Consider the following 57,148-nt stretch of genomic DNA (forward strand, 5'->3'; position numbering starts at 1 on the left):
GCGCTCATGTCATTTCACCGATTTAAGGGTGCACTCCGGCTTGCCTTCGATACAGAGCTGGAGCTGCTCCATATTATGTTCGGCGCTTCGGAACTGCGAGTTCTGACGGTAGTCGCCGCGTACTTTATTCGATTCAAAGAGTTGCTTTACCTTTTCGGTGATGCGAAGGTTTTCGTCAAAGGCGCCCTGCAGGTCTCCCGTCTCTGCAAGAATATTCGCACGCGCAAAGCGAGCGGGAATATTCGCGTCCTCTCGCTTTAAAAGAGCGTCCAGAAGCTCAAGAGCCCGATCCGTATCGCGATAACGATTCTCGGTCTTTCCGTATAACAGAGCAAGTTGATATAAAAAGCGCCCATCGGAAGGCTTCAACGTCAGCCCGCGTTCGAGCAGAAACAATGCCGTTCTGAAGCGATCCTCTTCCCATCCCATCGTTCGCGATGCGTTTGCATAACACAGGCCCGCGTCAAACAGAAGCTCGGGATCGATTACGTGCAGCTTCAAGGCTCGCTTAAAGTGCGGAAGCGCCTCTTCAAAGATCGCCGATTCGGCCTTCGGTACCTGGCCTGAATGCGATTCGCCTTCAGGCAACTCACCGTTGACGGCTGCCTTATAGTAATCGGCCGCCGCCTCGAATCGGGATTCGGCCATCAATGCCTTGCCGATCTTCCAGGAGAGCTGGCCCTGCAGCTTCCGCTCAGAGACAAGGGCCTGCATGTTTTCATGCATTTCAAGCGCCTTCTCTTCGCTGAGCGCAAGATCGCGCTTCCACATTTCGAGCTCCGTCGCCGAGATCTGCTGTGTGCGTTTTTCGCGGTGCCGGCTGCCCCAGTTGCGCAGCCCGTCTCCTATATCGCAGCTCGATATCAAGAAGAGGCCTGCCGAAAACAGAATGGACGATGTATAAAGGTTACTGGATGCTTTCATGTTCTACCTGCGCGGGTGCGGAAACGTACGATCTGTTACTTCTTTTATCGAGCAAAAACCTCGAAAAAACCGAAAAAAGAGCATGCAGGCCAGGCTTTCGATGCTCACAGCCCTTGAGCGGGATTGTTTTGCGCATCCTTACTCCACACAGCAGATCGAGAGCCTGCTCGGCGATCCCGCTTACCTCGTTCTCACCATCGAGCCGGACGGTGAAGTCGAGACAATTGTAACAGAGGGCTCTCATCCCGTCGGATACCTCATCGCCTACGAGAACCATGCGGAGGGCATGTCGGATCTGCATCGCGTCGCCGTGCTGCCGGAGTTCCGACAGCGGGGCCTGGCGCACAGACTGCTATCGGAATGGGTCATGCGTTCCGGCGGCCGGCGGCTCATGCTCGATGTCGCGGCGAAGAATACGGCGGCCATCGCCCTGTACCGACGCCACGGATTTGTGATGATAGCGACCAGGAAGCGCTATTATTCCGACGGCGACGATGCGCTGATCTTTGAGAGGGCGACGTAACGACGATCAGCGTGCGGCTTTTTTTGTGGATTTCTTTGCAGCCTTCTTTGCGGATTTCTTGATCGCTTTCTTTGCAGCTTTCTTTGCCGTTTTCCCGGCATTTTTTGGGGCCGTTTTTTTAGCCGTAGCGCTCTTCCGGCTTTCGAAATAGAGGTCGAACTCGGCCGGGGTCTTGAAAAGCTCGATGTAGTCCTTGCCCACCCTCGAACAGGCATCGGCCTTATAATCCCGGCAGATCTGCGGCCGCGTTTCATAGACGGCGCACATCCCGTTGTCGAGCAGCTTGGTGCAGGGCGTTTTAAAGAGGATCTGCCACTGGCGATCATGATCGATATAGATCTCAACGTTGCGGTGCAGCAGATACCATCGAAAGAGGTCTTTCTGGTCTTTTGAGCGCGGCGAGTCCAGCGGGACGGTCACATACATGCAGCACCCGTGGCAGCGAACGCAGATTTCGGACTCCGTCATCTTATCTTCGTCGGGAAACTTCGGGAATATCAGCTCGATCTCGCCTTTCGTCATGATAACCGAATCGCCGCAGGGCAGAGCGCTTACAACTCCGAAAAAAAGGATTGTCCGCCGGCATTCTCGCCGATCTAATAAATGTAATGAAACGATTGGCCCTGCTTCTTTTTATCCTCTTTGCCGCCGCGCCTCTGTATGCCTTCGGCACCTACGGAGAAGGTAAGGCCTATGTGCTCTTGCGTGAAAGCGGGACCAAGGGCATTTTTATTAAGTCGTATGAAGGGCTTTTCGAGATCGCCACCTACGACGACGGCGAGAAATGCGCAGAAGAGGATCAATGCTTCACTCCGCAGAAAGAAGAGCTGCGCTTCAGCGTACGGCTCGATAACAAAGACGTTATTCAATTCATGCAGAAGAACCTCGATCGTATGATGATCGTCGAGTACCGCATCCACCGCATCAAGCCGGTATCCCTTTCCACCGGCTTTGAGGTATTGAAGGCCTACCCCGTGCAGGCCAGTCATGGGCCCGATTTTCCCTGGAAATACGTCTCGAAGGTGACGGGCTCGTCAGAGACCTCGGTTTACGGAAAGATCCTGCGTCTTGAGTATCGCGGCACGGCCGTCGGAACCTACGAAGGCCTGCTCTATGATCGGCGTCTTGATAAAGTCCGGCCTTTCTCGGTTACCGACGAGGCCATGGCGCGACATATCTATCAATGCATGGATGCGCAGCAGGAATATAACATCGGCCTTTCACGATCGATCACGACGGCGCTGGAGTTCCGTGAAAGCAAATACGACGTTTTCGAGATCAACTACAGAGAGCGAGCAAGCAGCGTCGAATGATCAGCGGTCTCTGAATTCCTGCACCTGAGCCGTCGCAAAACGCAGGAACTTGCCACATGTGCGGATGTCAAAGGGCGGACTTGCCGGATCGTCGCAATCATGGCCGCTCAGCACCTTGCAGTGCGTATGGCCGAACTGTTGCTCGAACTCCTTATAAAAAACGGCTGCCTCGGCCATGACGGCCTTTTTATCAAGTCCCTTCTCGTAACCATACCGTCCAAGCATCATCAGTCCCGCCGTGAGGGCGCCACAGGTAAAACCCTGCCCGGCAATGCCTTTGCCAAACGCCGTGGCATAGCCGATCACGTCGGCGGGGTTCTCACCATCAGCCTGAGCAAAGGCGGCCAGGATGGCCTCAGAGCAGTTGTAGGGGCGCTCCACAAAGTTCGCCTCGGCGAGTGCAGCCAGATTTTCCACCGTCAGATCAGATCCTTTCACAGATTCAGAGAAGGAATCCGGGCGCAGCCCGTCAAGCAATATACCCATTACCCGTATATGGTTTCGCAAAAAATCCGGTGGAGCCCGTCAAAATGGTTAAAAAAATTGACAATCTGCTCCCTTCGCTGAAAAACCACTCACGGGCCGGGCCTCAGCCTGTGAAACCGCGAGGACAGCATGAGCAAGAGCATAGACGATATCATTAAATCCATCAAACAGACGAAGCTGTTTGCCGATCGGCCGATCTACAGCGAAGAAAGATTACAGACGATCGAGAAATCGATAGGCTTCACCTTTCCCGAGGACTACCGGAGCTTTGTAACGCGAATCGAGCCCGAACTGGCGAACTTCTATTTCATTGATCCGCATCGCAGCAAGAAGAACGCCGACCTTGTCATATTCAGCCGGTGGAACGACGACCGTTTTGCCTTCCGCAAGAACGGTGAGATCGCCACCATCCTGAACGATGAAGAAACAGGGCATACCTGGAAGAACTTCACCGACTGGCTTCTCTATGTCTGGGGGATGAGTAACCGTCCCGTCAATCCCGAATAAGAATACGCCATTGGCCTGCCGTCAGGAGATCACTGCCTCCTGACGCTCGAATTCCGTGACCTTCAACCTTACCGAGTTCCTGTTCCAAAAGAACCTCGAAGAACGTCCTGATGCTGCGGCCCTGCTTTTTCTGGATGAAACGAGGGTTATCCGGACGTTTACCTACGCAGAACTCTATAACGAGATCAGAGGCATGGCGTCGTTTCTACAGCGCCAAACGTCTGCCGGCGATCGCATCGTTCTGCGCCTCAAATCGGAGCCGCGCCTTGCCGCCCTCTTCTTCGGCTCAGTTTTATGCGGACGCATACCCGTGCCCGTATCGTCCATGCTTACAGCCGAAGAACTCGATTATCTCGTTACAGATTCAGGCGCTGCTTGCATGATCTATGACCCTGATCTGGCTACGGCGATAACATCTGCCGACAGCATCTCAGTCGACGGCATCAGATATGATACGCTTCTGCCCCTCCCTCATACGCAGGCCGATGATCCCGCCTATCTTATCTATACGTCGGGCACGACGGGATATCCGCGGGGCGTACTGCACGCGCATCGCTCCGTTCTCGGTCGCATACCGATGTGCGAAGGATGGACGGGGCTCGGCCCGGGCGATCGCCTGCTGCATGCCGGCGAGCTGAACTGGAGTTATACACTCGGCGTCGGTCTGATGGACGCGTTCGCTGCCGGAGCGACGGCGCTTCTGTATACGGGCGACCGACACAATCCGGCAATCTGGCCCGATCTTATAGAACGTCACCAGATCACGATCTTTGCTGCCGTTCCAGGGCTGTACCGTCGCATGCTGAAATACGGGCACGTCAGGCCGTGGCCGCACTTCCGGCATGGGCTGACGGCGGGCGACGCTCTGCCTGCCTCGCTGCTCGCCGAGTGGCAGGCGAAAACGGGCACCGCTCTTTACGAGGCCCTGGGTATGACCGAGATTTCAACCTATATCAGCACCGGCCCCGGCATGACGGTGAAGCCCGGAAGCCCCGGGCGTCCGCAAAAAGGTCGGCGCATCGCCCTGCTCGATCCTGAAACGGGAAGCCCCTTTTACGAATACGGGGACCTTCAAGACGAGAGGCACAAAAAAGACACAACAATGACGGCGCCGGGCCTGCTTGCCATACATCGAAGCGATCCCGGGCTGATGCTGCGCTACTGGAACACAGAGCAGTCCCCCTCTTTCGACGTCATCGATCCGCCTTTCTATGGCGAATGGTTCTCGGGAGGAGATCTTGCGCGTTTCGACGCCGATGGCTATCTGATCTATGAAGGGCGATCAAACGATCTCATGAACGCCGGAGGATATCGCGTCAGCCCGGCCGAGGTCGAGCGCGTGCTGCACCGGCATGCAGGGGTTGCCGACGTTGCCGTACTCGAAACGCCGCTGGACGATGGTTTATCCATCATCACAGCATGCGTTGTACGAAACGACGATGTCGACGCAGAGACGCTCATCTTCTACTGTCACGAACACCTGGCCGATTACAAATGCCCGAAACGAGTCGTCTTCGTCGACGCCCTTCCGAGAACGGCGGGCGGAAAGCTTCGCCGTCACGATCTGTTACGGCTGATCAGCGAAGCGTGATGCTGTTGATCTCGATCGTCTGATCGGCCGCCGATCCTGCGAGAGTGATCAGGCGTCCGTTATACAGATAGACGTCGTCCTGACGATTCAGACGCCAGGAAGGACCGAGCTCAAAACGCTCTGTGACCTTTCCGTCATCATCAAAGGCAAGCAGCTGCGTCGTACGATAGGCGTTACCCGACCAGATCTCGAACAGAACGATGTTCTGATCGGGGCCTGCGCGCAGGATCTTCGGGCGACTGGCGTTTTCTTCGACAGACGCAAAAGAAGTCAGCTTTTTTACGCCGGTATTTCGCTGCTCGTTCAGGCGACCTCCAAAGTCATAAAAGCGGCCGGTAACGGCATCGGAACGAAAAAGCATCATCTCGTCTTCGACGAAATTCCCTTTCTGCGCCACCTTCTCAAAGTCACGCCGAACATGAACAACGGCAAGGTTGCGCGGATCGATGAGATTTCCGCCCGTTCGGGCGTTATCCAGATCGGGAAGCTCCGTTGCAAAAAGAACGAGATAACCCTTCTCGGTCGGCACAAGGCCTCCGATTTCGGTGTAGGTTCGGTTGTCGTTCGACCACTGATAGTAGGTCTTTGCCGATGTGCTGATTTCTTTATAAACGGGGTACTGTTTGCCGGCGGGGCTTGAGGCCGACGTTCCATGCTGTGTTTTGAACGTAAAGACGACGCGGCTGCGACGTCCGGATCGATCGAGGCGATGCAGATGCACTCCGCGCGGATAATTATCGCCGAGATCGACGGCGACAAAGCCGCCTTCTTCGGCATAGAGGAAGTTCCCAAAAGAATGCCCCGATGTCTGCCCGGAGTTCTTGATGAGAGCAAGCGAGGCCGCATCGACCGTGAAGGCGATGGCGCCCTGGTGATTTAAGCCGTCGCCTGATTTATGCATCGTGCGCGAGAGGATAACGCCGAGCATTCCCTGCGACCAGGCCATCGAAGAAACCGAAGACGACTTCAGCATATCAGCGCTGTAATTGAAAAGATTGAGGCCCGTCTTGCTCGAGTCGTACCGGTTCTCCTTCAGCGGACGCCCTTCACGTGAAAACTTCTGAATACGCACGATTCGTCCTTCACCGCTGCCCGTCTGGATGCGAAGAAGGTATACGTTGCCCTCCTGGTCGTCACAGGCGGCGGCCAGGATTTCGCCCGATGAGGCAGTCAGCGTTTTTTCGGACTGGAAGAGCAGCTCCTGATCGAGAGTCACAAGCTTAATGCCTCCCGACGCCTTATCCTGATAGACGATGCGCGGCCCGTCTGTAGCATTCGCTCCACTCATACTGAGGAAGAAGAACTGTCTGCCCGTTCCGTAAATGTTCTCATGTGTGGCCGGGCCCGAGCTGTAATCCTTTACCGTATCAAAGGGACGACCCGAGACGCGAATCCGTCGCTTTTCCACAGAGCCGACAGGCGTGTCGGTTAAGAGCGCCCCTTCCGTGGCCTCGTTTAACCGATGATAGGCGGTAATCGGCTTCGTCGCAAGCACATAGACGATGCGCCCCGAAAGAACGCTGAGATCGGCGTCGGGCAGGCGAACAAACTCGCCGGACGTCAACTCACCCTTTTTCAGCATACCGATCTGGCGCAGCATGCCTCTGTCAAATGTGTAGATATAATAGTCGGATGGCTGCTCCACCTTATAGAAGAGATAATGATGGCTGGCCAGGAATTTCTGCGCCTTATCGGCCGGACCTTCGACCTGAACGGCTTCGTACGAGACGCCGTCCGTTCCGCTCAGCTTGCCTATCGTAAAGCGAAAGTTGCGATGATTGTAACGTCCGTCCGTATAACAGGCGTTCTGATAAAAAACAGCGGCGGCGGTGAAGTTACCGATCACGTCCTCTGTCGGGAAGCTGCCTTTACAGGAAGAGGCCGTGCCCTTCTCAGTGCTTTTTCCCTCGATGATCCTGCTCTCACCTGATTCAAAGCGATACGATACGACGGGCGGCAATCCGACGTCGACGGATGTGCGCGCCGAACCCGAAGTAAGCGGCAGAAAGAGGATGCTCAAGAAAGTAACGGTGATCGTTTGAAATGCCTTCATCACAAATCAGACGTTTCTTTGCTGCACAAGTTCACGCAAGCGTAAAAGGCGCACAAATTCAGGAAACACCAACCAGCCGTTCCCCGCTTTAGCAATCAGATCAGAATTCATAATTGCCCTGCGGCGCTTATTGGATAAACGGAAGGCCGAGGATCTCTTCAAGGACATAGAAGTAGTTGCGGTCCGTTCCGAACATGATACGTCCTCGCGAGATGATGGGTGAGTTGAGCACGGCGCCGTCCGTTTCCATCTGCCAGAGCACGTCGCCGTTTCGCGCAGAAAGACAGAGCAGCATGGGCTCTGATCCGAAAAGGCCCATGTCGGTGGCCGTCTTCACGCCCTGAAGGCCCACATAGATTCGATCGCCGGCGATGGTCGGAGCACTGGAGAACGGATAATCGAACTGCCTCTCCCATTCTATGGCGCCCGTTTTGCGGTTGAAGGCGCGCAGTTTTGTATCGCCGCTTGCATAGATGACGTAGTCCTTCCACAGCGACGGAGCCATATAATCAAGAAGCTGCACGTGATCGAGAAAGACCGTGTATTCGTCGGGCTCGACGCGACTGCCGATATCAAAGATATCGCTCATGCGCCAGACCTCCTGACCGGTGCGCCGATCGAGCGCATAGTAGTTCAGCTCCACCTCATACCCTTTAAAGAAGCTCGATGCAAAATAAACGCGATCATCGTCAAGAGCGGGAAACGAATACCAGAGCGAATACGGAGCGTCGATAGGAACGGTCCAGAGGAAGTTGCGGCCTTCAATATCATAAGCGCCAAAGCTGCGACCGAGCGGAGCCCAATAGATGATGCCGTCATAGACCTGAAACGTATGATGCGACCAGACGGGATTCGGAAGTTGATGCACGGGCTGCCCGTTCAGATCAAGGAAGTAGGTCGCCCCCGTATCGCTTGTAAAGATGATCAGATCCTTGTAACGCAGAACCAGGGATTGCACCGTCTGTCCCGTATAGAAGTTCCATTTCTCCTGCCCGTCCTCGCGCGATACCGCATACACGCGGCCGTCGTTCGAGCCGAAATAGACGTTCTCATCGTCGGCATAGGGAACGGAGTTCACGGCTCCCTTCGTCTTGAAGAACCACTTCATGTATCCGGTGTCGACGTCGAGGGCGTAGAAGTTGCCGTCGGGCGAGCCGAAATAGATGACGTTGTCGATGACAAGGGGCGGATTGAAGGCCCGCGTCTTTTTCATCTCGTCAACCTGAAGCTTCAGCTTCCACTTCAGGCCAAGAGGCGGATGAATATTCTCGGGCGTATAACCCGAGCCGAGCTCGCCCCTGTATTCGATCCAGTCAAACTGCTTCGAGCATGAAAAGAGAGCCGGCAAAAGCAGCAGGCAGAGAAACGGCAGATACGGTCTTCGAATCATGGTCGGTACAGTATTCCTCTGAGAGTAAAGACGCGTTTGAGCGAGTTCCACGCTCCGGGACGACGCATCGAACGTCCCGTATCGCTACCGAGACGACGCAGATCGGCATAGCTCTGTTTGCGCTGTTCGGCCGACCAGCTTTCGCGAAAACGAAGCTCCGTCAGCCGATCGGCAAAGGCCTTCGTCTCGGGAATCTGCTTCGCGTAATCAAGCGGCGTTTCATAAAACTGCCGTATTGGATAACCATCCTCCGCCAGCCTTATATACAGCAACGTGGCGACGGCATCGACCGAACGGCGATCAACTCCGCGGCCGGCGATCAGCGAATAGATGGTCAGCCGTATAAACCGGTAAAGATAGAGTGAGAGAAGAATCGATCCAACCAGAATGCCGCTGAAGATGCCGAAAAGCATCCATGGAAAATCGAATTTCTTCTTCTCAGGGGGGAGCGGTTCTTCATCGATCAGCGGAATAACGACGTCCCTGGCATTCGGATCAAACTCCGGCTTCGGAGGTATGGCATAGGCCGTCGACTCGAAGTCCACCCAGCCATAGTCAGGCAGATAGAACTGAACCCATGCATGCCGCTGTGCATTCGTCACAAGATACAGCTCTTCCATCGGAAACTTTTGCAATGCGGGTATCTTATCGCGCAGATGTTTGATTCCGCCTCTGTGGGCTGGAGTCTGCAGATCGCGCGAGGCCAGATATCCCGTGACGACCCGCGAGGGGATTCCGGACAGACGACCGAGGATAGCCGCCGCCCGTGAGAATTCCGTACAGTCGCCTTCTTTCGTTTCAAAGAGGAATTTATCGAGGCCTTCGAGGGAGGTGTCTTCTTCGAATCCCATCTTGTATTGATGGGCTGAAAAGCCTTCCAGTATGCCGGCCAGTCGGTCAAAATAGCCGTGCTTGCCTTTCAGTCGACTGTTCAAAAAGGCCCGGTAACGTACCAGTCGCTTTTCATCGAGCGGTACATCGAGATACTGCTTCATCGATTCATCGAAGTGAGGCTCGCGAATGTTCTTCCAGTCGTCGGGATTCGAGACGCTGACGGCCGAGCTTGCCGTATAACTCAAATCAAAAGGATGGTACTTCTGATCGAGGATGGTCGGCTGGATCGCAAAAGGCCGGTAGGCGACGACGCGTTCCCGCAATGTCGAAAGGTAATACACGTCAAAGAGCACACGTTTAGTATCGCGCTCGACCGATTTATCTTTCCAGGTTTCCAGAAGTCGCAGGTCGCGAAGCTCGTTCAAAGGCTCGTCAACGGACTGCTCAAAGCCCGTCTTTGCATCGAGCCTCCCCAGATACTGCTCGGCGGCATAGACGGGCTGGATCTTGCTTGCAATGATCATCACGGCCATCTGTTTGCCGTTTGCACCCGATGAATTTTTGAAGTTATTCCACATTTCAGAGGGAACACCGTGCAGCTTGTTTTTCTGCTGGTTATCCTGCTGTTCCTTTTGCTCTTTCTGTTCGGATTGCCCTTCACCCGGTTTACCGGGACGGCCACCCTGCCCCTCGCCTGGCTTGCCCTCTCCGGGTCTGCCCTCGCCTGGTCGCCCCGGCTGGCCTTCCCGCCCCTGACCGTCGGCAGAATTCCCTTCGCCCTGAAGCTCAGACGGATACTTCTCCTCCCGATCACCAAGAGGTTTACCGTTACGGTTATGCCGCTCCTGTTCGCCCTCCCCTTCGCCGGGGCGCCGCCGTCCCTGACCTTCTCCATCGCGACGTCCGTCGCCATCGAGGCCCTTCAGAGGCGGCTCTTTTTCGAGTTCGTTCATGACGATCTTATTCTGAACAAAATCCGAAGGAACAAAATGCCCGAAGATGAGAGCAAGCGGCAAGCCGACGGCAAAGAAAATGGCAAGTTCCGTTCGATTCCGTCTACCGCCCGCTCCCGGAAAAGCGGAGAAGTACAGAACAAGTCCGTGCACGAGAAAGAGCAGAACGGCAAAGGCAATAAGAAAAGTGGATAACCCTGCGCTGCGGGCGGCAATCTCTTCAGAGGCCCGTCCGTATTCGAGGATGCGCAGATAGATGATGGCAAGCCCGAACATCTCAATGGCGGCAAAGGCAGGGAAGCGCCCCTGACCACGAAAGACAAGCACCGTCCAGATGTAGCCGAGAACGGTAACAAGCAATGGAAGAAGGGCGCTGCGATCAAGGCCGGTAACAAAAAATACCGTGCCGGCATACAGCACGGCCAGTGCGGCCAGGCCATGCCATACGCGAAAGCGAGGACCTCTCAGATAGAAGGCCGCAAACATCGAAGCCGGAAGCAGAACAAAGAACATTACTCTGTTCAACCAGTCGTAGGCGACGGCAACGGCGGGATGAAATACCGGAATCAAGAAGGCGGAAAGATAGAGGGCCAGGCGTGTATAGAAGAGTAATTGCATTCGATCCTCCACCGTTAAAAGAAACGCAACGAGAGTCTTTCTTCCACCAGTTTCCCGCGCTGCGGAGTGAGCGAGGCGCGCTCGGGCCTTTCCCGTCTGAAGATCCAGAGGCCAGGAAGAGCGCTGAGATCCGGGGATGGAAAGAGCCCGACACGACGATCCCGGCCCTTCATCGTTCTGAAAAGCTGCACCGATGACGGATGACGCCTCAGATAGTTGCCGAGGCCTTTATCAAAGGCCGTCGAAAACACAAATCTCTCCTGTACCGCCGTCGGATCGGCGAAATTCCCTGCCTCTGCCTGATACTCGCATACGGCCAGTCTTCTTGAAAAGGCAACAAGATCCTCTTCGCTTTCCAGAAGATGGCTTTCAAGGCCCATCGTTACCTGAAACCGATAACCCGGATGCGCCGCATGCACGGCTCTGAGAAAAGAGAGGGCCCAGCTTTTCATGAAGTTTAACTGTAGAATCGCCTCAGGCCCGTCCTTTCGTTCAGAGTGGAAGGCGCGGATGTCGACATGGATCAGATGCGACTCCTCGGGAGATTTAGGCGAAATGCGCGTGATAAGCTCGTCGATGCGAATCGACGTCTTCCAGTTGATGTCTTTCAGACGATCCCCCGGAATATACTCTCGCATATAGTACTTTTCCTCTTCGGTTACCTGCAACTTGCGCGTGCTCTCCTGACTCGAAGACGGATCAAACTTAACGGGAGCCCGGTCCGGGAAGAGCGGCGGAAGAAAGGTCAGCTGAATTTCTTCGGGATCGGTGAGCAGGACTCGCGTCAACCCAAAGACGTCTCTAAGCATAAGACTTCCGCTTGCGCGAACAGGGCCGCAAAAAGGCAGACGAAGCGGAACGGTAATCACACCCGCCTCGCGAGAAGCTCCCTCCGCATAAAGCGAGAGATGACATTGTCGCCCGGCCATCAGTCGACCTTTGAGACGATAGTGGTATCTGAAAAAATAGAACGCCGGTCGACGCGCACCAAGTGATACGGGAATGGCCTGGCCTTCAAGCCGGGCAAAGAGCGGCCGCCCCGCTTCAACGATAGCCGGAATCTTTGCCGAACGCAACCGCTGAACCTGCCCCAGAATAAACAGCCAGAACAGAGACCAGAAAGATACAAGCGAAAAGGCAAGCGGATAAAAGCTGCCAGTACCGTAAAAGACTCCGAATAGAAGCAATGAGGCGATGAAAAGCAACGTTCCCGTCGCCGTCAGCGGATACATCCGGTCGAGCCAGAGAAGAACGGAGCGCATACTCAGCCGCCGGCCGGAGTCTCTTTCAGGATCTGGCGCAGTACCTCATGCGGATCCATCGCCGGATCTTCAAGTTCCAGTCTGTGCGACAGAACGGGGATAGCCAGTTCCTTGACCAGGTCGATCGTGACATAGTCCAGTCCTCTTACGAGTGAAAGGGCGCGGGCCGCTCTCGAAAGCTTGATACCGGCTCGCGGGCTGCACCCGGTGACGATGCCCGGATAACCGCGCGTCTTTCGGATCAGCGAGACGATATAATCGATCACTTCCCGCTTGATGGAGATATGATCGACAAGCTTCTGCCAGGCGAGCAGTTCGCCTGCATCAACGACAGGGCCGAAATCCTTCCAGGAATCGTCTTTCCCGTGACGCTCGACGATATCGGCCTCATCCTTCTCTGCCGGATAACCCATCGACAGCTGTAGCATGAAGCGGTCCAGCTGCGGGGCGGGAAGCGGAAAGAGATGAGCTCCTTTCAGGTTCATCGTGGCGATGATAAAAAAAGGATCGGGCAGCTCGTAGGTCATGCCCTCGATGGAAACAGTCTGTTCTTCCGTGACCTGAAAGAAGCTTCCCTGTGTTTTTGGGGTCAGCAGGTTGATCTCATCGGTCAGGACGAAGTGAGCGAAAATCGGTCCACGGTTGAACGTATACGCATTGGCCTTCATATCAAATCGATTGAAGCCGAGGATATCTTGCGGAAGCAGGTCGACGGTACACTGGATGCGCGAAAAACTTTCAATCGGAATGCCTTCGCGGTTGGCCTTCCTGTCGCCCCACTGAATGGACCCAGCAAGAGCTCTGGCCAGCGAGGTTTTCCCGACGCCATGACTGTCGGCCAGGATAACATGCCCGCCGGCAATCTTTGATGCCAGCAGGTATTCAAGCTTTCTTGTGTCGATGGTGATGACGCCTTTGATATTGGCCATCAACCGGAGTATGCCCTGGCGGGCTACGGTAAGGTATTCAGAAGAGGGTACTGCACTGTCCATACGGATTCCAGACCGATGTAATGCCACCGGCCCAGAAAAGGAAGAGATTTTTTCAGTGAGCTACCGAACGGATGCGAATAATGCAAGGGAAGGGGAAATCTGTCGGATTTCCCTTATTTCATTTTGAATTTCTTCTTGAATCGCTCAACCCGACCGGCGGCATCCACGATTTTCTGCGTTCCGGTAAAGAACGGATGGCAGTTGGCGCAAATTTCTACGGTCATATCGCCTTTTGTCGTGCGAGTTTTATAAGTGGCCCCGCAAACGCAGGTGATTGTCGCTTCGTTATATTCAGGATGCAGTGCGGCTTTCATATATTACTCCAGAGTAGGGTACAAAAATCCAGAGGCCTTTCCCTGTCAACTCTTATAGTCTCCGACCGCAGCATTGAATTTCCGGGACGGGGCTCTTTTTTTTTATACAGAATGCCCTGAGACTGACCTATTCAAGTATGCACTACGCACAAATTCCATCGACCTCTATGTCAGTTCAGCTTCACTACCCGGCGCTCCGCTGGTCGCCGGCAGGCTCGCTGGACATCCTGTTGCCGGCCATGCATCTGCACAAATTGACCCTCCTCCGTGAAGATCCAATGTGCATGAATTCGCTCGTGCGGACGTGGATCGGCCGATACCGCAATCGGCTGCTGCGTGCTGCGTGTGAAACACCAGAATGTCCGCCGTATCATTCCTACGGTGTTCTACGATCCCGATATCAAAAACAGGGCTTGAATCTGCATCGAATTTCGATAAGAGTTGAGGAAGAGGTATGGCTGGAGCTGAAGATTCTCAGTCTGACAGCGCGGTGCTCGATGAGCCTGATCATGGTATTGATGGTTCAGTGGGAGTACGCCCGGCGCTACAAATTCGGGCTGCGTGGCTGGGATGTCTGTGTCGAGGGTTATGTCGGAACTCCGACAAAAAGTCGGGTCCGCCTGTCTTTCAATGAAAAGACCCGAATTTACAAGATTTTTGCCTATTTCTCGAAAGCCACCCCGCTCACACTACCTCACTGGTACCGTCCGCCGCCCTGACAGGCACTCAAAACCTGAACCCTACCTGAAAACTCCCCCAGCGATGCCAGGTAGGATACCCGTTCTCGGCCAGAAAATCCGACGGACCTGTACTGAGCGCAATCTGACAGTACAGCCCACCGGGCATGCTATACTGAAAACCGATCGTCGTCAGCGTCTGGACCGTTCGGGGGGCTCGTAATGGAAAACTGGCTCCATCGCTATCATCCGATGGCCGAATCGCTTTCACAAGATCCCAGAGTAGCGCGTCGGTGGCCATTGTCCCGCCGGTATTCGTCAGCAACCTGTAAGCCTGTGCCATTCCACCTGGATGCTGAATAAACTCCGGATGCAGATGGAGTTGCTGAATTAGATGATGCCGCGCCAGCTGCGTCTCTCGCCTGTTTGAAGTCGGCACAAGCAGGTTCCAGATCAGTGAGTTCTCAAGCTGATTCCCTGTGCCGCCTAAAATTCGCAGCAAATTCTCATCATAAAGTCTATCGAGTCCTCCGTCGCCGCCCTCTCGCAAAGTGGCGTCCATGAACTGAAGAAAGGCCGTCGATTCGAGGAAGAGGTAGGAATCCGTCTTGTTAACCGGCGCAGGCGGAGCCGCCGGATGAAACATGCCCGTGCCCGGAAACGATGAGTCCCTTTCAAAACGTCCGACTCGATACTGAATGCCCGCTCCGGCCGTTATATAAACGCTCCCCGCTCTACCGAACAGCAACCATCCGGCGCTATCGGTCATTCGTCTGCGATACTCAAGATGGGACTGTACGGCAAGTCGAGCCGGAGTCTGGTCATCCCATCCCTGTGGCGGAGGAGATCCGATCAGACGATGGATCAACGTCTGCGACTGCTCTCCCATTGCCGGAGGACCGAGCGCCCCTATGGTTAACTCAAGATAGATGTCGCGACCGGCGCAGCTTTCGTAGATCATTCCGCCAAGATAGAGATGTGCGGCATAGTTGCGGTCCGCTGATGAGACGACAGGAGTCCTGATGTTTGAAGAAGTAAACATCGTCTGTCCGAAACTGAAGCCGACAAGAGAACGACACCCCGGTCGGTTCAATTTCCAGAATTCAAACCAGTGGTCTTTTTTCGGCATACTGCTTCCCGAAAGCCCGGAACCGAAAAGACTCATCGGTTTGGTTGCGTTAACCTGGCCGGCTGGAAACCATAGTTCAAAACGCATGCCGTTCGTGTAGTATCGATCTGAATCCCCGAAGACCGCGTCATTCTCCCAGAAGAACCGCGTTCCCCCGTCTGCTGCGATCGAAGTCGCTGAGGACAGCAGAAACAGAAGTAACACAGTACGAACTCGGGCAGGCATCAAGAACAGAAGATCGAGTCACAGATTCAATCAGATTTACTGTGCCGCTTCAGAGCGGCCTCCAGATCAATGCCGTTCTTTTCGAACAGACGATAGCAGAGCAGATCGTACCGTGCAAGGGCCATATTAAAGGCGATCCTCGCCTGCGCCATACCGAGCCGCGCCTGGATAACGGCATCCAGAGCGCTCTTAACCGACTCCGCCTGCATGCGACCGGTGCGATAGTCGCCTACGATTCCCGCATACATTCTCTCTGAATGCATCAACGCATCTTTCATACGCGAAAGCGAGCGATGAGCGGCAAGAAGCTGTTCATGCGCCACTCTTATTTCATCTCGCGCCTGTCGGATGGCATCGGCTTTCTGAATTTCCATTTGCTGAATCGAAAGGTTCGCATCACGGCGATCGGCAAGCGCTCCTTCGTCCCAGAGCGGAACCTCGAGTTGAAGTCGAATCGTCGACTCCGGATAAACTCCGCGATTTGCGTCGGGACCAAGGGCGGCATGGCGACCGAAGTTTCGCGAATCATACGTGCCCTGCACTGCCAGGGAAGGCAGGAGTTGACTTTCGGCAAGTTTCAGAGCCGTCTTCGCCGATGCAAGCTGTAGCTCCAGGTTACGCAGATCGGGCCTGCGCTCCAGGGCTAACTCCGTATCTTTCTCAAGATTCAAATCAGCAGGCAACGTATCGCTTAGCAGCAGCGGTATGCCATTCTTACCGTCGAGAGTTATGTTCGTTTCGGGCGGCAAATCAAGAAGCCTGAGCAGAGCAAGACGCTGCTCTTCGCGCTGCACGCCGGTATTTTCAACATCAATACGAGCCGTCTGCTCAAGCGCCGACCATTGACTTACCTCGTAGTATTCGGCCAGCCCGAGGCCTGCCTTCTGGACGGTCAGATTGCGAATCTGTCCCGCATTCTGTAACAGTGCTTCGGCGGCCTTTTTCTGCTCTTCTGCAAGGGCGAACTGCCAGTATTGATTCATCGCTCCGACGAGAATCTGTGCAAGCTCATACTCCAGCTGGTTACGTTTACGCTCGCTCTCGTTCTTCGCTATCTGTTCGTTCAGCTTGCCCTGGAATCCGAAATAGTTGCGCAACAGCTCCTGTCCGAGCGTTACCTGAATCCCCGACGTATGAAGCGGCGGCGAGCCGAAGTTTTCAAGAAGCGTACCTTTATCCTCCGGACGTTCACCGAGATTGTTATCTACCCTTGCGTCGTATCCCTTTACCTCGAGAGTTGTGCCCGTGCGAAACTGCTTCGAGAAACTCAGGAAGTAAGTATCGCTGAAAGCACGCGTTCCCTGAAGCATCGTCGCCGGGATATTCGGATTCCTCGTATCCTTTCCTTCATAACCGGCGGCAATCTTCGGCGTATAAGCTGAAGATTCCTTCTTCAAGGCCGTATCTGATTTCAGGATCTCAAGCTGCTGCATGCGCGCAACCGGTCCGCGTTCCGCTACTCTTTGCAAAAGGGCAGGCAACGTCAGTTCTTTCAAGAAGGCTCCGGCATCGTCGGCATAGAGAGCCGCTCCTCCGAAGAGTGAGAGCAGCAGGCTCGTGGCGATCATTCTTTTCTGTTTGTTTCGAAACTTTTGAACATTAACCATACAACAATACCTCTCTATAAATCCTTTTGCCTCAGGCCTTTCGCAGCCGGGCCAGAAAATCTTCTTTCATCATGTAAAGCAGCGGGCAGAGAACGAGCGTGATCAACGTGGCAAACATCAATCCCCAGGCGAAGCTCAAAGACAGCGGCTGCACGAAATGGTCAACGGTCGGGATTCCGTAAGCGCTTGGCAGCAATCCGATCACGGTCGTAACGGTCGTCAGAAGCACCGGGCGCAGGCGAATCGCTCCTGCATTGATGATAGCCTCGTGCAAATCCTGCCCCTTTTTACGCAGCTCTTCGGTGAACGTCACAAGAACGAGAGTGTTGGCCACAATAGAACCGCTTAACGCTACGATGGCAAGCATGCTCATGAAACTGAGAGGCTTTCCGTGCAGCATCAACCCGAGCAGAACGCCGGCGATGCCGAACGGGATCGCTCCCATAACGACGCCCGTGGTCGTCGCTGAATTGAAGTAGACAAGGAAGATCGCGAAAATCACCCCCATAGCGAAAGCGAATGAGATAACAAGATCGGTGAAGGAATCCTGAGCGTCTTCCTGTTCGCCCCCGAAGTTGACCGAATAGTCCTGATAATCCTTCGAGATATCGATCTTCTTCTGTAGCAGGCGGTTCACATCGAGAGATGTCGTCAGATCCGTATCGACCGAAGCCTCGACGCGAACGACTCGCATCAGATCCTGTCGGTTAATCATCGAATAACTTCGCTCTCTCGTGAAATAAGCGACTCTCTCAAGAGGCACAAGGCGTCCCTGGTTGTTCTGTACCTTGACTTTCTTCAGACTTTCAATCTTATGGCGAGCCTCGTCGGGAAATCTTACGACAATATTGATGCGGTCTTCGCCCTTGCTGATAGACGAGGCCACCTCTCCGTTAAAGGCCGTGCGAATCGATTCAGCAACGTCATTCACGCTCAGCCCCGCCTTTGCGGCCACATCGTCTTTCACATAAAACCGGATTTCTTCTTTGCCTTCTTCAAGGTCAAGGCTGACATCATAAACGCCAGGCATGCCTTCAAGCTCCTTCATATAAAGAGCGGCGATCTCTTTGAGCTGTGCAAACTCCGGTCCGCGAATCTGTAGCGAGACTGGCTTGCCAACGGGCGGACCATGCAGCGCCGCCTCTACATCATATCTGAACTCCGCCGGCAATTCGCCCGCTTGCTGAGCCTTTTTCAGCCTGTCCCGTATCTTCTTCACATAGATGGCGGCAGAGGCCTCATCATCGCGCTCCTGCACAGGTGTGAGCTTCACGATCACGGTCGATCGATGCGTCTCTTCGCCGGGCTTCGGATCATCAAACGGCGGCTCATGAATCCCCACTCTATCACGCAGGAAGACAAGCTGATCGCCGACAACTTCGGTAATCAGGCCTTCGGCTTTATCCATCACCTCAAGGTTACGCTGTAGCGTCGTGCCCTGAGGCATATACGTCTTGATATCGATCTGGTCTTCACCTCCGGCCGGGAACAGCACAAAGGGCAGAAACCGACCCGCCAGAAAGAGAAGTCCGAAAAAGAAAACGGTAAAACCTCCGATCACTGCATATCGGTATCGCAGAGCGATGGCCATCGTCTTACGATAGGCTCGCACAATCAGACCAAACCCGCCAGCCTCTTCGTCGTCGCCCCCATACGTGGCCTTTACACGCTCGGGTAGAAAGGTGTTCAGCCACGACGGGAGAAAGACAAGGGAGAAGACGAGCGAGACGACGAGCACGATCAGGATCACGGCCGGAATACCGAAAACAAACTTCCCGATAATGCCGCCCATAAAAAGGAGCGGAGCGAACGCCGCTCCAATAGCAAGCATCGTCACAAGCAGAGGAGCGAATACCTCAGAAAGCGTATTGCGGATGGCATCGCCGCGAGCCTGCCCCTCCTGCATCAGACGAAACGAGTTTTCGGCGACAACGATGGAGTTATCCACCATCATACCCAGCACCATGACCAGGGCGAAAATACTGATCGTATTGATCGTGATCCCTGCCGCATGAATGATCGTAAAGGCGATCAGGAAGATCGACGGAATGGCGAACGAGATGATCATGCTCAGCCGGAATCCCAGAATGAAAAACAATGCGGCGACAACGAGAGTCAGGCCCGTCACAAAATTCATGATAAGATCGTTCAGCTGCCGCACGACGTCGGTGCTCTGATCAAGAAAGACCGTCACCTCGACTTCCGGATAGCGTTCTTTCATCTTTTCAACGGTCGCTTTAGCCGCTTCTGCGGCGTTGATGATGTCGGCCGTTTCGGTCTTCCAGACGCGCAGCACAATCACATGCGATCCATCATACTTCTCATAAATAGTCGGATCTTCGTACGTATCGAAGACCTGCGCCACATCGGAAAGCACCGTCATAAAGCCGGTGGCGTTACCGACGATTGGAACCGAGCGCATCTCAAGGGCCTCGGAAAACTGACCCCGCGTTCGCAGAAGATACTCCGTACCGTTCAGTCGCATGACGCCTGAAGGCATATCGACGTTACGCATGCCAAGGACGTTCAAGATTTGATTGAGCCCTACACGTTTTGCATTCAGAGCCGCCGGATCAGCCTCGACAAGAAACTGGCGATTTCGATATCCGAAGCGCTCCACCTCGGCGATCTCAGGAAGCTCGTAGAGCTTATCCTCAAAGGCCTTCGCCGTATCGCGAAGCATTCGATACTCTTCCGTCGTCGGAACATGAGCGCCGTCCCGTTTCAGAGAGAAGGCCACATCGACGACCTGTTGTTTATCCGTCGTGATCTCTTCGACGGTCGGCGCAAGGGCTCCCGGTGGAAGAGCCGTGCGCTCGACGGCGTCTTTAATATCTTCGACGGCCGGTCGCGTATCGGGCATGCCTTCTTTCAGAAAGACCATGATCACGCTGACGTTTTCGAGGTTATAGCTGCGCACTTCGTCGATATTTGAAACGGATCGAAGCTGCTTTTCCAGAGGAATGGAAACAAGTCGCTCGATCTCTTCAGGCGTGCCTCCAGGATACGGGGTCTGTATAACCACCTTATCGAGAGTTACTTTCGGGAAGGCCTCTCTATTCATAGAAGAAAGGGAGACGAATCCCAGGGCAAGGAGCATCGAGAGGAAGACGGTCGTCACCAGTCGATGCTCCATAAAAAATGATAGTGCCTTTGTCATGTTTTACTCCAATCTTTGATTCCAGAGAGGCCGTTTTGATCACAGCTCGTCGACAAGCTGCTGCATGCGTTTGAAAACCTCTTTGCGCTGCCAGTCCTCGATGACGCCGATGCCCATCATATGTGTGAAATGCATGCCATCGAGAGCAAGGCGCAGAATGTACCCCAGAGCAGGATCCTTCAGCTCGTCGATCTTACGGTTCATCTCACAGATCAGATTCTCAACAGGTTCGAGAAGAGCCGGGTTTTCGAGAATGGCCGGAAGCAGAGCGGCGCCGATTTCGTGGTCCTCGTCATAGCCCGAACGACCTTCGAACGCCGTGTCGATCACGAAGCGCAGGATGGCCTTTGCATCGGGATCTTCGCCAAGGTTTTCATGCATATGCCGCTCTTCCTGACGCACATGTTCTTCGACCATGCCGCGGATCAGATCGTCCTTCGAGCGAAAGTGATAGAGCAGGCCGCCTTTGCTGACGCCTGCCTCCCATGCTACGTTTTCAAGCGTCAGATGCCCCGCCCCGTGCTGTTGCACGACGCGATAGGCCGCCTCAAGTATTTTTTCTCGTGCCGTTTCGCCGCCGGCAGGCCGCCCCTTCTTTGATGTGCGTGCCGGTGATCGTTTCGCCGTTTTCTTTATCGCCATACTGTCCCCCGATTAAACCGTCCAGTCGGTACAAATAACCGTCCGGACGGTACACTAAAGCAAATCGGCCACTGCAGCGGCAACTGTTTTTTATGAGGTGGGTCGGCGACGATACTGCACGGGAGTCGAGCCGACAAAGCGTGAAAAATCGTTAATAAAGTGAGCCTGATCAAAATACCCAAGGTCAAGGGCCAGAGCGGCCCAGTTTGCAGGCTCGCCGGCATCAATGCGCGCCAGGGCTTCATGCAATCGAAAACGACAGATCACCCATTTGGGCGAAACGCCCACGTGACGCAAGAATAGCCGCTGCAACGTGCGCATAGGAATGCCCTCGTCATCGCAGAGCTGCTCGACGCGCTTCAGCTCCGCCTCGCTTTCCAGACGCTCCACCAGGCGTCGGGCAAGAAGAGCATCTGCGGGTAGCGGTCCGACCCGGGCCGAGAGATCTTCAAGCATTCGGATTAGCGGCGTAAGACACTCCGGCCAGGCCTGGCTTTCGACCTCCGTCAGGGTCTGTTCAATTTGCGGGCCCAGGGCATCGGAGGCCGGCAGTCGCCGGTCCGTCCAATCCGAGGCTGCTCCTGAACGCCGTCCTTTTTCGGACGGGCCCGCTGTGTCAGAATCGTTCAGGCCAGCTACCAGCGACGAAAAGGCCCCCGGATGAAAGCGCACTCCGACGACGCGGCCCTTTCCCGAGAGCTCCACCGTAAAACGAGATGTCGGAACTCCGACGATCTCAGCCCTGCCCTTCTCAAAAACGAGATGAATCGCCGGATGTGGTAGGTTCTCCCTTACGACGGAGGTTTCGAGATTCCAGGAAACATACCAGAAGTGACGCACCAGGTGAGCGAGCGAAGGCGGCGGTAAGATGCGCTCATGCTCGATCGGACTCTGTTCGGTCGGATTCTGCTCAATCGGACGGATCAGGCCGCGGGCCGGTCCCGCCTTCTGAATGGCGTCTTTTTCCAATGCAATGCCTCGTTTCGGTGATAGACTTTTCTTTATCCCATATTACCGCACTTCAAATCGAAAGCACAGAAGGAGAACGAGATGCTGATCGACCGTACATTACAGAAAACCACAGTCATTCACGCCACTGCCGAGGCCATCTGGGATGCATTGATCAACCCCGCGAAGATCAAAGAGTATCTGTACGGCACGGATACGGAATGCGACTGGAAAAAAGGAAGCCCGCTTGTATTCCGGGGACAGTATGAAGGGCATACCTACGAAGACCGTGGAACGATTCTCGATATTGAAACGGGCCGGAGCCTCAGCTACAGCTACTGGAGCAGCATGTCGCCCCTGCCCGATCTGCCCGAGAACTACGCGACGGTCAGCTTTCAGCTCTTACCCGCCAACGGCGCCGTCACCCTTCAGCTCACACAGAGAGGCTTTACATCCGAAGAGGGATTCTCTCATTCCGATACAGGATGGGATCAGGTTCTTCAGAAGCTGAAAGAGATCGCCGAACGTTAGTCGCTATTGCCGCTCCGGATTCCGGAGCGGTCGGCATCACATCGACGGGGCGTTCATGCTGTTAAGGAAGTCGGAGTTCGTCTTCGATCCGCGAATCTTATCAAGCAGGAATTCCATCGCCTCCGTCGTCGACATCGGCGACAGGGCCTTACGCAGAATGAATACGCGGGTCAGAACATCTTGCGGAAGCAGAAGCTCTTCTTTACGCGTGCCCGATTTGTTAAGATCAATGGCGGGGAAGATGCGCTTATCTGCCAGTCGGCGATCGAGGTGGATCTCCATATTACCGGTTCCTTTGAATTCCTCGAAGATCACCTCGTCCATCTTCGAGCCCGTATCGATCAGAGCCGTTGCGATAATCGTCAGCGAGCCGCCATGTTCGATGTTACGGGCGGCGCCGAAGAAACGCTTCGGTTTATGCAGGGCGTTTGAATCCACACCGCCAGACAGAATCTTGCCCGACGTCGGGATCACCTGGTTATACGCCCGGGCAAGACGAGTGATCGAATCGAGAAGAATAACGACGTCACGGCCATGCTCGACCTGACGCTTCGCCTTCTCAATCACCATCTCGGCCACCTGCACGTGTCGCGTCGCCGGTTCGTCGAATGTGGAGCTTACGACCTCGCCGCGCACATGGCGGGCCATGTCGGTCACTTCTTCGGGACGTTCATCGATCAGAAGCACGATCAAAACTACGTCCGGATGGTTGTGCGTGATGGCATTGGCGATGTTCTGCATCAGAATCGTTTTACCGACGCGAGGCGGAGCGACGATCAATCCACGCTGGCCCATACCGATGGGCGTGAACATATCGATGATGCGAGTATCGAGCTGCCCCGGATTCCACTCCATGACGAGGCGACTGTTCGGGTAAATCGGAGTGAGGTTATCAAAAAGAATACGCTTTAAAGAGGACTCGGGTTTATCTTCGTTAACCGTATCAACGCGCAACATGGCGAAGAAGCGCTCCCCCTCTTTTGGGGAGCGGATCTGTCCGGTGATGGTATCGCCGGTTCGCAGTTGCAGGTGGCGGATCTGGGATGGACTGACGTAGATGTCGTCGGGGCCGGCCAGGTAGTTATAGTCGGGGCTGCGCAGAAAGCCATAGCCTTCGTTCATGCGCTCCAGCGTTCCCGAGGCATAGACGACGCCGTTCTGTTCGGTCTGTCGCTGTAGAATGGCGAAGATAACGTTCTGACGCTTCATTCCCGAAACGCCCTCGATCTCCATAGCCTCGGCTTTCTGGTAGATGTCTTCGATGGGCAGTCGTTTGATTTCGGTCAGATCGATGGGGGGCGGAGTCGGTCCCTGATAGCGCTGTTTTTTATGGTGGTGGTAACGTCCGTTTGATTCTTCGCCCGTCGATGCCTCGCCTTCCTGTCTTTCGGGCTGTTCGGACGGTTCTTCGGAGTAGCGTTGCGAATACTCCTGATCAACGTCCTGCATGGGCGGCTTCTTTCGCATGCTTTTTTTGCCGCGGGGGGCCTTTTTCGATATAGACATAAAGTCTCCTGAATAGCTGGTATAAACGATTAAAGTTAAAAGGGCGGGGGAAATAAGAGATCAGGAAGGAAGGCTACGGGGAGCTGGTACATTTCACGCACCTCGCTCCCTTCGTCAAGCAGGAGAAAAAGTTCTCAGCGGAATTTTACGTACTTGAACGGCGGAACCGCCCTGCCTTTGTAAATCACCTCGAAATGAAGATGCGGGCCGGTTGAGAATCCCGTATTGCCCGATGTGGCAATTACAGATCCACGCTTGACCTGCTGTCCCGTTCTCACGCTCACACGACTGAGGTGAGCATAGAGTGTTTTAAACTGACTGTCATGCTTGATAATAATGGCGTTCCCGTAAGATCCCATCGGGCCGGCGTAGATGACGACGCCATCACGAGCGGCACGAACGGGACCGTAATGCACGGCAATATCGATCCCACCATGGAACTGACGCCCCCTCGTTATGGGATGCACCCGATAACCGAAATTGGAGCTCAGACGGCCGACGGCCGGCATCGACCACATCGGCGGCGGATCAGGAATCTTTGCATTGGGCAGGAAGATGCTCGCGCCGACAGGCAAGAGATCAAGATTGTGAAGCGACGGGTTATCCTTCTCGACTTCTTCGACCTTGACGCTATAATAGCTCGCCACCTTTGCCAGACGATCGCCTGCCTTGATGCGATAGTAGATACCGGGTCGGTTCGGAATGGTGAGTTTCTGGCCGACACGTAACGTAGAGTCCGGTCGGATTCCCGACGACTTACTGATCAGATGCACGGGAACACGAAACCGGTTGGAAATGGTGCTGAGCGTATCGCCCGGCTTTACGGTGTATGCGATGCGGTCTTTGCCCGAAGAGGCCTCTTCGTCTTCGCTCAGAATCTTATTCTTAAAATCCTCGGATTTCTGATCAAGCTCTTCGGGGCTCAGATCTTTCTCGTTGAGCCCGGCCACAAGCTCCTGCTCATCGGAGGCCGTCGTGATCGCGCTGCCGGCGTTTGAAAAAACGGAAAAACCGAGAAAGAAGCCCGAGAAAAGGACAACGACCATCAGAGCCGTTTTACGCATCTGAACGACCGAAAGGTCCACGCGACCGATATACGGCCGAGCTTTTCCCGGAAAAGTGTAGAGGAAGCTGCCGCGACCGAGATGGATCAACGAGACTCGACCACGAATCTCAAGCCTGCGCGGAGCGGGGTTATTCTGGAATCGCCTGTGATGCATCTCTGTCGTTCTCGGGTTGCCGCTTATCTGATTTCTGTGTTTTTCTTTTTTGAGCTGTCGTCATCCTGACGATGGGCGCCTCTTTTGAATATCGGCGCCCTTTACGTCATTTTGCCTGCTTTTTCTGGCCGTTTTTCTCAAGATCCTGTTTCTGGCTGCTTGATTCGCCGAAGGATTCCTCGATCAGCTTCTTAACGTCTTTCTTCTGACCGCCGGTGATATTGATCTGTCCCTGTGCAATCACACCGGGGTTCAGGTGCAGAACCGGAGCCTCGACGTCACCAAGCAGCTTGCCGCCGCGATCAAGGCGCACCTCTTCATCGGCGACGATATTGCCGATCATCGTGCCCGAGATAGCAACGGAGCGGGCTTTAATATTCGTGCGAACCTTACCAGTTTCGCCGACAACAAGCTCATCTTCGGTGCGGATCTCGCCTTCGAATTTACCATCGATGCGAAGCGAGCCCGAGATATAGAATTTACCTTCAAAAATGGAACCGGGTCCGATGACGCTGTTCAGAGAATCGCTGCGAGTAGCCATAAATCCTTCCCTTAATGGCCTCAAATAGAATTTCGAACAGATGACTGAGAAAAACTACGAGGATGCTGAGCTCGCGAAGAGCCCGAAACCCTCATAAAAAATCCGATGGGTCTGTCTATTCGATTTCCGTCGAGGAAGAAAATTTCCAGCAGGGCACGGCCTGATTCACACCAATCCGACGCGAATCCCACTAATAGGAATAACAATCAGAAGCCTGTCATCGCTCGAAATCAGGGGGCAGCTTTAAACGGCGAAGAGCAGCCGGCCCCTCAGAAAGCAGCTCCAGGTTCTGGCGAGCACGCGTTGCCTGGTCCCCCCGGCCCTTCTGGATCATCTCCAGATATAGGGGCCGGGCCGTATTCAGATCTCTTGCCCGCACAGCAAGGTAGGCCTGACGTTCGAGGATCTGCGGCAGGTCAAGCGCCTGAACGGTACTCCTGTACGACGCCTCTTTCTCGGCGGCGATGGGCCGCTCGACGTAGCTCAGGCGGTAAAACCGCTGCGAAAGCTCTTGCTCTTCGGGGCCGATTTTAAGCTGTGCCGACACATCGGCCCGCTGACGATCGATACTCTGTAAGGCGGTCAGGGCGGCACCGCTCTCTTCTTCAAGGCGACGTCCGATCTGAAGCGCCTCGGCAAGCAGGCGGGATTCGGCCTCGCTCTGGCGGCCACGCCGCTCGATGGCGGCAAGACGCAGCAGCACCTCGTATTGCCGCCGCAGCACCGCCTGGCGCAGCAGATACTCGGCCTCATCGGGCAGCGCAATCTGTCGGAGTTCCGACAGAGATTGTTCATACAAGTTTTTTGCCCGGTTCAGAGGCCCTGTTTTCTCAAACATCAGATCGGCCAGATGCAGCCGAAACGTCGTTTGAATATCAAGCAGGTCGGCCAGCGAGCGTGTCGACGGCTGATCGCGCAGGCGCTCTTTTACCCCCTGCCAGAGATCGGGCTCCGTCCGGGCGAAAAGACGCTCGTAGGTCTGCACCGATCGGATGTAGTTCTGGCGGTCGGCATACAATCCGGCAAGGCGGATGTAGCTCAGAGCCAGGCCCTGCGTGCTCTGTCCGCCGGGCTGCCCGACAAGGTCCACCACAAGCTCGTAGTACATGATCGCACGCGGCAGGTCCCGTCCGGTGCGGTATTCCTCGGCCAGCAGCTGAACGTATTCGGCACGCCGCGGATTCAGGCGATGCGCCAGCTCAAGCAGCGCCCTGTAGCCGACAAAATCACGCAGAACGGTACGCTCCTCTCCGAGAACGTTGCCCGTTCCTCTATAATAAGAGGAACGATTGAGCACACGCTCCTGAAGCCGTAAAGATGTCTCGATCTCTTTTGAAAGAAGTGCCATCTTATGCAGGAGCTCCCCTCCCGCAGCAGACTCCCGCTCGTAGTAGGTCTTGTAGATTCCCAGGCGAACCGCCTCAAGGCTCTGTTCGGTCTGCTCAAGCTCGCCTCGCAACCGCTCGTAGTTCGCCCGTGCCGTCGCCGGATCTCCGCCTCCGCGCAGCTGCTTTGCCTCTTCCACATAGATAAGCCGGCGCGCCTCCTCCACATCCAGGCGCAGCTGCCTGAACTGTCGTAGCGTCTCGGCAAAGCCTGCGCCGGCCTGCCTTATCTGTGCATCGGGCTCCTGTGTGAGACGATCCGCATCGCCCATACCGTTGGCGATGGCATGGTAGATCTCTTCACGCAGTCGGGCCCGATCCTGCTCCCGTGCCCTTTCGGGGTCATCATGAGGACGCTCGAAGGCTCCGTAGCGAAGGGCCGTCGTATAGGCACTGAGGGCTCGCACAGGCTCTTTCTTCGCCTCGTAGGCCTGCCCCAGCAGCACATACAGGCGCTGCATGTACGGCGATCGCTCGTAGAAAAACCCGGCACCCGTCTCGCGGTTGCGCACGATCTGCATCAACCGCACAAGATCGGCATTGAGATCGGCAAGGCGCTCGGGAACGGGCAGCGCACGGCGATCGTTGCGGCGCTTCTCGCGAAACTGCCCGGTGTACTGGCCGATCAGATCACCGGCAAGGCGGATCACCTCATCGGCAGGCAGGCTGCCGTCGGCAAACTGACGTTCAAGGCGCTCGATCTCCTGCACATTGATGGCCTCCTGTACCGGCCGGGCAAGAGGGAAGTCCTCGGGCGCAGAGGCAAGGGATCCTGTGAAAAATAGGGCTATCAGGATCAGCGCCACGGCAGATGCTTTTCGAGCGGCCATCGTTTCAAAGATCGGCCGTTTTTGCAGATCGGTCAAGGCTGGAATTCACTAATGAGAGAAGAAAGAGCCGCCAGGATTCAGGATCTGAAAGTATAAAAACAATCGCCGCACGACCAATTTCTGATTCTATGGAGAACAACCTATGGGAAACAACCTATGAAAAAGCAACTCCTCCATATCTTCACTGCGGCGCTTCTGGTATCGCTGGCGCTCAGCTGCTCTGAGCATTCCGATACGGAACATAGCCATGCGCCCGCAGACGACCACAAGCAAGAGCATATCGACCATGCGATACAGGGCGGATCGACCGATCTGACGCTAATCCAGGTGATGCACGATCTTGCCAAGCAGACCGAGCGCACACAGTTCGGCATCCTCACCAACAACCGCTATATGATCGAAGCCGGAGCGGCTGCCATCACCGATCATCCGTCGCCAAAAGGCGGACTGAAGCCGTATCTGCGCAAGAACGCCGACAGGATTCAGAAGGAGATCCCCGCCCTTGACGAGGCCATCCATAAGAATGCCCTCGAAATGAAGAAAAAGGCCCATACGGCCTCGATGGCCGAGCTGCAACTGATGCAGAATCAGATCGTCACCGCCTGTGTGGGCTGCCACAATCTCTTTCGAGATTAAAGGGTTAACCTGATCGGTGCTGCCTCAGGGCCCATCGTTTGAGCCCGATGCCTGCATCTGTTCTCGGGCAGCATGCACGGCATCAGCGGCGACATTCTCAAAGAAGGAGGCGAAGTTATCGTGCAGGCCTTTGCTCCTGAAGTCCTCGCCGGCATAAAAGCGGGGATGCCAGCTCGATAGAAGAAGATTCCCGGGAAGACTGATCCATCCGACCACTTTCGTTGTGCTGTAATAATACGTTTTGCGTCGTATCTCCCGGCCTCTATAGCGAACGATCACATCGACAGGATAGGTATAGGAACGCCAGACCGGTATCACCAGAAGCGTGAAGCATCCGGCACGGTTCCACTGCTCGTCCGGTGCCATCGTCGTTTGCAGCGTTATACTCAGGGGCGACGTTTCATCGATAACGACGCCTTTTTGTGAGCCTATCGCCTTTTGCAATCCTTCAAGCACAAGCCGACCGTAGTCTCTATCTTCGTGTGTCGGCCACTTGCGCCCATCAGTAGATAGAACGGGATCGTAGAGTTGGCGAACGGTAACGAACAGACGAATATCCTGATTCCGTTCATGCTTCGATTCAGAAAAAGTCGACGGCACATCAACGTAGTGCACAACGCAGGCAGACAGGAAGAATGCAGTCAGTAATACGAGCCGCATCCGCCCATGCTTGCTCTGATGAAACGAAGTCAAACGTTTTCCTGGCCGGCTCAATAGCCGGGCCAGTTGATGGCCTTCAGAAAGGCCTCACGCTTCTTCATAACCGTAACAGGAAGAGGCTTCATCTCAATGCGACCGACGATCCGACAGCCGCCTTTTGATTTTGTATGTGCCGTCACATCGGGTGAGCGCAGAACAGGCAGGCTGCCGATAGCGACGATGCTTTCGCCACGTCGCTGCAGAGCCCAGATCTTCACTTCTTTGTTCTTGAGCATATTCAACTGAACGACGTTACCCGAACGAATGCCGTAACTGATCCCCTGATAGCTCACACCGGCAGCCTGAACCTCAAATCCTTCGAGCGAAGCATCCACTTCAACGGCCACGCATGTGAAGTCTGGCTTCGGAATATCGAAGTTCCACCATTGTTCGCTATCGATGCGGTCATAGATCTGAAAGCCGCAACCCTCCCAACAATCACTCGGATTCGCCGGATTCACAACGGCATCGGGATCGGCCGGAGCCTGACCGAACGGATTCGCCTCCCTTTCTTGCAGCGAAGTCGGCGCCCGGGACGGCTGTGCGCTGCGAGCTACCTCCTGCCATGCTGATCCCGTATAACGATAGACGCGGGCCTGATCTGATCCTGAAACGGCCGGCATCGAAGCGCTGAGCGGCTGCAACGGGCGAACGGGTCGTCCGCTCTCGTCTGTGAACGAGAGGCGAAACATGCCCGTAGACTCAAGCAGCTCTCCAGTTTGTAAAACCATAGGAACGGGCGAGAAAACGAAATCCTCGGGTCGATCCAGCACGATCGCCGCGATGCGGATGCGCCGGCCTTTGCGAAACGCTCCTTCGGGCACCGAGAGCTGTAGCGATTCAAAGGTCAGAGTCTCTGCTCTACCCCCGATTACGGTTTGAACGATCGGCTCCAGCATCCCCTCTCGCATGGCTGCGAGCGAGACAGGCCTCTTATCCATATTCCAGAGATCCTCCTGCCTCTCAATCAGCTCCTCGCGTTGCTCTGGCGTCAGCGACGGATCATCGAGGTCAGGGCGTGATTCCAGTGCAAGCAGAGGGAGCAGCATGAGTATCAAGAGGAGCAGGCGTCGCATGCCTTATACCTCGGCCTATTTCATTTTGACTTTAGAGCCGGCCCGTGAACTTTACATCCTGCTCCGCTCACACATGTCGCTTTCAAACTGCTTGCCTGCTCTGCCCTTCTCGAAAACAGTGCAGTACCCGGAGCATCGAATCGTCGCGCCGCTCGCAAGAGAGTGAGGAAAGTCCGGACACCGCAGGACAGAAGACCGGGTAATTCCCGGGGTGCCGTCTGTAATGGACGGCGCACGGAAAGTGCCACAGAGAATATACCGCCTGCCTTCGGGCAGGTAAGGGTGAAAAGGCGGGGTAAGAGCCCACCGCTCCTTCAGCGATGAAGGAGGCACGGTAAACCCTCTTCGGTGCAATCCCACATAGGCAGCCGTTAAGGTCGGTCCGGCCGTGGCTGCGGGTAGGGAGCAAAGACCCGGCAGGGAACTGCACGGGCAAGATAAATGACGATTCTCGACAGAATCCGGCTTATAGATGCTCCGGGTGCTTTTTTTGTGGGGTGGGATTTTTCTCGCAACCAACCTAAGGGAACCAAGCTGAGCGAGAAAAATCTCCTTGCTCGCCTCAAGCTGATGACAAAGCTCTATCTATGAACAGAAAGCTCGTCATCGGTGCTCTTTTCATTCTTAATACTTGCACAACCGTTTCGCCGTTCACTTTGCAGGTAGACGGATTGCACTCCTCGGATCAAAGCATCGCCGTGCAGTCCACTCTGTCGGCAAGGGATTTCCGAATCAATGTGACAGGGCGGGGTATCGAGCAGGAAGGCGAGCTCAGCTCCGAGCAGTTTGCCGTTTTCACGTCGTCAGTCAAGGCCTCCATTCGAGAGAACGGACTATTCCGGTCCATAATGCAGGCAGGCGCATCAGGCGATACGATTCTTGAGATCGTGCTTCTGCATCACGTAATCGCGGGGGATTCAGGCGGCATCATGGACGTCGCCTATCGTATCCGGTCAACGAATGCTCCCTCCACAGGAAGGATCATCGTCTTCTGCCCCTTTATGGTAACGCGATCCGTAAAGGATTGTCTACACCGAGCAACGACATACGCTCTTCTCACGAAGCTGGATGCGGCAAACGGCGGCCGGCCACTCTCGCTGGAGAGTTATGAAGACGCCATTTTCTTCGGGAATCTACAGGATGCGGTGAAGAGGCTGCCGACAAAGCTTGTCTATGTCGAATGCTTGATGTGGGTAACGACAAACACGGGCCAGGAGTGCCGCATGAACAAGGCACATGCGCTTGATCCTGTTCCCTGGGATACTCTTATAAAAGAGAATCCTTTCCCCTGGCCGGAGGAATAATAGAGCATCGCTTTCTATTAAGCGTGATCGTCCTCAAATCACGCCAGAAAAAATGCCTCTTCAGAATTCATGTGCGCTCTTCTACTCCTCTTACAACTCTACCTTTACCGCTATCTCGTCGCCGAGAATCTCATGCTGCGACATCAGCTTCTCGTCTATAAGCGATCTATCCAGAAACCTCGAATCAAACAACTCGACCGAATCCTCTGGGTCATCCTAACAGGCATTCTACCTGCCGATCTCTGGAAGAATGCTCTTGCTTTCGTAAAGCCTGCTACCGTGATCAAATGGCATCGAGAGGCCTACGGATTTTTCTGGAAATGGATTTCACGAAGAAAGAATCCAGGACGACCAGCAATACGTCGCATGCTAAGAGACGAGATCAGACGCATAGCAGAAGAGAATCCTACCTGGGGGCCGGAGCGCATCCTCGGCGAGCTACAGATGGCGGGCTATCGCCTGCATATCAATACCGTTCGCAAATACATGCCGAAACGAACAAAGACTCCCGGAGGGAACTGGAAGAACTTTCTCGACCTTCATGCCTCGCAGATCGCAGCCATGGATTTCTTCGTAGTACCGATGTGGAACTTTACGCCGCTCTACGTCTTCTTTATCATCCATCATGCGACCAGAGAGATTCTGCATGTAAACGTTACGGCTCATCCCGGTATGGACTGGGTAAGACAGAATCTGAAAGAAGCCTTCCCGGCTGGAAAGGCCATCCCGAAATACATCGTCCATGACAACGATCCTGTGTTCGTCCACTCCCGGCTCTTCATGGGAAACGTGCTTTCCATCACTCCCCTCAGAACGGCGCCTCACAGCCCGTGGCAGAATTGCTTCGCAGAGAGGTTTGTCGGAACCATTCGAAGAGAGCTCACCGCCCATGTCATCCCGCTCTCAGAGAATCACCTAAGAAAACTCGTCAAAGAATACGTTCGCTATTATAACGAGGATCGCACGCATTCTTCTATTGGAAGAGATTCGCCCGTGGGAAGACAGAGATCGGAAAGGCCTCCCGACCGACCGTTGATCGCCATACCGAGAGTCCGAGGCCTCCATCACAGATATTTTCCAGTGAAGAAGGCGGCGTGAGACGCGTATTTGGGTCAAAACCGGCTGCTTCAAGTTTTCTTTTGATCTCGCTATATGGCAGAGATTTAGGCGGCACCTATCTCAACCTCAATCTTCTTAATGTCGGGAGTAATGGTGGGCCGGGGGTCTTCAAAATACAGTGCAAGGGCCTCCTGCAAGTTAGCGAGAGACTCTTCGGGACTACTGCCCTGACTGGCTATGTCCACTTCAAGGCATTGAGCAACATAGATTCCATCTTCTTTTGTAACGCTGGCGGAAAAGGATCGTTTCATATTACTGCCTCGGTCTTTAGAATTGATTTGCCCAATTGCCCCGTCCACTCCTTTTCTACCGGCCCCTGACGTCTTCACTATCCCCTTTTTTTACTCCGTCTCTTTTTCCCGATGTCATCCAGAAGCCGCCAGAAGCCCAGCTCTCTGACCAGGAAAGAGCCCGCTCGGTAAGTCGCTGTTAGCTCCATAACACGAAGCAGCTCTTTCCAGACAAAGTCACCGCTCTCTTCAGTCTTGAGGCTCCGAACTTCTTCCATGCCATACGAAGTAGCGTTCCCCAGTATTCGATCAATCGATCGCGCTTCTAACACCGCTTCATCTATCCGATCGACACCGATCTCCCCTGAATCTCGAAGCGCCTTCAATACCAGCGGGAAGCGGGCCTCTCCGTTCAGGCGTGCAGATAAAAATCTCACAAAACAATCGACTATGCGCCTGTCGCCGATACCCGCCACCGTTCCTGTACTCGAATCCTGAAAAACGATCATGATGGTCCTCGTTAACCTCGGGATGGTTCATCGCCGTTCCTGCTTCTCGCTTCTTCTTCTCAACCACTCTGCCACGTCAATTTCCATGACCTGACCCTTACGCTCGATCAGTATGAAGCGCGCACGGTCACCCCAATCTCATATCTCCACCGGCATATAAAGAGCGAAGTCCATGCCTGTCAGACGATAATGATAACCCTGATAATAGAAGAATGGTCCTCCAAACGAGACTCGAAACTTAAAGGTCCGTGCGATGGGCAATTCGACAAACATGAGGAATGCGGCCGCTCCTTTTTTTCGCACCTCAACGCTCGATCGCTGCAGTGCAAGCAATCCGAAAGTTTCAAGGTGGTTCAGAGAATACTCATTTGCAAGGATACTCGCTGCCAGCATCTGCAAGAAGCTATCGCCGTTAAGATCAACCCATCCCTTTGCAAGCGCATAGGCTCCGTAGTTTTCAAGCATGCCCGGCTGATCGAGCGAGGCGAGCATAATCGTTCGAATCGGATCGGTGGACGGACCGACTAACCCTGTCATCAATTGATAGGCGCTCAGGCTGCGAAGGGTCTGTTCTTTGGTGCCGTTATCGAGATTCATCGCGACAAAGAACGGGCCGAGATAGTCCTGCATGTCGACGGTGCCGCTCATCTGCACGTTGCCGACGCCGATGCCCATGCCGACGCGAAACGTCGTCCATTCATCGCCGCCGAAATAAAAGGCCGGCACCGCATACGTATAGAAGCCGTCCATGCGAGTTCCGAGGTTCGCCGTTCGCGTCGTCGGCCCTGCCTGTTCGGTGGCCAGAGCCCGCAAGAAGCTGCTTGAGGAGCCTCCGGAGCTGCTCGAACTTCCCGAATCGCTCGAACCCGTATCGACCTCGATGGTCTGTTCGGTCAGCTTGATCGGCCCCGAATGTACAAGCAGATAGACGCCGAACTGGTATTTCTGCCCTCGATAAAAAACGAAGTCCGGCGATTTCATATCAAGAGACCAGCTCACATCGCCATAACCGCTCTGCCCCATCGTAGCGTTGAAGCCATGCCCCGACATATAGAGCGAAGTGGAATGAACGCTGACGCCAGGGCTGATCTGTAGATAATAAGGCTTTCGGCCGGCATCTGCCTCATCCGGCTCCTGCGAGAAAAGACCCGACGGCAATAACAGCAGGCCGGTTGTGACGGAGATCAAACCCCTGCCGATGTTTTTGAGAACGTTTTTCAGGAATCGTTTCATAGCAGTACAGAGTATTAAATAAAACAGACGATCGGAATTGCTTCGCGTGGCAAACATTTTCACGGATTCGCTTGACTCACCCCCGCTGCATCGGCTATAACAGATACAATGGAAACGCGTCTTACCGTCGACGGCAATGAGGCCTGCGCCCGCATCGCCTACAGATTGAGCGAGCTGATCGCCATCTATCCCATTACGCCGGCCTCTCCGATGGGCGAGCTGGCCGATGCCTGGGCGGCGACGCAGCAACCGAACCTTTTCGGGCAGGTGCCTGCCGTCGTTGAGATGCAGAGCGAAGGCGGAGCGGCCGGCGCTGTACACGGAGCGCTGCAGGCAGGCACGCTTGCGACGACGTTTACCGCGTCTCAGGGCCTTCTGCTTATGATTCCGAACATGTACAAGATCGCCGGCGAACTGACGCCCTTTGTGCTGCATGTAGCTGCACGCTCCGTCGCAACGCATGCCCTTTCGATTTTTTGCGATCACTCCGACGTGATGGCGGCGCGACAGACGGGCTTCGCCATTCTCGGATCAACGAGCGTGCAGGAGGCGCACGATCTGTCGCTCATCGCCCATGCGGCGACGCTTGAAACGCGACTGCCCTTTCTGCATTTCTTCGACGGCTTTCGCACTTCGCATGAGGTATCGACGATCTTTCCTTTAAGCGACGAAACGATCCATACGATGATCGATCGTAATCTGATCCGAGAGCACCGCCAGCGTGCGTTAACCCCCGATCATCCGGTGCTTCGCGGAACGGCGCAGAATCCCGACGTCTTTTTTCAATCCCGGGAGCGTGCGAATGCTCTTTATGACGCGGCGCCGGCCATCGTGCAGAAGCATATGGATCGCTTCGCGCAGCTGACCGGGCGCTCGTATCAGGTCTATCAGTACTATGGCGCTGCCGATGCCGAGCATGTCATCGTCATGATGGGATCAGGCGCCACAACGGCGCGGCGCGCCTCGCAGCTTCTGAACGGCGAAGGACGCAAAACGGGCGTGCTTGTCGTTCGCCTTTACCGCCCCTTTGATATGCAGATGTTTCGCGACGCCCTGCCGGCAACGGTTCGGTCCGTGGCCGTGCTCGATCGCACAAAGGAGCCCGGTGCTACAGGGGAGCCGCTTCTTCTCGACGTCATGGCCGCTCTTTTCGGGCAACGTTCCTGCTCGGTCATCGGAGGACGCTACGGCCTCTCGTCCAAAGAGTTCACGCCGGCGATGGCGGCATCGGTATTCGACGAATTGCAGCATCCCACAAAAGAACGTTTTACCGTCGGCATCGAAGACGACGTGAATCATACAAGCCTTGCGGTCACCGCCGAACACCGGAAGTATAACGTCGAAGACGAAGGCTTTCGCGCCGTCTTCTTCGGCCTCGGCGCGGACGGCACGGTCAGCGCGAATAAGAACTCGATCAAGATCATCGGCGAAGAAACGGATCAGTTCGGCCAGGGGCATTTCGTCTATGACTCGAAGAAATCCGGCTCGGTGACCGTATCACATCTGCGCACCGGACCGACGCAGGCATCGATCGACGCTCCGTATCTTGTGCAATCCGCCGATCTTGTGGCCGTGCATCAGTTCGGATTGCTCGAACGACTTGCCACCATCGACAATCTGCGCGAAGGCGGCATCCTGCTTCTGAACGCCCCGTATGCGCCCGGCGAACTCTTTGCAAAGCTTCCCGTCGATCTGCAGAAGGCGGCCATCGCAAAACGTATTCGCATCTTCACGATCGACGCCCTTGATGTGGCGCGCTCCGTCGGCCTTGGCGGGCGCATCTCCACCGTCATGCAGGCCGCCTTTTTTGAGTTAGCCAACTCTATCCCCAGAGAGCAGGCGCTTGAGAAGATGCGCTACTTCATCGAGAAAAGCTACGGCAAACGCGGCGAGGCCATCGTAAAAAAGAACTTCGCCGCCATCGAAGAGGCGCATAAACGGCTGTATCAGGTGCCTCTGCCCGGGGCGCCCATCGGCTCCGTGCCCATGCGATCGTCCATCAGCGGACCGGCGCCCGATTTCGTGCGAAACGTAACGGCTGAGATCATCGCCGGTCGCGGCGACGGGCTGCCCGTCAGCGCCTTTCCTCTGGACGGGAGTTATCCGACCGGGACGACGAAGTATGAGAAGCGCGACATCGCCCTTGAGATTCCCATCTGGGAGCCCGATCTGTGCATCCAGTGCGGCAAGTGTTCGTTCGTATGTCCGCATGCCGTCATCCGCATCAAAACGCATGACGGCGCGTCGGCTCCGGCCGGCTTTCGCATGATGCCGCTAAAAGGCGCCGAAGCCGGCAGCATGTACACGATTCAGGTATCGCCCGAGGACTGCACCGGATGCTCGCTCTGCGTCGAGGTCTGTCCGGCGCGCGACAAGTCGCATACGGCACGCAAGGCGCTCAATATGCATGCCGCCGCCGACACCATCGAAAAAGAGAAGGAGTTATACAGGCATTTTGACGCCCTTCCCTGGCCCGATCGTCTTTCTATCGATCGCATTCATACCGTAAAGGGATCACAGTTCCTCGAACCGCTCTTTGAGTTCTCGGGCGCCTGCGCCGGATGCGGCGAAACGCCCTATATCAAGCTTGTAACGCAGCTTTTCGGCGATCGCATGCTCGTCGCCAATGCAACGGGCTGCTCTTCGATCTATGGCGGCAATCTGCCGACGACGCCCTGGGCCCATCGCGCCGACGGACGCGGTCCGGCATGGTCGAATTCGCTTTTTGAGGATAACGCCGAGTTCGGCCTTGGCATGCGTCTGGCCGTCGATCAGCTGCGCGATCGAGCCATCCAGCTTTTAAAAAACGAAAGCTCTACCGTTGGAGACGATCTCGTAACGGCTCTTCTGATAAACGCGCAACACGACGAGGCCGATATCTACGAACAGCGGCAACTCGTGGACACGCTGAAAACGCGCATCGCTGCCGATACCGAGCTCTATGATCTGGCCGATTATCTTGTACGCAAATCTCTGTGGATCATCGGCGGCGACGGATGGGGCTACGACATCGGCTACGGCGGACTCGACCACGTCCTTGCATCAAACGCCAACGTGAATATACTGCTTCTTGATACCGAGGTGTATTCGAATACGGGAGGACAGCGCTCGAAGGCCACTCCGTTAGGCGCCGTGGCGAAATTCGCGGCAGCGGGAAAAGAAACGGGCAAGAAGGATCTGGCCCTTCAGGCGCTCCAATACGGACACGTCTATGTGGCCCGGGTCGCCTTCGGAGCAAACGACGCACAGACGATCCGGGCCGTCATCGATGCGGAGCGTTATAACGGACCGTCGCTGATCATCGCCTACTCGCACTGTATCGCGCATGGTTACGACCTGAAAGACGGACTGACGCAGCAACGGCTTGCCGTTCGCAGCGGGCACTGGCCGCTCTTTCGTTATCACCCTGATCTGCGCGAAACGGCGGAGCCGGCTCTTGTGCTCGACTCAAAGGACCCCGACGTGCCTCTTGAGGATTATATCTACAACGAGACGCGCTACAGCCTGCTGCGTATGATGGATCCGAAGCGGGCCGCTACGCTTCTGACATCGGCGAAGCATACGATACAGCGTAACTTTCTGCATTACAAAGAGATCGCCGATGAAAGCGCGAAAGAAGCGGCGGCACGTGCACAGGGAGAGAAGGCATGAATCTTAAAACGACGTATCTGGGACTCGATCTTGCGCATCCGATCGTTCCTTCGGCCTCGCCGCTCTCTGAAAACACCGATACGGCAAGACGTCTTGAAGATGCCGGCGCTCCCGCCCTTGTGATGTACTCTCTTTTCGAGGAGCAGATCCTCGACGACCAGCATCGACTCGATCATTTTCTCGAACACGGCTCGCATACCTTCGCCGAGGCGCTAACCTATTTTCCCGAGCCAGACGCCTATGCCTCGGCTAACGGAGAGGCCTATCTCGAACAGATTCGCCGTCTGAAAGAACACCTGAAGATACCGGTCATCGCCAGCCTGAACGGCGTCTCATCGGGCGGCTGGATGAGCTGGGCTGAAAAGATCGAGCAGGCCGGAGCCGACGCCCTTGAGCTGAACATCTTTTATATTCCGGCCGACTTCGATCATGATCCCCGCGAAATCGAAGAGATGTATGTGAACGACGTGCGTGCGGTACGCGAACGCACGGGACTCAAGATCGCCGTAAAAATCGCTCCTTTCTTCTCTTCTATGTCGTATATGGCCCGTCGCCTTGAAGAGGCCGGCGCCGACGCCCTTGTGATGTTTAACCGCTTCTACGAGCCCGACTTTGACATCGAGCAGCTTCAGGTAAAGCCGCGCCTGAAGCTCAGTCAGTCGGGCGACGGACTGCTTGCGCTGCACTGGATCGCCATCCTCAGAGATCATCTGAAGATCGACCTGGCCGCCACCGGAGGCATCCATGACGCTACCGATATCGTCAAAGCGCTGATGGCCGGCGCCGATATCACGATGACGGCATCGGCCCTTCTGCGCCGCGGCCCCGAGCACATTCAGAACCTGGTCATCGGCCTGCAACGCTGGATGGAAGAACATGAATACGTTTCCGTAGAACAGATGAAGGGCTCGATGAGTTACGCGAAGGTCGCCAATCCATCGGCCTTCGAACGGGCAAACTACATGAAAACGCTACAGAGCTACAGGCCGGAACGACTCTGAAAGGCGCGCTCCGTTAAAACGCCGGTGCGGCCCCTCTCGCGTGTTTTCGTCTCGCCTGATCTCGAAAGCGTGAGTATTCTGTTCGGATGGCAACAACAAAATTCAAAGGCAACGACGTTCATACATCGGGGTCGCTTCCCGCCGTCGGCCAGAAAGCGCCGGACTTCAAGGTAGTCGGATCAGATCTTTCTGAGCTCAATCTTGCAAGCTTCGCAGGCAAAACCCTGATTCTGAACATCTTCCCCAGCATCGACACGGCCGTCTGCGCCAGCTCTGTGCGCAAATTCAACGAGTCGGCCTCGTCCGTTCCGAACGCTACGGTGCTCTGCGTTTCGATGGACCTTCCCTTCGCTCATAACCGCTTCTGCGGCGCCGAAGGACTGAAGAACGTAAAGACGTCGTCGGATTTTCGCTATCAGGATTTCGGCAAGGCCTATGGCGTTCGTATGGAGGACGGCCCTCTTGCCGGCCTGCACGCTCGCTCCGTTGTCGTCGTTGGTCCGGATGGCACGGTAAAGCATTCTGAGCTTGTTCCCGATATCGGGCAGGAGCCGAACTACGACGCAGCTCTCGCAGCCGCTCGTTGATCACAGTCGGTGGCCCGGCTCTCAGGCCGGGCTAAACCGTCGCCGGCCCAAACCGCCGAAGCCGGTGTTGCATTTGAGTGGCCAGAAAGCGCCGTTCAACAAGCGGCTTTCTGAAGTGGTCCGGCGCTTTGCTTTTTCTTGCGCAACTCTTCACACTTTTGCTGCCTGCGTTTGAAGGCCTTTTCCGCCTCTGCATGCACAACAGGCCCGTATGCCGAGAAGGCCTCAGGCGTTCGGCCGCAGAAGATACGTCCCTGCACCTCCACACACACCTCTTCGATCGGGGAGCACGGATCCTCTTCTGCCATGAGGGCCGGGGTCAGCGCCAGCAAAAGCAGGATCGATAATCTTCTCATCTTCGTAATACCTCAGCGGATTGATTTTACCATAGAGAAGGCGAAGAGTCAAGAGCGCTCCCGGAGCATTCCGGGAGCGGTCTCTGCACCGAAGCGCCGGCAGGGGCTCCAATTTAGCAATCCCCCCACCCGACTGCAAATTTTTTTGATTTTCTAATTGACCGGAGGCCATTCTCTGTGTTCTTTGCAATTCGATTAGCAGAGTCCATATTCGTTTGCTAATCTTTTTGGCACAGATTCAAAATTTACCCAACCATTCTTGGAGGAAGTGAGATGAATATCAAACCACTCGCAGACCGTGTGGTCATTTCTCCTCTCGATAGCGCAGAGGAGAAGGTCGGAAGTATCTACATCCCGGACTCGGCAAAAGAAAAGCCGCAGGAAGGCGAGATTGTCGCTGTCGGCCCCGGACGTACGGAAGACGGCAAGGTCGTTCCTATGTCCGTTAAGGTCGGCGACCGCGTTCTCTATGGCAAATATGCCGGAACGGAAATCAAAAAAGACGGCAAAGACTACCTGATCGTTCGCGAAAGCGACGTCCTGGCCGTCATCGGCTGATCATCATTCACAGGAGATAATCAATGGCAAAACAACTTGAATTTCATGAAGAAGGCCGCCGCAAGCTGCAGGCCGGCGTGAACAAACTGGCTAACGCCGTTCGCGCCACACTCGGTCCTCGCGGACGTAACGTCGTTATCGACAAGAAATACGGCGCTCCTACGATTACGAAGGACGGCGTTACCGTTGCAAAGGAAATCGAACTGGAAGATCCCTTTGAGAACATGGGCGCACAGATGGCCAAAGAAGTGGCCACGAAAACCAACGACGTTGCCGGCGACGGAACGACGACCGCTACCGTTCTTGCTCAGGCTATCGTAAACGAAGGTCTGAAAAACGTAACGGCCGGCGCAAACCCCATGCACCTGAAGCGCGGTATCGAGAAGGCCGTTGAGGCCGTTATCGGCGAGCTGAAGAAGCGCTCGAAGCCTGTCGGCTCCAACAAAGAAGACATCGCCGCCGTCGCTTCCATCTCGGCTAACAACGACCGCGAAATCGGACAGCTCATCGCCGATGCGATGGCTAAAGTCGGCAACGACGGCGTTATCACCGTAGAAGAAGCAAAAGGCATCGATACGACTCTTGACGTCGTTGAAGGTATGCAGTTCGACCGCGGCTATCAGTCTCCTTATTTCGTAACCGATCCGGAAGGCATGATCTGCACGTTCGAGCGTCCTTACATCCTGATCCACGAGAAGAAGATCTCGAATATGCGCGAACTGCTTCCCGTTCTCGAGAAGGTCGTTCAGCAGGGTCGCCCGCTGCTCATCATCTCTGAAGAAGTGGAAGGCGAAGCCCTTGCAACGCTTGTCGTGAACAACCTGCGTAAGACGATCAAGATCTGCGCCGTGAAGGCTCCCGGATTCGGCGATCGCCGCAAGGCCATGCTCGAAGACATCGCCATCATGACGGGCGGACAGGTTATCTCTGACGACCTCGGCATGAAGCTTGAGAGCGTTGAGCTGTCGCAGCTCGGTCAGTGCGATAAGATTCAAGTCGACAAAGAAAACACCACCATCATCAGCGGATCGGGCAATGAGTCCGACATCAAAGGCCGTATCGCTCAGATTCGCAAGCAGATCAGCGACACGACATCCGATTATGACCGCGAGAAGCTGCAGGAACGTCTGGCTAAACTCTCGGGCGGCGTCGCCGTTATCTACGTCGGTGCTGCTACTGAAGTCGAGATGAAAGAGAAGAAGGCTCGCGTTGAAGACGCTCTGTCGGCCACACGCGCTGCCGTCGAAGAAGGCATCGTGCCCGGCGGCGGTATCACCCTGCTTCGCAGCCGTGAAGCCATCAAAGGTCTGAGCCTTGAAGGCGACGAGAAGACCGGTTCGATGATCATCTACCGCGCTCTTGAAGAGCCCGTGCGCATGATCGCCAACAACGCCGGCCTTGAAGGCAGCGTGATCGTTCAGCGTGCTCTGGCCGAGAAAGAAAACATCGGCTTCAACGCTGCAACGCTCGAATGGGAAGACCTGGCGAAAGCCGGCGTCCTTGATCCGGCTAAAGTGGTTCGCTCTGCGCTGCAGAATGCCGCTTCGATCGGTTCGATGATCCTGACGACGGAAGTTGCGATCACCGATATGCCCGAGAAGGATAAAGGAAACCCCATGGCCGGCATGGGTGGAATGGGAGGCATGGGCGGAATGGATATGTAATTCCGCCTGTGGCTCGAAGCGGGATCAACCCGCAAAAAGCGTCGCCTCAAAAGGGCGGCGCTTTTTTATTGAGGAACCGGACATGCAGCGACGACCTGCACGGAAGCCACAGGCGTGTACTGTCACGTTCGTTTATTGAGATGCGCCGATAGCTTGCAGACAACGTTAACGTGCAGGGCAATTACCCGACGTGAAGGCTTTCACTCGAGGATCTTTACAGGCAAAACAGGAATTGGCGAACGATTCGCGGCAATAGCCGTCATTGCAATCCGACGGTCGGACGGCAAACCATCCGCAAACAGGAGCATAGACCTCGGCGCAGTAATCCACCCGACGCTGCACCTCGCTGCATCGAGTCACGCCGGCCATAATATCTCGCGCATCGATTCTGCATCCACAACCGCATTCGTTACGAAAAGGCGTACCGAACTCGCAAACGGGCATCACGGAGCAACGCACGGGATCGGTCGATGTGTATCTGTATTCCTTGCTCTGCGGACATCCAGACTTGTTTGTCACATGTACGGCCGGAGTGCAGAGGTTGAGAGATGAGAATCCGAGAAAAAGAAGAAACCAATAACTCTTCGTCATAACCACACTATGTGACGTAAAAAAACGAATGGAAACATTCGGGAAAGGCATATTCAAAGACGTTTATCGAGCATGACGAAAAAAAATCGTGCGGTTAACGGAGAAGCAAGTGATATTGCGTTCATTTACGATAGAGAAAGTAGGGATAGCAAGATACCAATCTGCCTGAAGCATGAGGAATCAGGTCAGAACGTCACTTCTCAGAACAGAATCGTTCGATTTCCTGGATGGATTCCTCAACGGCGATACGCTGAACTCCCTGTAGTTCCTGAATTGACAGGCGCGCCGCCGACAGTTGCTTGCATTCCTCTCTTTTCAGCTCTCCATTTCTTGCAGCATAGAGCCTCAACAGACTGCGGCGAGAGGACGAAAGCCTCCATTCAGAATCCGTACCAATCAAACGCTGCAATGCCACACGAATCTGATCGACATTGTTCGCCGTCGCCACGGCTGCGCCATCAAGCGCAGAGCGTCCCGGAGCGGGAAGAGCGACATACTCTTTCCTATTTGCCTGTAAAGAACAGCAGGTCCAGGCATCGGCACGATCCTCTATGAGCGGATGCGAAAGGATCATCAGATCGTAGTGAACCTGCCCGCCTGAATAAAGCTGAAGGCCGCTTGCCAGAAAGACGGTACCATCTTCGTGCTTTATATAGTAAGGATTCGATTCATGAATACCTGAGAGGAACTTCATGATGCGTGACCGTTCATCCTCATCTGGCTGCAACTGCCCGCCTTCCAGCTTCGCATGCAGACTTTCAAGAACACTCTCCGGAGGAGGGCCGACGCGATACCTTCTGGACATACGCTCCATCACAAAGACGGCGTCAGAAGGCTGATCTACGATAATACGAAGAGACATTCCGTCATTGGCCCGACGGAACTGCTCTTCAAACAGAGTCATCGTGTTGCGTACGCTTTCAGCATCGGTATGATCGGTCGCAGTCTCAAAAAGGCCCGCATTCAGCGTAAGAAGCAGGTTGCTTTCAGAAGCACTGAGGCCCGTACCGCGTAGCATTTGAGGGCCCGAATCGGAACATGCTGTAAAAAAAGAAATGAGCGAAAAGAAAAATAGAGCGAGGAATCGCGCGCGAGTGAATCTCACGCACGATGCATGATTAGCGAGAGCCCGTTTTAACGGCCGATGTTTCAAAAATACGAGATCTTGTTTCATCGATAAAGCCGCGAATGCTTTTGAATTTCTCTGAAAGACACTCTCTGCAGAGATTATTCTGATAAAGCTGCGTTGTTTTTTTTCCGCAACCGGAACATTGACAAATTCCAGCCGCATTTTTTCTATGTCTGTCTTTTTCCGGGGGCACCATTCTATCCGTCCGATCAATTTCCTGTTTCGAAGGAATTAACAGTTTTTGAAAACGTGATAATCATGCAACCATTGAAGAACCTTCGGTTTCCATTTTTTTCGATTTAAGACTGACCGAAGCCACCCCGCCTCACAACTTATCCACGCTACAGCAAAGGGCCGCAATAAAAGTATTCTGTCCCCTTGCGATCAATAAAAAACATATACAATCTATAACATTTACCATTTCACACTTTTTTTATTTGAGGTTTTTATTGTTGCACATGCCGACTGCCGAGATCGCCGCCGTTTTCTCCGTTTTAAGCATTAAATTTTCAATGACTTTTTCCATGCAGAACGAAACCTGGAGCTATGTCATTGCAACGCACCGTCCTTTTTGATACACATAAACAGGCTGCAGGCCGCATGGTTCCCTTTGCCGGCTGGGAAATGCCGGTTCAGTACTCCTCCATCCTTGAAGAACATATGAAAGTCCGCAATGAATGTGGACTTTTCGACGTTTCCCATATGGGCGAAGTTAGAGTTTCTGGACCGAATGCGAAAGGCTTCCTCGAAAAAATCACTCCAAACTTACTTGAAGGACAGAAAGACGGGCAGATTCGCTATAACGCCATCCTGAACGATAACGGCGGCATTCGGGACGACGTGACGATCTTTCGCGAAAGCGACTCATCTTACTTCATAGTCGTGAACGCATCGAACGTCGACAAGATATGGGCCCATCTCAACGAGAAGAAAGAGCCCGGCGTCATACTTGAGAACCTGAGCGACCGATACTCCCTGCTCGCTCTTCAAGGACCTCTTGCCGAAGAGATACTGAAATCGCACAGTGCATTCCCTTCTGACCGCATCGACGCCCTTGCGTATTACCATTTCTTTGATACCGATACGATGCGCATCAGCCGCACCGGATATACGGGCGAAGACGGCTTTGAGATCATGTGCGAAAACGATCGAGCTCCCTCTCTATGGAAAGAACTGATTGATCTTGGAGGAGCGAAAATCCTGCCGGCCGGTCTCGGAGCGCGTGACAGCCTGAGGCTTGAGGCCATGTATCCGCTGTACGGGCATGAGCTCACGGAAGATCGCACACCTGTAGAAAGCGGCATCGGCTGGATCGTAAAAGAGAAGCCGGCACCTTATCCACATATGGATCACATTCTAAAGCAGAAGCAGAGCCATCCGGATCATAAGATCTGCGGCTTCGTTCTCGAAGAGGGCGGCATAGCGCGAGAAGGCATGGATGTGCTGATAGACGGCAAGGTCGTCGGTCAGGTGCAATCCGGCGTCTACTCCCCCGTCTTGAAGAAAGGAATCGGATCGGCCTTTCTTCCATTTGATAGCATCACAGCAGAACGCCCGATCGAGATCCTGATCAGGGACCGTCGGGTCAAAGCGAAGCTTCATTCCGGTGCCTTCGTAAAGGGATCGGCAGGAAGAAAAAGGGCGAATTGACGTACCAATCCCGAGGAAAAAAGGTGCCCCTATGTCAGAAATCCGCAATGATTACAAATACACAAAAAACCACGAATGGCTGAAGGTGGAGGGCGACGTTGCCCTGGTCGGTATCTCAGATCACGCCCAGCATGCTCTCGGCGATATCGTATTCGTGAAAACGGGCGACGTCGGCGAGAAGGTAGAGGCCGGTAAATCGTTTGGATTCATTGAATCGGTAAAGGCGGCTGAAGATCTCTATGCTCCCGTCGGCGGTGAGATTGCCGAGGTCAATACGGCCATTTCGGGCAAGCCCGAAGCGATCAATCAGGACCCCTACGGCTCCTGGATAATCAAGATTCGAAATTTCAATCAGGCTGAAATCGACGGCCTTCTGGACGCTCAGGCCTACGATGCCCTCGTTCAAAGCCTCGATCATTGATATACATCGAAAAATAAAACGGAGTCACGCGCCTTGAAATACCTACCCGTATCCGAAGCTGAGGTTAAAGAACAGCTTCAGCGCCTGGGCCTGAAAAATCTCAATGAACTTTTCAGAAGTCTACCCGCCGAGTTTTTAACCGAACCGGCATCCTCACTCGGTCCGGCTATGAGCGAGATCGAGATCCGAAGACACCTCAGTTCTCGCGAATCCGTCCCTCTTACTTTTCTCGGCGGCAACGGACATTATCACTATATTCCTTCGATCATCGATCCGCTTGTCTCGCGCGGCGAGTTTCTGACGGCCTATACGCCGTATCAGCCCGAGATCAGTCAGGGTACGCTTCAGGCGATGTTTGAGTATCAATCGATGATGGCCGGATTGATGGGCGTCGAGGTGTCTAACGCTTCCCTTTACGACGGCTCGACCGCTACCGTCGAAGCGGGCCTGATGGCCTGCCGGATTGCCCGCAAGTATAAACTCGTCGTCTCTTCGGCACTGCATCCCGAGTATCTCGAAACGCTGAAAACATACGCCGAAAACGGTCCGTTCTCTTTTGTGACTGTTCCCGTTGATGCGACCGGTCACACCGATGCCGCCGCTCTTCAGTCGGCCATCGATAGCGATACGGCAGCCGTAATCGTGCAATCACCGAACGGCTTCGGCGTCATCGAAGATCTCGACGCGATTCGCTCCATCTGCAACGATAAGAAAACGCAGATGGTCGTCACCGTAACCGAAGCCCTTTCGCTTGCCCTGTTGAAATCACCGGGCGCATGCGGAGCCGATATCGTCTGCGGCGAGGCGCAATCGTTCGGCATCCCGCTCAGCCTGGGCGGCCCCTGGCTCGGCTTTATTGGAACGTCGATGAATCAGGTGCGCAACCTGCCCGGTCGTCTGATCGGACAGACGAAAGATCTTGAAAACAGACGCGCCTTCGTCGTTACCCTGGCCGCACGGGAGCAGCACATCCGTCGCGAGAAGGCGACGTCGAACATCTGCACAAACCAGGGACTGATGGCCCTTCGCGCCGCCATTCACCTGTGCGTGATGGGCAGAGCCGGATTGAGAGCGGCCGCAGAACGTTCGGCGAAGCTCGCCCACCATGCGCGCAGACAGCTCAAGCTGCAATCCAATGTGCAGCTTGAATTCGCCGATTCGCCCGTCTTCAACGAGATCGTTATCCGCACGCCGGTGGCGGCGGCGAAGGTCTTTGAGCGATGCATGGCGTCTAACGGAGTCGCTCCTGGAACGATCCTCGACGAGAATCGTCTGCTCTGCGCCTTCGATGAAACGAAAAGCGTAGAAGACGTTAACCTGTGGCTGTCGGCCGTGACGGCCGCCAGTAAATAAGGCCAATCGAGCAGACCGAATCAGGGAATAGATTTATATGGAAAACAACAGACCGCAACTTGCCGTCACAAGAAACGGACAGATCTTTGAAGAGCCGCTCATTTTCGAACGATCTCATCCCGGTCGGGTCGGATCGTCTCTGCCCGCAGACGACGCCGATCTCGCTCTTGATCTGCCGCCTGAAATGCTGCGCGACGCCGCACTCGCGCTTCCCGAGGTATCGGAGCCCGACGTGATCCGGCACTTTACCAGGCTGTCCACATGGAACTACGGCATTGATCTGAACTTCTATCCTCTCGGCTCCTGTACGATGAAGTACAATCCTCGCATCAACGAAGAGATGGCGTCGCTTCCGCATCTTCGAGACGCCCATCCGTCGATGCCCGAAGCCTTTATTCAGCCGCAGATCAAGCTGGTGTACGAATTGCAGCAGAAGCTCGCCGCCGTTACCGACATGGCCGGCATCACGCTGCAACCGGCGGCGGGCGCGCACGGAGAGTTAACCGGACTCTTCTTGATTCAGGCATATCACCGCGATCGCGGCGACACGCGAAAGGTCGTCGTCGTGCCCGATAGCGCTCACGGAACGAACCCCGCTACCTGTGCCCTTGCCGGTTACGAGGTTCGCGAGCTGAAGTCGGGCCCCGAAGGCATGCTCGACCTTGAGGCGCTGAAGGCCGCCCTTGATAGCAATGTGGCCGCTCTGATGATCACCAATCCCAATACGCTCGGCGTATTCGAATCGCAGATCAAAGAGGCCGCCGATCTTCTGCATGCAAACGGCTCGCTGCTTTATATGGACGGGGCGAATTTTAACGCCATCGTCGGCAAGGCCTCTCTCGGTAAGATGGGAGTGGACGTCTGTCATCTCAATCTGCATAAAACCTTCAGTACTCCGCATGGAGGCGGAGGCCCGGGCGCAGCTGCCGTCGTCGTCTCTGAAAAACTCGTAGACTTTCTGCCCGGTCCGCTTGCCGCAAAAGAGGGAGATCGCTTCGTCTGGTCGGCTCCGAAGAAAAGCATCGGACGCGTAAAATCAGGTCCCGGACACTTCGGCGTTCTTGTGCGCGCCCTGACCTACATCCTGACTTACGGAAGCGACCTGAAGCGTGTCGCCGAACATGCCACATTGAACGCGAATATCGTGCGCGAAGAACTGAAAGACGTTCTGCGCCTCGCCTCCTCCGGTGACTCGATGCACGAGGCCGTCTTCAGCGATGCCAGCTTCAAGAAGACGGGCTTTGATACGATGACCCTGGCCAAGGCGCTGATCGATTATGGATACCATCCTCCGACGGTGTACTTTCCTCTTATCGTTTCGGGCTCGATCATGATCGAACCGACAGAAACCGAAAGCCCCGAAAGCGTCGTTCACTTCGCCGCCGTCGTCAAAGATATCGTGCGCCGCATGAACGAAGGCGATGAGTCGTTGAAGTCGCTTCCGCGAAGGGCGCCTGTGACGCGGGTCGATGAGGTCGGAGCCGCCCGCAACCCGATATTAAATTACTTTACAAATGAGAAACAGCCCGGAGTATGAGGCCGATATGGAATGGGAGAAGATCCTCAGAGACTCCGTTAAAGAAGGCACGATTCGCGAGCTCTATCTGCGGCATGTGCCGACGCTAAAAACATGCGAGAACTGGAACGCCGTTGAAGAAATCGGACTCGTCGATCATCACACAAAGTACGCTCACTACAAGGGTATACTCGTGAAGTACGGCGATCGACTCTTTTACGTTCCTGAAAAACGGATGGAGGCCCTTGCTCCCTACCGGGCATGGAAGACGAAAAAGGCCATCAAGGTCACCGAAGTCGGTAAGTAAGCTACGATTATCAAGACCGTTCAGTCTGCTTTCTCGATCAAAACCGCCCTGCGCAAACCCCTCACAGAATTCGCAAGAACGATGGCCGATGCACGCCTCACGTCATCGGCCGTTATACAGGCCTCAACAATTCGGCCTCTTTCCAACAGCCTCTCTCTCATCACCCCGCCCAGAACACCGGAACGGAGCGGCGGTGTTATCCATCGCCCGTCTATAAAACAGAAAACCGTATAAATACTCGTCTCGGTGATCTCGTCCCTTTCGTTAATAAAAAGACAATCATCGGCCGCCCCGGCTTTGTGACGTTCATAAAAGGCCCGTCCCGTCGATGTCTTATGATTCAAGAAAGGCAGAACGGATAGCGCAGGCGCTCTACAAAACTCAATCGTAACGTTGCGCTTCGAGTCTTTGAGCTCATGCAAAATGATCTTTATGCGTCCGCTTCGTAGCAAACGCAGATGCACGCGAATCGGTTTATTTCCTGAAGCGACACGCTGCAGCAGATACTCAAGTCGCTTTAACTGTCTTCGGATGCGCACCATCGAACAGGGCAGGCCAAAGTAACGAGCGGAGCGATGCAGACGCCGTAGATGACTTTCGAGCATCCAGTAGCCGTGCGATCCTGCCCGAAATAGAATCGTTTCGTAGAGATAGAAATCACCGGAGCGATCATCGGAGGGAGAATCGATGAGATCGAGATCACTATCGTCTTCACTTCGGAGGCCCACGGCCCGGCGAAAGAAGGCAAGCTTGCCCAGGCATTCACGAAACTCCGCACGAGGATCGGAATCATAGGTGATGCCGCTGCCGATTGAAATCGAACCCTCTCCGTTGACGATCTGCGCCGTACGAATGGCCACATTCCAGCGACTGCTCGCCCCGTTCGTCCAGCCAAGCGTGCCGGTGTAAAAGCCGCGGCCCTTGCCTTCGAGCGCATGCAGCAGTTCGATCGCCGCTCGCTTCGGAGCGCCCGTAACCGACCCGCATGGAAAAAGAGAACGAAAGATATCGGATTGCGACAGACCATCTTTCAGGCGACCCTTCACGTCGGTCGTCATCTGAAAGACCGTCGGCAACTCATGTACGCGAAAAAGATCGTTCACCTCGACGGAGCCGAACTCGCAGATACGCCCCAGATCGTTCCGGATCAGATCGACGATCATCGCATTCTCTGCTCTTTCCTTATCGCTGCTCTTCAAATAGGCGACGGCGTGACGATCGGTGGCGCTATCGCCCGTCCTCGGCGCCGTACCTTTCATGGGCCGGCATTGTATATCGCGGTCACTCAGGCGAAAGAAAAGCTCCGGTGAAAGGGAAAGCAGGGCAAGATTCAGATCGCCGCGCCTGTAAAAAAGCGCCGATGCAAAAGCGGCCGGCTGTTCTTTATAAAGGCATGCAAAAAGAGCTGCAGGATCTCCGTCATAAGAGAACAAAACCGGAAACGTATAGTTAGCCTGGTAAACCGAACCGGCACGAATCTTCTCGCGTATCGCTTCGATCGAGTCGTAGATTGCGCGACGGGATCGCTCCAGTCTTATCGAGCGAACGGGCCATAACGGACCTTCATAAACCGAAAGAAGCTTGGCCGATGATAGGCGCTGCGGCTCGTCAAACAGGCCACCAACCAATACAGGCTCGGTAGCGGCAGCATTCAGCGAAGGATCTAACAGCTTACACGCATCATAGGCGACGGCCCCTGCGAAGTAGCGGCCCGATATAGCGGATTGATGAGACCGCCCGGAATCCGGATCTTTCACGGAGTGCAGGGAATGCAAGATATCAAGGGCCTGAAGCAGCTCGCTTCGATCGTCCGTAACATAGAAGATGCGTTGCGGATTGCGAAATACGAGAAAATCATCGCTCGCCTCGTCGCGCATCCAGAAAGACAGATTTTCCTCTTGACCGGGCATGGATTGTGATGCAGGAACGTGCATGCAGTTCCGCAATCCCACGCCGACCGTTGATGTCATCATCGAAACGCCAACCGGTATCGTTCTTATCGAGCGCGCCCATAAGCCCGTCGGTTTCGCCCTTCCCGGAGGCTTTGTCGACGAGGGCGAGACGGTGGAGCATGCGGCCGTGCGCGAGGCGATGGAAGAGACCGGCCTTGCGATCGAGCTTGACGAGCTGCTGTATGTGTATTCTGATCCGGCTCGTGATCCGCGCAAACATACGATGAGCACGGTCTTCATCGCTCACTGCGACGGCATCCCCGAAGGCAGCGACGACGCAGCCGATGCCTTTACTGTATCAGCCGAGCAGCTGCTTGAGCGCACGTTTGTCTTCGACCATCGTCGCATCATCGAAGATTATCTGCATTTCAAGAAAACCGGCGAACGTCCGCACCCTGCCAGGCGCCTTCAGAGAAACGGCTGAGATCAAGGGCACCCCGGCAAAGCGGCCCCCTGATGCGAACTGGCACTGATGCGAAGCAAAAGCGGCTTCAAGCAAAATCAATCAGGCTTCGTCAATCTCGAAGCGCCGTCAAGGCTGCGAAAAAACAGGGCGAAGGTTTGAATGAGCGATACCATCTCACGGGCCATCGACAGCCCGACCTTTACGTTGCCATGATCGATGATCGAGGTGATGGTTAACGAAAGCGGCACCTGCCTTTCAAGCGTCTTTTTAAGAAGCAGCGACTCCTCAGGCGGAATGACGATATCGTGCGCTCCATGCAAGAGACAGAGAGCGGCCTTCAAGCCCTTTGCGACGCGCAATACGTCCATGCTCTCAAAGATATGCAGGGCCTCGGGAATACTGTTGATCTTCTGCCATTGCTGCAGCCTGAAGGCGCCGTCTTCGATATAGCGTCTGTAAAGCTCGCGAATTGATTCGGGCTGCGATTGCAGATACGGGCCCAGCTCCCTTTCGGTACGTTGGAATCCGTCGTCTCTGGCAGCCGTATCAAAGGCCATGAGCAGCGCTTCGGGCTCATTCAAGAACGGCAGAAAGTTTTTCAGAATGATAAACAGGCCGTAAGGATCCATCTTCTCCCGGTGAAGAAAGAAATCGAGAGTGGAATCGACGTGCGCATAGGACCCGACGACGAGCATCGCCGAAACACGGTCGGCAACGGAAGGTTTTGCGGCGGCAATCAAAGAGAGGCCCCCCGAAAACGACGCCGTAAAAAGGCCGACCGGATAACCCGATTCGTCGGCCAGCCGACCGATATCGTCGGCGATGCGATCAGAGGAGGTGGGATCAATACGCAGATCCTGGATCTCAGGATAGGAAGGAATAACCGACCTGTAGCCCATGGCGGCCAGGGCATGTCCCACGTTAATGATGCGCGGATCACGGTATCCGCGCACGCTCATGCCGTGAACGCAGATCACGGTCCGTTTATGACGACCGTCGGTCGGCAGGATTTCAAGGGCAGGTCGACCGTTGATCGTCGCATCCTGGCAGACGGTGCCGGCATGCTTGCCTGCCGTTACGCGGTAAATGTATTCGAGGGCCTTCGCATTGCTGAGCATACGCAGGGCAGATCTTTCAGAATCGGGCGCAGCGATCCAGCGATTTTCTTGTTCAGCATGAGAATCGGAGGTTCGGCGATCTCATCATTTCCGTTCTCTCGCTGCCCTCTGCGCCCTCAGCGTGAAGCGAAAAAATCGTTTGCGAAAAGACTTGATCTTCTACCGAAAAATTCGATGCAGGGATATGCCTGAAAGCGCCGCCACCTCCGATGCCATGAAATCGCAGGAGCGTATCGGCAAGCTCTTCCTGCTCTTTTTAAATCATCCGCGCGGACTGAGCTTTGCCGAAGTGCGCTCGTATATGACCGAGGCCTATCGCGGCGAAGAAGAGGCCAATCGCAAGAAGTTTCAGCGTGATCGCGAGGCCCTGAAAAAACTGGGCCTTCACCTGGAGCTCGATCTTTCCGGAGCGGCGGCCAACGACGAGGACCGGGTGTATGTGCCGGCGGCGACGGCCCGCACGCTCATGCGCGAACTGAAGCTCAGCGAGGCGCAGCGATCCTACCTGATGGGCCTGATCCTGCGTCACATGAACGCCACCGAAAGAGGAAGCGCCGAACATGCCCTCTGTCGCTCTCTCTATCTGAAGCTCTTTTATAATGAGACCGACAGCAGCGTCGAAGCCGTCGATCCTGGCGTGCAGACCGATCCGCTGTTTCGTGGTGACCGGCCCGTCCCCGATGCAGTGCTGCGCACGCTTCAGGATGCGATGATGGATCGTCGCAAGATCAAGATGGTCTATGAAAGCGCAGGCGGAAGCAAAGATCGTCTTGTGCAGCCGCTTGCTCTTAACATCTATCGCCGCATGTGGTATCTGACGGCTTACTGCGAAGCGGCCCGCGGATATCGCATGTTCCAGATCGATCGCATCACATCGCCCGAGATCCAGAGCAGCAGCATCGATTCGCATCCTCCCGAGATCATTCAGTATATGAAGCCGCATCCGCTGAATCTGCGGCGTGAGTCGTTACAGGCCGTTCAGCTTCGCCTGCATGCCGATCATATCGACCGCTTCGATCATTTCATCAGAGAGCTTCCGCCCGGACAGAGAAAACGATCCGGTCAGAATCTGCGCGACATCGTCACGGCTAACCCCGACGCTTTGTTCTTCTGGATGTTCAAGCATCCGCATGCCGTCACGGCAATGGGTCCGGCAGCGATGCGCGATCGCTTCCAGAAATTCTTAGAGGGAATCGAAGCGCGAGGCGGAGCCGAGCGATGAGTCGAATCAGCCAGCGAGGCGGAATCGAGCGAGGAGTTATCAAACCATGAGCACCATTGAAGAGCTGCAACAGATCTTTCGCATTCTGCCCGTGCTTGTGCAGCGGCGCTCCATGCCCATCGCCGAGTTGATGGAGCTTGGCGGATATGCGAAGAAAAAGGATCTGATCGAAGATATTGAGGCGATGACGATGCTGGGCACTCCGCCCTACAGCCCCGCCGATCTTTTCGACGTAGAGATCAGGCATGATACGGTCTTTCTGCATTCCGATCCTGAAATCGACCGGCCGCTTTCACTGACGCCGCAGGAATGGTCGCTTCTTCGCTCGCTGATAGACGCCGATCGGGCGATGACGGCAAACGGGGCGTTACCCGAAACGGAGCGCATTCGCCTGATGGAAAGCCTCGGCGCCGTGCCCGTGCATTTTATCGAGGCCGGCCCCGAAACGGAGTTCCGCTCCCGCATCGAAGAAGCATTAGGCGGAGATCGGGCCGTCAGGCTGCTTTACAGCAACTCCGACGGGCCCGAAGAAGCGGAGCGTCTTGTTGATCCCTGGTTCTTGAACGAATACAATCGATCGAAATATCTTTTCGGATTCGACAGAGGCAAAGGCGAGTCGCGCATCTTTCGCCTGGATCGCATCGTCAAGCTCACCGTCCAGAAAGAAGCCCGGCAGAATCCGGCGCCCGACGACCTTGAAGCCGTTCGCAAAGCCCGCTCTTCAGAGCCCGATCTGACGATTCGCTTCCGCTTTCCGCGCTCGGTGCTGCCTGCTTTAAAGCGAGAGTTCTCTTTCTATATCGAGGGAGAGCATAACGATACGATCACCGCTTCAGTAAAAACGTCGTCGCTTGAGTTCTTTCGCTGGCATCTGCGCGCCTACGCACCTTTTCTCGAAGTGATCGAACCCATCGAGCTGCGCGAATGGATCGTAAACGAGGCGCGCCGCTTTCCCATGCCCGAGCTACTGGCTTGAGAAGAAGAGATGACCACGGAGGCACGGAGGATGAGAGAGCAGAGGTTTTTTGTCCACGAAATACACGAAAGGCGCGAAAAAAACCATAGGGTGGTTTGCGATTACTGGAATTTCGCGGTTCACCTGTTGCCGCTTCCGGTCCATCGGGAAGAAGGACTTTACGGATTATCGTAGCCCTTTCCATGTTGCATCTCATTTTGAAAAAACTTTTCTGGCAGGCAAGGATATCGCGTTGAAGTATGTAGCTCTACTGGCCAATGTGCTTATAATTGTATGGTGGCTTGCAATGCTTGTAGCAATGGGCCTTATTGGTAAAAGAAACTCTGTTCTGGACGTTGTCCTCAGTCCGATTGCCTTCATAGGATTGCCCGTCGCATTTATATCTTTTGCTGTCGCAGGCCTTTACTACGGGGTCCACATCCTTCGCAATAAAAAGCTAACCATGATCTCCAGGCTTTTCTGGCTCATGTCTCCAGTGCTCTGTTTTTTCCCGTATATTTATTACTGGATTAAGTATGTTAGAGACGAGTAGTACTTCGCTATGAGCCCTCCCCCTCCGCTCCGTGCCCTCAGTGACCTCCGTGGTTCAGAATCTTCGGGTTCTTTCCGTGGCATATACCCGGAGAAGAAGAAATGACCACGGAGGCACGGAGAGAGAGCGCAGAGTTTTTTTGTCCAGGAAATACACGAAAGGCGCGAAAAAACCCTGCTCCACCAAAGGGACGACTTATGGATGCGATTAAATTTTCATCAATTACCTCTTGTGAGAAAAAGGGAGGGCTTATTTATTATGGTCTATATCAATCAGAATTCGATCCAATCGTAAGGGAGTCCATACCTATAGACCCAATGGATGTTGACGACTATTTCGAAGAAATACTGGCATCGATTTTGATAAAATTAACGAACAGGCATTCAAGCATCGAATTATCAGGTTCATGGCAAGAAATATGGGGGAGAGGAGCCGGTTTGACCGATCGAATGTCCTGTCGTAACCGCTCGCGATTCAGATCAAGGCATTACAGCCGCTACAGTTCGTTCAGTAAGAAAACGGAAATCAGCGCCCTGTTGTTTCGAGCAATGCTGAGGCGTGTGCCTGTTCAAGATATACAAGGCGACCTCGATTATACCGTTACGATACGAAATGAAGTGCAGTTTGATTCAGCGAAGCACCATAGCACAGAGGCCATGAATCAGTTGTTCGTTTTTCATAACTACTACGGGGCTGAAGAATTCGTTGCACGAACCCAGGATCTGCCGGCGTTACAATCGGCCATAAAGGAATCGTTCTTAGAGAGAGATGTCTTTATTGCTCCCATCGAATTCGATTTTGAGGAATGATCACTCCTCTCCGTGCCCTCAGTGACCTCCGTGGTTCAAACTCTTCTGGCTCTTTCAGTGAGAGATAGCGTGGGAAGAAAGAATAACCACGGAGGCACGGAGGAAGAAAGAAAAGAGGAAGAGTTGTCTAACCGCGAAATACGCGAAAAGCGCGAAAGAAAACCATAGGGTGCGTTTTGAGATTGCTGGAATTTAGCGAGTCACCCGTTACTCTCACGAATCTCCGTTGAGTTTCGTGAATATAGGTTCGCGTCTTTCACTCGCTGACGGATTTGCTCAGCGTGTGGAAAAATTAGCGGAAAAGAAGTTGATCAGTCGGAACGGCCTGTTTTGATCAGTCGAGGTTGCAATACGATATTCTATGGCCTATTTTCTCTTTCTC

Annotated in this window: 54 protein-coding genes and 1 other RNA gene (2 of these 55 only partly in view); 26 read left to right on the forward strand and 29 right to left on the reverse strand. The window is 54.7% G+C overall.

Features of this window, described 5'->3' with window-relative positions:
* Positions 1-8: the start of a DNA processing protein DprA gene (locus LEPIL_RS03950; RefSeq protein ID WP_002770168.1), read on the reverse strand. 940 nt of this gene lie to the left of the window's left edge; only the first 8 of its 948 coding nucleotides appear in the window; its start codon is at positions 6-8; the stop codon falls past the left edge of the window.
* Position 9: 1 nt separating this feature from the next.
* Positions 10-924: a tetratricopeptide repeat protein gene (locus tag LEPIL_RS03955; RefSeq protein WP_002770169.1), complete on the reverse strand. Its 915-nt coding sequence runs from the start codon at positions 922-924 to the stop codon at positions 10-12.
* Positions 925-1,006: 82 nt separating this feature from the next.
* On the opposite strand from LEPIL_RS03955, the gene LEPIL_RS21575 reads away from it, so the two are divergent.
* A complete protein-coding gene (locus LEPIL_RS21575) occupies positions 1,007-1,447 on the forward strand; it encodes a GNAT family N-acetyltransferase (protein ID WP_002770170.1) in 441 nt (146 codons plus the stop codon).
* 6 nt (positions 1,448-1,453) lie between these two features.
* Here LEPIL_RS21575 and LEPIL_RS21580 read toward each other — a convergent pair whose 3' ends face one another.
* Positions 1,454-1,969 (reverse strand): YkgJ family cysteine cluster protein, encoded by a 516-nt coding sequence (locus LEPIL_RS21580; protein WP_002770173.1) that lies wholly within the window; start codon positions 1,967-1,969, stop codon positions 1,454-1,456.
* Between the two features lie 86 nt (positions 1,970-2,055).
* Between LEPIL_RS21580 and lsa26 the strand changes: the two genes are divergently transcribed.
* On the forward strand, positions 2,056-2,760 hold the full coding sequence (gene lsa26, locus LEPIL_RS03970; RefSeq protein WP_002770175.1) for a surface adhesion protein Lsa26: 705 nt from the start codon (positions 2,056-2,058) through the stop codon (positions 2,758-2,760).
* Here lsa26 and LEPIL_RS21585 read toward each other — a convergent pair whose 3' ends face one another.
* Positions 2,761-3,198 carry a C-GCAxxG-C-C family protein gene (locus LEPIL_RS21585; protein WP_157135021.1) on the reverse strand — a complete coding sequence of 146 codons (438 nt, stop codon included), beginning with the start codon at positions 3,196-3,198 and terminating at the stop codon, positions 2,761-2,763.
* Between the two features lie 177 nt (positions 3,199-3,375).
* On the opposite strand from LEPIL_RS21585, the gene LEPIL_RS03980 reads away from it, so the two are divergent.
* Positions 3,376-3,753 carry an SMI1/KNR4 family protein gene (locus LEPIL_RS03980; RefSeq protein WP_002770179.1) on the forward strand — a complete coding sequence of 126 codons (378 nt, stop codon included), beginning with the start codon at positions 3,376-3,378 and terminating at the stop codon, positions 3,751-3,753.
* A gap of 55 nt (positions 3,754-3,808) precedes the next feature.
* Entirely contained in the window at positions 3,809-5,344 is a 1,536-nt protein-coding gene (locus LEPIL_RS03985) for a class I adenylate-forming enzyme family protein (RefSeq protein WP_002770181.1), read from the forward strand.
* On the opposite strand, the gene LEPIL_RS03990 is transcribed toward LEPIL_RS03985, so the two are convergent.
* The 6 genes from LEPIL_RS03990 to rpmE form a co-directional block, all read right to left on the reverse strand.
* The gene (locus LEPIL_RS03990) at positions 5,331-7,397 is read right to left on the reverse strand and encodes a hypothetical protein (RefSeq protein ID WP_002770183.1); all 2,067 of its coding nucleotides are present in this window, start codon (positions 7,395-7,397) and stop codon (positions 5,331-5,333) included. The two genes, LEPIL_RS03985 and LEPIL_RS03990, sit on opposite strands and share 14 nt — an antisense overlap.
* A 127-nt stretch (positions 7,398-7,524) precedes the next feature.
* On the reverse strand, positions 7,525-8,787 hold the full coding sequence (locus LEPIL_RS03995; protein ID WP_002770185.1) for an outer membrane protein assembly factor BamB family protein: 1,263 nt from the start codon (positions 8,785-8,787) through the stop codon (positions 7,525-7,527).
* Positions 8,784-11,192 carry a transglutaminase TgpA family protein gene (locus LEPIL_RS04000; protein ID WP_002770187.1) on the reverse strand — a complete coding sequence of 803 codons (2,409 nt, stop codon included), beginning with the start codon at positions 11,190-11,192 and terminating at the stop codon, positions 8,784-8,786. Before LEPIL_RS04000 ends, LEPIL_RS03995 begins: the two co-directional genes overlap by 4 nt.
* Before the next feature lie 14 nt (positions 11,193-11,206).
* Complete coding sequence (locus LEPIL_RS04005; protein WP_002770189.1) at positions 11,207-12,454, reverse strand: DUF58 domain-containing protein; 1,248 nt, start codon at positions 12,452-12,454, stop codon at positions 11,207-11,209.
* 2 nt (positions 12,455-12,456) lie between these two features.
* On the reverse strand, positions 12,457-13,446 hold the full coding sequence (locus LEPIL_RS04010) for an AAA family ATPase (RefSeq protein WP_002770191.1): 990 nt from the start codon (positions 13,444-13,446) through the stop codon (positions 12,457-12,459).
* 113 nt (positions 13,447-13,559) lie between these two features.
* The gene (gene rpmE, locus LEPIL_RS04015) at positions 13,560-13,760 is read right to left on the reverse strand and encodes a 50S ribosomal protein L31 (protein WP_002770193.1); all 201 of its coding nucleotides are present in this window, start codon (positions 13,758-13,760) and stop codon (positions 13,560-13,562) included.
* A gap of 137 nt (positions 13,761-13,897) precedes the next feature.
* Here rpmE and LEPIL_RS04020 point away from each other — a divergent pair, with 137 nt between their 5' ends.
* Positions 13,898-14,479 carry a hypothetical protein gene (locus LEPIL_RS04020; RefSeq protein WP_040918285.1) on the forward strand — a complete coding sequence of 194 codons (582 nt, stop codon included), beginning with the start codon at positions 13,898-13,900 and terminating at the stop codon, positions 14,477-14,479.
* Positions 14,480-14,486: 7 nt separating this feature from the next.
* On the opposite strand, the gene LEPIL_RS21590 is transcribed toward LEPIL_RS04020, so the two are convergent.
* The 5 genes from LEPIL_RS21590 to LEPIL_RS04045 form a co-directional block, all read right to left on the reverse strand.
* Entirely contained in the window at positions 14,487-15,791 is a 1,305-nt protein-coding gene (locus LEPIL_RS21590; protein ID WP_078123282.1) for a lipid A-modifier LpxR family protein, read from the reverse strand.
* Between the two features lie 26 nt (positions 15,792-15,817).
* Entirely contained in the window at positions 15,818-17,359 is a 1,542-nt protein-coding gene (locus tag LEPIL_RS04030; protein ID WP_169314793.1) for a TolC family protein, read from the reverse strand.
* Between the two features lie 70 nt (positions 17,360-17,429).
* Positions 17,430-20,558 (reverse strand): efflux RND transporter permease subunit, encoded by a 3,129-nt coding sequence (locus LEPIL_RS04035; protein ID WP_002770197.1) that lies wholly within the window; start codon positions 20,556-20,558, stop codon positions 17,430-17,432.
* A gap of 39 nt (positions 20,559-20,597) precedes the next feature.
* Complete coding sequence (locus LEPIL_RS21595; protein WP_002770198.1) at positions 20,598-21,200, reverse strand: TetR/AcrR family transcriptional regulator; 603 nt, start codon at positions 21,198-21,200, stop codon at positions 20,598-20,600.
* Positions 21,201-21,290: 90 nt separating this feature from the next.
* Positions 21,291-22,169 carry a helix-turn-helix domain-containing protein gene (locus LEPIL_RS04045; RefSeq protein WP_002770199.1) on the reverse strand — a complete coding sequence of 293 codons (879 nt, stop codon included), beginning with the start codon at positions 22,167-22,169 and terminating at the stop codon, positions 21,291-21,293.
* An 81-nt stretch (positions 22,170-22,250) separates the two neighbouring features.
* Between LEPIL_RS04045 and LEPIL_RS04050 the strand changes: the two genes are divergently transcribed.
* A complete protein-coding gene (locus LEPIL_RS04050; protein WP_002770200.1) occupies positions 22,251-22,679 on the forward strand; it encodes an SRPBCC family protein in 429 nt (142 codons plus the stop codon).
* A gap of 36 nt (positions 22,680-22,715) precedes the next feature.
* On the opposite strand, the gene rho is transcribed toward LEPIL_RS04050, so the two are convergent.
* From rho to LEPIL_RS04070, 4 genes are all read right to left on the reverse strand, one after another.
* Positions 22,716-24,185 (reverse strand): transcription termination factor Rho, encoded by a 1,470-nt coding sequence (gene rho, locus LEPIL_RS04055; RefSeq protein WP_002770201.1) that lies wholly within the window; start codon positions 24,183-24,185, stop codon positions 22,716-22,718.
* A 134-nt stretch (positions 24,186-24,319) separates the two neighbouring features.
* Positions 24,320-25,405, reverse strand: a complete 1,086-nt coding sequence (locus tag LEPIL_RS04060) for a LysM peptidoglycan-binding domain-containing M23 family metallopeptidase (RefSeq protein ID WP_002770202.1) — start codon at positions 25,403-25,405, stop codon at positions 24,320-24,322.
* Between the two features lie 106 nt (positions 25,406-25,511).
* Entirely contained in the window at positions 25,512-25,946 is a 435-nt protein-coding gene (locus LEPIL_RS04065) for a bactofilin family protein (RefSeq protein ID WP_002770203.1), read from the reverse strand.
* Between the two features lie 217 nt (positions 25,947-26,163).
* The gene (locus LEPIL_RS04070) at positions 26,164-28,161 is read right to left on the reverse strand and encodes a hypothetical protein (RefSeq protein ID WP_002770205.1); all 1,998 of its coding nucleotides are present in this window, start codon (positions 28,159-28,161) and stop codon (positions 26,164-26,166) included.
* Positions 28,162-28,317: 156 nt separating this feature from the next.
* Between LEPIL_RS04070 and LEPIL_RS04075 the strand changes: the two genes are divergently transcribed.
* A complete protein-coding gene (locus LEPIL_RS04075; RefSeq protein WP_002770208.1) occupies positions 28,318-28,797 on the forward strand; it encodes a hypothetical protein in 480 nt (159 codons plus the stop codon).
* Positions 28,798-28,821: 24 nt separating this feature from the next.
* Here the strand turns inward: LEPIL_RS04075 and LEPIL_RS04080 are convergent, their stop codons facing one another.
* Positions 28,822-29,457, reverse strand: coding sequence for a hypothetical protein (locus tag LEPIL_RS04080; protein ID WP_002770211.1), 636 nt, complete (start codon positions 29,455-29,457; stop codon positions 28,822-28,824).
* 50 nt (positions 29,458-29,507) lie between these two features.
* Positions 29,508-30,572, reverse strand: coding sequence for a hypothetical protein (locus LEPIL_RS04085; RefSeq protein WP_002770213.1), 1,065 nt, complete (start codon positions 30,570-30,572; stop codon positions 29,508-29,510).
* Between the two features lie 127 nt (positions 30,573-30,699).
* Between LEPIL_RS04085 and rnpB the strand changes: the two genes are divergently transcribed.
* The 3 genes from rnpB to LEPIL_RS04095 all read left to right on the forward strand — a co-directional run bounded on the left by rnpB (position 30,700) and on the right by LEPIL_RS04095 (position 32,974).
* Positions 30,700-31,057, forward strand: an RNA gene (gene rnpB / locus LEPIL_RS22680) — RNase P RNA component class A.
* A 102-nt stretch (positions 31,058-31,159) separates the two neighbouring features.
* Positions 31,160-31,876 carry a hypothetical protein gene (locus tag LEPIL_RS04090; protein WP_002770215.1) on the forward strand — a complete coding sequence of 239 codons (717 nt, stop codon included), beginning with the start codon at positions 31,160-31,162 and terminating at the stop codon, positions 31,874-31,876.
* A 69-nt stretch (positions 31,877-31,945) separates the two neighbouring features.
* On the forward strand, positions 31,946-32,974 hold the full coding sequence (locus LEPIL_RS04095; RefSeq protein ID WP_002770217.1) for an integrase core domain-containing protein: 1,029 nt from the start codon (positions 31,946-31,948) through the stop codon (positions 32,972-32,974).
* 65 nt (positions 32,975-33,039) lie between these two features.
* Here LEPIL_RS04095 and LEPIL_RS04100 read toward each other — a convergent pair whose 3' ends face one another.
* From LEPIL_RS04100 to LEPIL_RS04110, 3 genes are all read right to left on the reverse strand, one after another.
* Entirely contained in the window at positions 33,040-33,246 is a 207-nt protein-coding gene (locus LEPIL_RS04100) for a type II toxin-antitoxin system HicB family antitoxin (protein WP_002770219.1), read from the reverse strand.
* A 77-nt stretch (positions 33,247-33,323) separates the two neighbouring features.
* Complete coding sequence (locus LEPIL_RS04105; protein WP_002770221.1) at positions 33,324-33,734, reverse strand: hypothetical protein; 411 nt, start codon at positions 33,732-33,734, stop codon at positions 33,324-33,326.
* A 138-nt stretch (positions 33,735-33,872) separates the two neighbouring features.
* The gene (locus LEPIL_RS04110; RefSeq protein WP_002770223.1) at positions 33,873-35,024 is read right to left on the reverse strand and encodes a hypothetical protein; all 1,152 of its coding nucleotides are present in this window, start codon (positions 35,022-35,024) and stop codon (positions 33,873-33,875) included.
* A gap of 51 nt (positions 35,025-35,075) precedes the next feature.
* On the opposite strand from LEPIL_RS04110, the gene nifJ reads away from it, so the two are divergent.
* The 3 genes from nifJ to tpx all read left to right on the forward strand — a co-directional run bounded on the left by nifJ (position 35,076) and on the right by tpx (position 40,206).
* On the forward strand, positions 35,076-38,618 hold the full coding sequence (nifJ, locus tag LEPIL_RS04115) for a pyruvate:ferredoxin (flavodoxin) oxidoreductase (protein ID WP_002770224.1): 3,543 nt from the start codon (positions 35,076-35,078) through the stop codon (positions 38,616-38,618).
* Positions 38,615-39,619 (forward strand): dihydroorotate dehydrogenase-like protein, encoded by a 1,005-nt coding sequence (locus tag LEPIL_RS04120; RefSeq protein WP_002770226.1) that lies wholly within the window; start codon positions 38,615-38,617, stop codon positions 39,617-39,619. The genes nifJ and LEPIL_RS04120 overlap by 4 nt, the downstream gene beginning before the upstream one ends.
* A gap of 86 nt (positions 39,620-39,705) precedes the next feature.
* Positions 39,706-40,206, forward strand: coding sequence for a thiol peroxidase (gene tpx, locus LEPIL_RS04125; protein ID WP_002770228.1), 501 nt, complete (start codon positions 39,706-39,708; stop codon positions 40,204-40,206).
* Positions 40,207-40,301: 95 nt separating this feature from the next.
* On the opposite strand, the gene LEPIL_RS04130 is transcribed toward tpx, so the two are convergent.
* A complete protein-coding gene (locus LEPIL_RS04130; RefSeq protein ID WP_002770235.1) occupies positions 40,302-40,562 on the reverse strand; it encodes a hypothetical protein in 261 nt (86 codons plus the stop codon).
* A 273-nt stretch (positions 40,563-40,835) separates the two neighbouring features.
* Between LEPIL_RS04130 and groES the strand changes: the two genes are divergently transcribed.
* Together groES and groL are read left to right on the forward strand one after the other, a co-directional pair.
* Positions 40,836-41,120, forward strand: coding sequence for a co-chaperone GroES (gene groES, locus LEPIL_RS04135; protein ID WP_002770236.1), 285 nt, complete (start codon positions 40,836-40,838; stop codon positions 41,118-41,120).
* A 23-nt stretch (positions 41,121-41,143) separates the two neighbouring features.
* A complete protein-coding gene (gene groL / locus LEPIL_RS04140; protein WP_002770238.1) occupies positions 41,144-42,784 on the forward strand; it encodes a chaperonin GroEL in 1,641 nt (546 codons plus the stop codon).
* A 165-nt stretch (positions 42,785-42,949) separates the two neighbouring features.
* Here the strand turns inward: groL and LEPIL_RS23315 are convergent, their stop codons facing one another.
* Positions 42,950-43,375, reverse strand: a complete 426-nt coding sequence (locus tag LEPIL_RS23315; RefSeq protein ID WP_143464647.1) for a hypothetical protein — start codon at positions 43,373-43,375, stop codon at positions 42,950-42,952.
* A 193-nt stretch (positions 43,376-43,568) separates the two neighbouring features.
* Positions 43,569-44,393: a hypothetical protein gene (locus tag LEPIL_RS04145; protein WP_002770243.1), complete on the reverse strand. Its 825-nt coding sequence runs from the start codon at positions 44,391-44,393 to the stop codon at positions 43,569-43,571.
* A 657-nt stretch (positions 44,394-45,050) separates the two neighbouring features.
* Here LEPIL_RS04145 and gcvT point away from each other — a divergent pair.
* The 5 genes from gcvT to LEPIL_RS04175 are packed head-to-tail and all read left to right on the forward strand — an operon-like array spanning position 45,051 to position 49,751.
* A complete protein-coding gene (gcvT, locus tag LEPIL_RS04155; RefSeq protein WP_002770245.1) occupies positions 45,051-46,154 on the forward strand; it encodes a glycine cleavage system aminomethyltransferase GcvT in 1,104 nt (367 codons plus the stop codon).
* A 31-nt stretch (positions 46,155-46,185) separates the two neighbouring features.
* Entirely contained in the window at positions 46,186-46,575 is a 390-nt protein-coding gene (gene gcvH / locus LEPIL_RS04160) for a glycine cleavage system protein GcvH (RefSeq protein ID WP_002770248.1), read from the forward strand.
* Positions 46,576-46,608: 33 nt separating this feature from the next.
* Positions 46,609-47,928 carry an aminomethyl-transferring glycine dehydrogenase subunit GcvPA gene (gene gcvPA / locus LEPIL_RS04165; protein WP_002770250.1) on the forward strand — a complete coding sequence of 440 codons (1,320 nt, stop codon included), beginning with the start codon at positions 46,609-46,611 and terminating at the stop codon, positions 47,926-47,928.
* Between the two features lie 37 nt (positions 47,929-47,965).
* A complete protein-coding gene (gene gcvPB / locus LEPIL_RS04170; RefSeq protein WP_002770252.1) occupies positions 47,966-49,465 on the forward strand; it encodes an aminomethyl-transferring glycine dehydrogenase subunit GcvPB in 1,500 nt (499 codons plus the stop codon).
* Between the two features lie 7 nt (positions 49,466-49,472).
* Positions 49,473-49,751 (forward strand): hypothetical protein, encoded by a 279-nt coding sequence (locus LEPIL_RS04175; protein ID WP_002770253.1) that lies wholly within the window; start codon positions 49,473-49,475, stop codon positions 49,749-49,751.
* Positions 49,752-49,771: 20 nt separating this feature from the next.
* Here LEPIL_RS04175 and LEPIL_RS04180 read toward each other — a convergent pair whose 3' ends face one another.
* The gene (locus LEPIL_RS04180; RefSeq protein ID WP_169314795.1) at positions 49,772-51,685 is read right to left on the reverse strand and encodes a chorismate-binding protein; all 1,914 of its coding nucleotides are present in this window, start codon (positions 51,683-51,685) and stop codon (positions 49,772-49,774) included.
* Between LEPIL_RS04180 and LEPIL_RS04185 the strand changes: the two genes are divergently transcribed.
* Positions 51,684-52,127: an NUDIX domain-containing protein gene (locus LEPIL_RS04185; RefSeq protein WP_002770255.1), complete on the forward strand. Its 444-nt coding sequence runs from the start codon at positions 51,684-51,686 to the stop codon at positions 52,125-52,127. The two genes, LEPIL_RS04180 and LEPIL_RS04185, sit on opposite strands and share 2 nt — an antisense overlap.
* Before the next feature lie 77 nt (positions 52,128-52,204).
* Here LEPIL_RS04185 and LEPIL_RS04190 read toward each other — a convergent pair whose 3' ends face one another.
* Positions 52,205-53,227, reverse strand: a complete 1,023-nt coding sequence (locus tag LEPIL_RS04190; protein WP_002770262.1) for an alpha/beta hydrolase family protein — start codon at positions 53,225-53,227, stop codon at positions 52,205-52,207.
* A gap of 184 nt (positions 53,228-53,411) precedes the next feature.
* Here LEPIL_RS04190 and LEPIL_RS21600 point away from each other — a divergent pair, with 184 nt between their 5' ends.
* The 5 genes from LEPIL_RS21600 to LEPIL_RS04220 form a co-directional block, all read left to right on the forward strand.
* Positions 53,412-54,449 (forward strand): helix-turn-helix transcriptional regulator, encoded by a 1,038-nt coding sequence (locus tag LEPIL_RS21600; protein ID WP_002770264.1) that lies wholly within the window; start codon positions 53,412-53,414, stop codon positions 54,447-54,449.
* 46 nt (positions 54,450-54,495) lie between these two features.
* Positions 54,496-55,425: a helix-turn-helix transcriptional regulator gene (locus tag LEPIL_RS04205; RefSeq protein WP_002770266.1), complete on the forward strand. Its 930-nt coding sequence runs from the start codon at positions 54,496-54,498 to the stop codon at positions 55,423-55,425.
* Between the two features lie 49 nt (positions 55,426-55,474).
* On the forward strand, positions 55,475-55,957 hold the full coding sequence (locus LEPIL_RS04210; protein WP_040918292.1) for a hypothetical protein: 483 nt from the start codon (positions 55,475-55,477) through the stop codon (positions 55,955-55,957).
* Between the two features lie 101 nt (positions 55,958-56,058).
* Positions 56,059-56,766: a hypothetical protein gene (locus LEPIL_RS04215; protein WP_002770277.1), complete on the forward strand. Its 708-nt coding sequence runs from the start codon at positions 56,059-56,061 to the stop codon at positions 56,764-56,766.
* A 361-nt stretch (positions 56,767-57,127) separates the two neighbouring features.
* Positions 57,128-57,148, forward strand: partial view of a DUF3800 domain-containing protein gene (locus LEPIL_RS04220; RefSeq protein ID WP_002770279.1) — the start only. 822 nt of this gene lie beyond the right edge of the window; the window shows 21 of its 843 coding nt (coding positions 1-21); its start codon is at positions 57,128-57,130; its stop codon lies off the right edge, out of view.

The organism is Leptonema illini DSM 21528, from assembly GCF_000243335.1.
Taxonomy (GTDB): domain Bacteria; phylum Spirochaetota; class Leptospiria; order Leptospirales; family Leptonemataceae; genus Leptonema; species Leptonema illini.

What these genes read in the sequence shown, in the direction of transcription:
- LEPIL_RS03955 (WP_002770169.1), bottom strand. Translation starts at nt 924, where the DNA reads ATGAAAGCATCCAGTAACCTTTATACATCGTCCATTCTGTTTTCGGCA.
- LEPIL_RS21575 (WP_002770170.1), top strand. Translation starts at nt 1,007, where the DNA reads ATGCAGGCCAGGCTTTCGATGCTCACAGCCCTTGAGCGGGATTGTTTT.
- LEPIL_RS21580 (WP_002770173.1), bottom strand. Translation starts at nt 1,969, where the DNA reads ATGACGAAAGGCGAGATCGAGCTGATATTCCCGAAGTTTCCCGACGAA.
- lsa26 (WP_002770175.1), top strand. Translation starts at nt 2,056, where the DNA reads ATGAAACGATTGGCCCTGCTTCTTTTTATCCTCTTTGCCGCCGCGCCT.
- LEPIL_RS03980 (WP_002770179.1), top strand. Translation starts at nt 3,376, where the DNA reads ATGAGCAAGAGCATAGACGATATCATTAAATCCATCAAACAGACGAAG.
- LEPIL_RS03990 (WP_002770183.1), bottom strand. Translation starts at nt 7,397, where the DNA reads ATGAAGGCATTTCAAACGATCACCGTTACTTTCTTGAGCATCCTCTTT.
- LEPIL_RS03995 (WP_002770185.1), bottom strand. Translation starts at nt 8,787, where the DNA reads ATGATTCGAAGACCGTATCTGCCGTTTCTCTGCCTGCTGCTTTTGCCG.
- LEPIL_RS04000 (WP_002770187.1), bottom strand. Translation starts at nt 11,192, where the DNA reads ATGCAATTACTCTTCTATACACGCCTGGCCCTCTATCTTTCCGCCTTC.
- LEPIL_RS04005 (WP_002770189.1), bottom strand. Translation starts at nt 12,454, where the DNA reads ATGCGCTCCGTTCTTCTCTGGCTCGACCGGATGTATCCGCTGACGGCG.
- LEPIL_RS04010 (WP_002770191.1), bottom strand. Translation starts at nt 13,446, where the DNA reads ATGGACAGTGCAGTACCCTCTTCTGAATACCTTACCGTAGCCCGCCAG.
- rpmE (WP_002770193.1), bottom strand. Translation starts at nt 13,760, where the DNA reads ATGAAAGCCGCACTGCATCCTGAATATAACGAAGCGACAATCACCTGC.
- LEPIL_RS04020 (WP_040918285.1), top strand. Translation starts at nt 13,898, where the DNA reads ATGCACTACGCACAAATTCCATCGACCTCTATGTCAGTTCAGCTTCAC.
- LEPIL_RS21590 (WP_078123282.1), bottom strand. Translation starts at nt 15,791, where the DNA reads ATGCCTGCCCGAGTTCGTACTGTGTTACTTCTGTTTCTGCTGTCCTCA.
- LEPIL_RS04030 (WP_169314793.1), bottom strand. Translation starts at nt 17,359, where the DNA reads ATGATCGCCACGAGCCTGCTGCTCTCACTCTTCGGAGGAGCGGCTCTC.
- LEPIL_RS04035 (WP_002770197.1), bottom strand. Translation starts at nt 20,558, where the DNA reads ATGACAAAGGCACTATCATTTTTTATGGAGCATCGACTGGTGACGACC.
- LEPIL_RS21595 (WP_002770198.1), bottom strand. Translation starts at nt 21,200, where the DNA reads ATGGCGATAAAGAAAACGGCGAAACGATCACCGGCACGCACATCAAAG.
- LEPIL_RS04050 (WP_002770200.1), top strand. Translation starts at nt 22,251, where the DNA reads ATGCTGATCGACCGTACATTACAGAAAACCACAGTCATTCACGCCACT.
- rho (WP_002770201.1), bottom strand. Translation starts at nt 24,185, where the DNA reads ATGTCTATATCGAAAAAGGCCCCCCGCGGCAAAAAAAGCATGCGAAAG.
- LEPIL_RS04060 (WP_002770202.1), bottom strand. Translation starts at nt 25,405, where the DNA reads ATGCATCACAGGCGATTCCAGAATAACCCCGCTCCGCGCAGGCTTGAG.
- LEPIL_RS04065 (WP_002770203.1), bottom strand. Translation starts at nt 25,946, where the DNA reads ATGGCTACTCGCAGCGATTCTCTGAACAGCGTCATCGGACCCGGTTCC.
- LEPIL_RS04070 (WP_002770205.1), bottom strand. Translation starts at nt 28,161, where the DNA reads ATGGCCGCTCGAAAAGCATCTGCCGTGGCGCTGATCCTGATAGCCCTA.
- LEPIL_RS04075 (WP_002770208.1), top strand. Translation starts at nt 28,318, where the DNA reads ATGAAAAAGCAACTCCTCCATATCTTCACTGCGGCGCTTCTGGTATCG.
- LEPIL_RS04080 (WP_002770211.1), bottom strand. Translation starts at nt 29,457, where the DNA reads ATGCGGCTCGTATTACTGACTGCATTCTTCCTGTCTGCCTGCGTTGTG.
- LEPIL_RS04085 (WP_002770213.1), bottom strand. Translation starts at nt 30,572, where the DNA reads ATGCGACGCCTGCTCCTCTTGATACTCATGCTGCTCCCTCTGCTTGCA.
- LEPIL_RS04090 (WP_002770215.1), top strand. Translation starts at nt 31,160, where the DNA reads ATGAACAGAAAGCTCGTCATCGGTGCTCTTTTCATTCTTAATACTTGC.
- LEPIL_RS04095 (WP_002770217.1), top strand. Translation starts at nt 31,946, where the DNA reads ATGTGCGCTCTTCTACTCCTCTTACAACTCTACCTTTACCGCTATCTC.
- LEPIL_RS04100 (WP_002770219.1), bottom strand. Translation starts at nt 33,246, where the DNA reads ATGAAACGATCCTTTTCCGCCAGCGTTACAAAAGAAGATGGAATCTAT.
- LEPIL_RS04105 (WP_002770221.1), bottom strand. Translation starts at nt 33,734, where the DNA reads ATGATCGTTTTTCAGGATTCGAGTACAGGAACGGTGGCGGGTATCGGC.
- LEPIL_RS04110 (WP_002770223.1), bottom strand. Translation starts at nt 35,024, where the DNA reads ATGTTTGCCACGCGAAGCAATTCCGATCGTCTGTTTTATTTAATACTC.
- nifJ (WP_002770224.1), top strand. Translation starts at nt 35,076, where the DNA reads ATGGAAACGCGTCTTACCGTCGACGGCAATGAGGCCTGCGCCCGCATC.
- LEPIL_RS04120 (WP_002770226.1), top strand. Translation starts at nt 38,615, where the DNA reads ATGAATCTTAAAACGACGTATCTGGGACTCGATCTTGCGCATCCGATC.
- tpx (WP_002770228.1), top strand. Translation starts at nt 39,706, where the DNA reads ATGGCAACAACAAAATTCAAAGGCAACGACGTTCATACATCGGGGTCG.
- LEPIL_RS04130 (WP_002770235.1), bottom strand. Translation starts at nt 40,562, where the DNA reads ATGAGAAGATTATCGATCCTGCTTTTGCTGGCGCTGACCCCGGCCCTC.
- groES (WP_002770236.1), top strand. Translation starts at nt 40,836, where the DNA reads ATGAATATCAAACCACTCGCAGACCGTGTGGTCATTTCTCCTCTCGAT.
- groL (WP_002770238.1), top strand. Translation starts at nt 41,144, where the DNA reads ATGGCAAAACAACTTGAATTTCATGAAGAAGGCCGCCGCAAGCTGCAG.
- LEPIL_RS23315 (WP_143464647.1), bottom strand. Translation starts at nt 43,375, where the DNA reads ATGACGAAGAGTTATTGGTTTCTTCTTTTTCTCGGATTCTCATCTCTC.
- LEPIL_RS04145 (WP_002770243.1), bottom strand. Translation starts at nt 44,393, where the DNA reads ATGCTACGCGGTACGGGCCTCAGTGCTTCTGAAAGCAACCTGCTTCTT.
- gcvT (WP_002770245.1), top strand. Translation starts at nt 45,051, where the DNA reads ATGTCATTGCAACGCACCGTCCTTTTTGATACACATAAACAGGCTGCA.
- gcvH (WP_002770248.1), top strand. Translation starts at nt 46,186, where the DNA reads ATGTCAGAAATCCGCAATGATTACAAATACACAAAAAACCACGAATGG.
- gcvPB (WP_002770252.1), top strand. Translation starts at nt 47,966, where the DNA reads ATGGAAAACAACAGACCGCAACTTGCCGTCACAAGAAACGGACAGATC.
- LEPIL_RS04175 (WP_002770253.1), top strand. Translation starts at nt 49,473, where the DNA reads ATGGAATGGGAGAAGATCCTCAGAGACTCCGTTAAAGAAGGCACGATT.
- LEPIL_RS04185 (WP_002770255.1), top strand. Translation starts at nt 51,684, where the DNA reads ATGCAGTTCCGCAATCCCACGCCGACCGTTGATGTCATCATCGAAACG.
- LEPIL_RS04180 (WP_169314795.1), bottom strand. Translation starts at nt 51,685, where the DNA reads ATGCACGTTCCTGCATCACAATCCATGCCCGGTCAAGAGGAAAATCTG.
- LEPIL_RS04190 (WP_002770262.1), bottom strand. Translation starts at nt 53,227, where the DNA reads ATGCTCAGCAATGCGAAGGCCCTCGAATACATTTACCGCGTAACGGCA.
- LEPIL_RS21600 (WP_002770264.1), top strand. Translation starts at nt 53,412, where the DNA reads ATGCCTGAAAGCGCCGCCACCTCCGATGCCATGAAATCGCAGGAGCGT.
- LEPIL_RS04205 (WP_002770266.1), top strand. Translation starts at nt 54,496, where the DNA reads ATGAGCACCATTGAAGAGCTGCAACAGATCTTTCGCATTCTGCCCGTG.
- LEPIL_RS04215 (WP_002770277.1), top strand. Translation starts at nt 56,059, where the DNA reads ATGACCACGGAGGCACGGAGAGAGAGCGCAGAGTTTTTTTGTCCAGGA.